56 protein-coding genes (2 of these 56 cut by a window edge) are annotated in these 56213 nt (G+C 70.9%); 21 read left to right on the top strand and 35 right to left on the bottom strand.

Annotation, left to right across the window (positions count from 1 at the left end):
• Nucleotides 1-542, top strand: partial view of a TetR/AcrR family transcriptional regulator gene (locus tag FHR82_RS15280; RefSeq protein WP_225944022.1) — the 3' portion only. The gene continues 61 nt to the left of window position 1, outside the view; the window shows 542 of its 603 coding nt (coding positions 62-603); the start codon falls outside the window, past its left edge; its stop codon occupies nucleotides 540-542.
• A gap of 44 nt (nucleotides 543-586) precedes the next feature.
• Here FHR82_RS15280 and FHR82_RS15275 read toward each other — a convergent pair whose 3' ends face one another.
• The 3 genes from FHR82_RS15275 to FHR82_RS15265 all read right to left on the bottom strand — a co-directional run bounded on the left by FHR82_RS15275 (nucleotide 587) and on the right by FHR82_RS15265 (nucleotide 3456).
• Nucleotides 587-1765, bottom strand: coding sequence for an RtcB family protein (locus tag FHR82_RS15275; protein ID WP_184811034.1), 1179 nt, complete (start codon nucleotides 1763-1765; stop codon nucleotides 587-589).
• Nucleotides 1766-1796: 31 nt separating this feature from the next.
• Nucleotides 1797-2693, bottom strand: coding sequence for an AurF N-oxygenase family protein (locus tag FHR82_RS15270; protein ID WP_184811033.1), 897 nt, complete (start codon nucleotides 2691-2693; stop codon nucleotides 1797-1799).
• Between the two features lie 70 nt (nucleotides 2694-2763).
• Entirely contained in the window at nucleotides 2764-3456 is a 693-nt protein-coding gene (locus FHR82_RS15265; RefSeq protein ID WP_311771092.1) for a TetR/AcrR family transcriptional regulator, read from the bottom strand.
• Between the two features lie 52 nt (nucleotides 3457-3508).
• Here FHR82_RS15265 and FHR82_RS15260 point away from each other — a divergent pair, with 52 nt between their 5' ends.
• Both FHR82_RS15260 and shbA read left to right on the top strand, forming a co-directional pair.
• On the top strand, nucleotides 3509-4687 hold the full coding sequence (locus tag FHR82_RS15260) for an endonuclease/exonuclease/phosphatase family protein (protein WP_184811032.1): 1179 nt from the start codon (nucleotides 3509-3511) through the stop codon (nucleotides 4685-4687).
• 147 nt (nucleotides 4688-4834) lie between these two features.
• Nucleotides 4835-5488, top strand: coding sequence for an RNA polymerase sigma factor ShbA (shbA, locus tag FHR82_RS15255; RefSeq protein ID WP_184811031.1), 654 nt, complete (start codon nucleotides 4835-4837; stop codon nucleotides 5486-5488).
• 56 nt (nucleotides 5489-5544) lie between these two features.
• On the opposite strand, the gene FHR82_RS15250 is transcribed toward shbA, so the two are convergent.
• Nucleotides 5545-6279 carry a hypothetical protein gene (locus FHR82_RS15250; protein ID WP_184811030.1) on the bottom strand — a complete coding sequence of 245 codons (735 nt, stop codon included), beginning with the start codon at nucleotides 6277-6279 and terminating at the stop codon, nucleotides 5545-5547.
• 95 nt (nucleotides 6280-6374) lie between these two features.
• Here FHR82_RS15250 and FHR82_RS15245 point away from each other — a divergent pair, with 95 nt between their 5' ends.
• A complete protein-coding gene (locus FHR82_RS15245; protein WP_184811029.1) occupies nucleotides 6375-6689 on the top strand; it encodes an ArsR/SmtB family transcription factor in 315 nt (104 codons plus the stop codon).
• On the opposite strand, the gene FHR82_RS15240 is transcribed toward FHR82_RS15245, so the two are convergent.
• Nucleotides 6686-6880 carry a hypothetical protein gene (locus FHR82_RS15240; protein ID WP_184811028.1) on the bottom strand — a complete coding sequence of 65 codons (195 nt, stop codon included), beginning with the start codon at nucleotides 6878-6880 and terminating at the stop codon, nucleotides 6686-6688. The genes FHR82_RS15245 and FHR82_RS15240 overlap by 4 nt on opposite strands.
• A 188-nt stretch (nucleotides 6881-7068) precedes the next feature.
• Between FHR82_RS15240 and FHR82_RS15235 the strand changes: the two genes are divergently transcribed.
• Entirely contained in the window at nucleotides 7069-8787 is a 1719-nt protein-coding gene (locus FHR82_RS15235; RefSeq protein ID WP_184811027.1) for a sensor histidine kinase, read from the top strand.
• Nucleotides 8784-9446 (top strand): response regulator, encoded by a 663-nt coding sequence (locus FHR82_RS15230; protein ID WP_184811026.1) that lies wholly within the window; start codon nucleotides 8784-8786, stop codon nucleotides 9444-9446. The genes FHR82_RS15235 and FHR82_RS15230 overlap by 4 nt, the downstream gene beginning before the upstream one ends.
• On the opposite strand, the gene FHR82_RS15225 is transcribed toward FHR82_RS15230, so the two are convergent.
• Nucleotides 9443-10111: a DUF4232 domain-containing protein gene (locus FHR82_RS15225; protein ID WP_184811025.1), complete on the bottom strand. Its 669-nt coding sequence runs from the start codon at nucleotides 10109-10111 to the stop codon at nucleotides 9443-9445. The two genes, FHR82_RS15230 and FHR82_RS15225, sit on opposite strands and share 4 nt — an antisense overlap.
• 594 nt (nucleotides 10112-10705) lie before the next feature.
• Nucleotides 10706-11134, bottom strand: a complete 429-nt coding sequence (locus tag FHR82_RS15220) for a hypothetical protein (RefSeq protein WP_184811024.1) — start codon at nucleotides 11132-11134, stop codon at nucleotides 10706-10708.
• Between the two features lie 266 nt (nucleotides 11135-11400).
• On the opposite strand from FHR82_RS15220, the gene FHR82_RS15215 reads away from it, so the two are divergent.
• Nucleotides 11401-12195 carry an arylamine N-acetyltransferase family protein gene (locus FHR82_RS15215; protein ID WP_184811023.1) on the top strand — a complete coding sequence of 265 codons (795 nt, stop codon included), beginning with the start codon at nucleotides 11401-11403 and terminating at the stop codon, nucleotides 12193-12195.
• Here FHR82_RS15215 and FHR82_RS15210 read toward each other — a convergent pair.
• The 3 genes from FHR82_RS15210 to pheA form a co-directional block, all read right to left on the bottom strand.
• Nucleotides 12185-12985 carry an ABC transporter permease gene (locus FHR82_RS15210; RefSeq protein ID WP_184811022.1) on the bottom strand — a complete coding sequence of 267 codons (801 nt, stop codon included), beginning with the start codon at nucleotides 12983-12985 and terminating at the stop codon, nucleotides 12185-12187. The two genes, FHR82_RS15215 and FHR82_RS15210, sit on opposite strands and share 11 nt — an antisense overlap.
• Complete coding sequence (locus FHR82_RS15205) at nucleotides 12982-13938, bottom strand: ATP-binding cassette domain-containing protein (RefSeq protein WP_184811021.1); 957 nt, start codon at nucleotides 13936-13938, stop codon at nucleotides 12982-12984. The genes FHR82_RS15210 and FHR82_RS15205 overlap by 4 nt, the downstream gene beginning before the upstream one ends.
• Before the next feature lie 107 nt (nucleotides 13939-14045).
• Nucleotides 14046-14966, bottom strand: coding sequence for a prephenate dehydratase (gene pheA, locus FHR82_RS15200; protein WP_184811020.1), 921 nt, complete (start codon nucleotides 14964-14966; stop codon nucleotides 14046-14048).
• Between the two features lie 120 nt (nucleotides 14967-15086).
• Here pheA and FHR82_RS15195 point away from each other — a divergent pair, with 120 nt between their 5' ends.
• Entirely contained in the window at nucleotides 15087-15707 is a 621-nt protein-coding gene (locus tag FHR82_RS15195; RefSeq protein WP_184811019.1) for a macro domain-containing protein, read from the top strand.
• A 347-nt stretch (nucleotides 15708-16054) separates the two neighbouring features.
• On the opposite strand, the gene FHR82_RS15190 is transcribed toward FHR82_RS15195, so the two are convergent.
• A complete protein-coding gene (locus FHR82_RS15190) occupies nucleotides 16055-16564 on the bottom strand; it encodes a GNAT family N-acetyltransferase (RefSeq protein ID WP_311771090.1) in 510 nt (169 codons plus the stop codon).
• A 35-nt stretch (nucleotides 16565-16599) separates the two neighbouring features.
• Between FHR82_RS15190 and coaA the strand changes: the two genes are divergently transcribed.
• On the top strand, nucleotides 16600-17523 hold the full coding sequence (gene coaA, locus FHR82_RS15185) for a type I pantothenate kinase (RefSeq protein WP_376706422.1): 924 nt from the start codon (nucleotides 16600-16602) through the stop codon (nucleotides 17521-17523).
• A gap of 531 nt (nucleotides 17524-18054) precedes the next feature.
• The gene (locus FHR82_RS15180; RefSeq protein WP_184811017.1) at nucleotides 18055-18687 is read left to right on the top strand and encodes a response regulator; all 633 of its coding nucleotides are present in this window, start codon (nucleotides 18055-18057) and stop codon (nucleotides 18685-18687) included.
• Here FHR82_RS15180 and FHR82_RS15175 read toward each other — a convergent pair whose 3' ends face one another.
• The 8 genes from FHR82_RS15175 to FHR82_RS15140 form a co-directional block, all read right to left on the bottom strand.
• Entirely contained in the window at nucleotides 18688-19050 is a 363-nt protein-coding gene (locus FHR82_RS15175; protein WP_184811016.1) for a hypothetical protein, read from the bottom strand.
• The gene (locus FHR82_RS15170) at nucleotides 19043-19684 is read right to left on the bottom strand and encodes a class I SAM-dependent methyltransferase (RefSeq protein WP_184811015.1); all 642 of its coding nucleotides are present in this window, start codon (nucleotides 19682-19684) and stop codon (nucleotides 19043-19045) included. Before FHR82_RS15170 ends, FHR82_RS15175 begins: the two co-directional genes overlap by 8 nt.
• Before the next feature lie 62 nt (nucleotides 19685-19746).
• The gene (locus tag FHR82_RS15165; RefSeq protein ID WP_184811014.1) at nucleotides 19747-22254 is read right to left on the bottom strand and encodes an ABC transporter permease; all 2508 of its coding nucleotides are present in this window, start codon (nucleotides 22252-22254) and stop codon (nucleotides 19747-19749) included.
• Nucleotides 22254-23006, bottom strand: coding sequence for an ABC transporter ATP-binding protein (locus FHR82_RS15160; RefSeq protein WP_184811013.1), 753 nt, complete (start codon nucleotides 23004-23006; stop codon nucleotides 22254-22256). Before FHR82_RS15160 ends, FHR82_RS15165 begins: the two co-directional genes overlap by 1 nt.
• Before the next feature lie 94 nt (nucleotides 23007-23100).
• A complete protein-coding gene (locus tag FHR82_RS15155; protein WP_184811012.1) occupies nucleotides 23101-24231 on the bottom strand; it encodes a GAF domain-containing sensor histidine kinase in 1131 nt (376 codons plus the stop codon).
• Between the two features lie 8 nt (nucleotides 24232-24239).
• On the bottom strand, nucleotides 24240-27377 hold the full coding sequence (gene cydC, locus FHR82_RS15150; RefSeq protein WP_184811011.1) for a thiol reductant ABC exporter subunit CydC: 3138 nt from the start codon (nucleotides 27375-27377) through the stop codon (nucleotides 24240-24242).
• Entirely contained in the window at nucleotides 27374-28351 is a 978-nt protein-coding gene (cydB, locus tag FHR82_RS15145; protein WP_184811010.1) for a cytochrome d ubiquinol oxidase subunit II, read from the bottom strand. Before cydB ends, cydC begins: the two co-directional genes overlap by 4 nt.
• Nucleotides 28352-28361: 10 nt before the next feature.
• Entirely contained in the window at nucleotides 28362-29828 is a 1467-nt protein-coding gene (locus FHR82_RS15140; RefSeq protein ID WP_184811009.1) for a cytochrome ubiquinol oxidase subunit I, read from the bottom strand.
• A 317-nt stretch (nucleotides 29829-30145) separates the two neighbouring features.
• Between FHR82_RS15140 and FHR82_RS15135 the strand changes: the two genes are divergently transcribed.
• Complete coding sequence (locus tag FHR82_RS15135) at nucleotides 30146-30745, top strand: TMEM165/GDT1 family protein (RefSeq protein WP_184811008.1); 600 nt, start codon at nucleotides 30146-30148, stop codon at nucleotides 30743-30745.
• Nucleotides 30746-30859: 114 nt separating this feature from the next.
• The gene (locus tag FHR82_RS15130) at nucleotides 30860-31099 is read left to right on the top strand and encodes a hypothetical protein (RefSeq protein WP_184811007.1); all 240 of its coding nucleotides are present in this window, start codon (nucleotides 30860-30862) and stop codon (nucleotides 31097-31099) included.
• Between the two features lie 77 nt (nucleotides 31100-31176).
• Here FHR82_RS15130 and FHR82_RS15125 read toward each other — a convergent pair whose 3' ends face one another.
• Genes FHR82_RS15125 through FHR82_RS15105 form a run of 5 tightly spaced genes read right to left on the bottom strand, consistent with a single transcriptional unit; the run spans nucleotide 31177 to nucleotide 35882 of the window.
• Entirely contained in the window at nucleotides 31177-31890 is a 714-nt protein-coding gene (locus tag FHR82_RS15125; protein WP_184811006.1) for a GAF and ANTAR domain-containing protein, read from the bottom strand.
• Complete coding sequence (locus tag FHR82_RS15120; RefSeq protein WP_184811005.1) at nucleotides 31890-32753, bottom strand: ANTAR domain-containing protein; 864 nt, start codon at nucleotides 32751-32753, stop codon at nucleotides 31890-31892. The genes FHR82_RS15125 and FHR82_RS15120 overlap by 1 nt, the downstream gene beginning before the upstream one ends.
• A gap of 20 nt (nucleotides 32754-32773) precedes the next feature.
• A complete protein-coding gene (locus FHR82_RS15115) occupies nucleotides 32774-34612 on the bottom strand; it encodes a CheR family methyltransferase (protein ID WP_184811004.1) in 1839 nt (612 codons plus the stop codon).
• Complete coding sequence (locus FHR82_RS15110) at nucleotides 34609-35211, bottom strand: chemotaxis protein CheB (RefSeq protein WP_184811003.1); 603 nt, start codon at nucleotides 35209-35211, stop codon at nucleotides 34609-34611. Before FHR82_RS15110 ends, FHR82_RS15115 begins: the two co-directional genes overlap by 4 nt.
• Before the next feature lie 41 nt (nucleotides 35212-35252).
• On the bottom strand, nucleotides 35253-35882 hold the full coding sequence (locus tag FHR82_RS15105) for a TetR/AcrR family transcriptional regulator (protein WP_184811002.1): 630 nt from the start codon (nucleotides 35880-35882) through the stop codon (nucleotides 35253-35255).
• Nucleotides 35883-35931: 49 nt separating this feature from the next.
• Here FHR82_RS15105 and FHR82_RS15100 point away from each other — a divergent pair, with 49 nt between their 5' ends.
• Nucleotides 35932-36792 (top strand): oxygenase MpaB family protein, encoded by an 861-nt coding sequence (locus FHR82_RS15100; protein WP_184811001.1) that lies wholly within the window; start codon nucleotides 35932-35934, stop codon nucleotides 36790-36792.
• On the opposite strand, the gene FHR82_RS15095 is transcribed toward FHR82_RS15100, so the two are convergent.
• Nucleotides 36760-37692 carry an AraC family transcriptional regulator gene (locus tag FHR82_RS15095; RefSeq protein WP_184811000.1) on the bottom strand — a complete coding sequence of 311 codons (933 nt, stop codon included), beginning with the start codon at nucleotides 37690-37692 and terminating at the stop codon, nucleotides 36760-36762. The genes FHR82_RS15100 and FHR82_RS15095 overlap by 33 nt on opposite strands.
• Nucleotides 37693-37766: 74 nt before the next feature.
• On the opposite strand from FHR82_RS15095, the gene FHR82_RS15090 reads away from it, so the two are divergent.
• The gene (locus tag FHR82_RS15090; protein WP_184810999.1) at nucleotides 37767-38672 is read left to right on the top strand and encodes an NAD-dependent epimerase/dehydratase family protein; all 906 of its coding nucleotides are present in this window, start codon (nucleotides 37767-37769) and stop codon (nucleotides 38670-38672) included.
• Between the two features lie 55 nt (nucleotides 38673-38727).
• On the opposite strand, the gene FHR82_RS15085 is transcribed toward FHR82_RS15090, so the two are convergent.
• Genes FHR82_RS15085 through FHR82_RS46050 form a run of 3 tightly spaced genes read right to left on the bottom strand, consistent with a single transcriptional unit; the run spans nucleotide 38728 to nucleotide 41487 of the window.
• Nucleotides 38728-39408: a helix-turn-helix domain-containing protein gene (locus FHR82_RS15085; protein WP_311771089.1), complete on the bottom strand. Its 681-nt coding sequence runs from the start codon at nucleotides 39406-39408 to the stop codon at nucleotides 38728-38730.
• 1 nt (nucleotide 39409) lies between these two features.
• Entirely contained in the window at nucleotides 39410-40615 is a 1206-nt protein-coding gene (gene fahA, locus FHR82_RS15080; RefSeq protein WP_311771088.1) for a fumarylacetoacetase, read from the bottom strand.
• Nucleotides 40612-41487, bottom strand: coding sequence for a hypothetical protein (locus FHR82_RS46050; RefSeq protein ID WP_311771138.1), 876 nt, complete (start codon nucleotides 41485-41487; stop codon nucleotides 40612-40614). Before FHR82_RS46050 ends, fahA begins: the two co-directional genes overlap by 4 nt.
• Nucleotides 41488-41557: 70 nt before the next feature.
• Between FHR82_RS46050 and FHR82_RS15070 the strand changes: the two genes are divergently transcribed.
• On the top strand, nucleotides 41558-42736 hold the full coding sequence (locus FHR82_RS15070) for a homogentisate 1,2-dioxygenase (protein WP_184810997.1): 1179 nt from the start codon (nucleotides 41558-41560) through the stop codon (nucleotides 42734-42736).
• A 139-nt stretch (nucleotides 42737-42875) separates the two neighbouring features.
• Nucleotides 42876-45044 (top strand): PQQ-dependent sugar dehydrogenase, encoded by a 2169-nt coding sequence (locus tag FHR82_RS15065; RefSeq protein ID WP_184810996.1) that lies wholly within the window; start codon nucleotides 42876-42878, stop codon nucleotides 45042-45044.
• 30 nt (nucleotides 45045-45074) lie between these two features.
• On the opposite strand, the gene FHR82_RS15060 is transcribed toward FHR82_RS15065, so the two are convergent.
• The gene (locus FHR82_RS15060; protein WP_311771087.1) at nucleotides 45075-45704 is read right to left on the bottom strand and encodes a LysE family translocator; all 630 of its coding nucleotides are present in this window, start codon (nucleotides 45702-45704) and stop codon (nucleotides 45075-45077) included.
• Nucleotides 45705-45776: 72 nt separating this feature from the next.
• On the opposite strand from FHR82_RS15060, the gene FHR82_RS15055 reads away from it, so the two are divergent.
• Complete coding sequence (locus FHR82_RS15055) at nucleotides 45777-46553, top strand: DUF2470 domain-containing protein (protein ID WP_225944021.1); 777 nt, start codon at nucleotides 45777-45779, stop codon at nucleotides 46551-46553.
• 112 nt (nucleotides 46554-46665) lie between these two features.
• On the opposite strand, the gene ligD is transcribed toward FHR82_RS15055, so the two are convergent.
• A complete protein-coding gene (ligD, locus tag FHR82_RS15050; RefSeq protein WP_184810995.1) occupies nucleotides 46666-49074 on the bottom strand; it encodes a DNA ligase D in 2409 nt (802 codons plus the stop codon).
• Between the two features lie 23 nt (nucleotides 49075-49097).
• The gene (locus FHR82_RS15045) at nucleotides 49098-49898 is read right to left on the bottom strand and encodes a CPBP family intramembrane glutamic endopeptidase (protein WP_376706414.1); all 801 of its coding nucleotides are present in this window, start codon (nucleotides 49896-49898) and stop codon (nucleotides 49098-49100) included.
• Nucleotides 49899-49933: 35 nt separating this feature from the next.
• Between FHR82_RS15045 and FHR82_RS15040 the strand changes: the two genes are divergently transcribed.
• On the top strand, nucleotides 49934-50392 hold the full coding sequence (locus tag FHR82_RS15040; RefSeq protein WP_184810994.1) for a PPOX class F420-dependent oxidoreductase: 459 nt from the start codon (nucleotides 49934-49936) through the stop codon (nucleotides 50390-50392).
• Here FHR82_RS15040 and FHR82_RS15035 read toward each other — a convergent pair.
• The gene (locus tag FHR82_RS15035) at nucleotides 50389-51258 is read right to left on the bottom strand and encodes a hypothetical protein (RefSeq protein WP_184810993.1); all 870 of its coding nucleotides are present in this window, start codon (nucleotides 51256-51258) and stop codon (nucleotides 50389-50391) included. The two genes, FHR82_RS15040 and FHR82_RS15035, sit on opposite strands and share 4 nt — an antisense overlap.
• Nucleotides 51259-51305: 47 nt before the next feature.
• Nucleotides 51306-51830 (bottom strand): DM13 domain-containing protein, encoded by a 525-nt coding sequence (locus FHR82_RS15030; protein ID WP_184810992.1) that lies wholly within the window; start codon nucleotides 51828-51830, stop codon nucleotides 51306-51308.
• A gap of 101 nt (nucleotides 51831-51931) precedes the next feature.
• On the opposite strand from FHR82_RS15030, the gene FHR82_RS15025 reads away from it, so the two are divergent.
• On the top strand, nucleotides 51932-53116 hold the full coding sequence (locus FHR82_RS15025; RefSeq protein WP_184811539.1) for an arginine deiminase: 1185 nt from the start codon (nucleotides 51932-51934) through the stop codon (nucleotides 53114-53116).
• 129 nt (nucleotides 53117-53245) lie between these two features.
• On the opposite strand, the gene FHR82_RS15020 is transcribed toward FHR82_RS15025, so the two are convergent.
• Complete coding sequence (locus FHR82_RS15020; protein WP_184810991.1) at nucleotides 53246-54166, bottom strand: helix-turn-helix transcriptional regulator; 921 nt, start codon at nucleotides 54164-54166, stop codon at nucleotides 53246-53248.
• Nucleotides 54167-54211: 45 nt separating this feature from the next.
• Between FHR82_RS15020 and FHR82_RS15015 the strand changes: the two genes are divergently transcribed.
• The gene (locus FHR82_RS15015; RefSeq protein ID WP_221463790.1) at nucleotides 54212-54601 is read left to right on the top strand and encodes a RidA family protein; all 390 of its coding nucleotides are present in this window, start codon (nucleotides 54212-54214) and stop codon (nucleotides 54599-54601) included.
• The gene (locus FHR82_RS15010) at nucleotides 54598-55035 is read left to right on the top strand and encodes an SRPBCC family protein (RefSeq protein WP_311771086.1); all 438 of its coding nucleotides are present in this window, start codon (nucleotides 54598-54600) and stop codon (nucleotides 55033-55035) included. Before FHR82_RS15015 ends, FHR82_RS15010 begins: the two co-directional genes overlap by 4 nt.
• A gap of 131 nt (nucleotides 55036-55166) precedes the next feature.
• Here FHR82_RS15010 and FHR82_RS15005 read toward each other — a convergent pair whose 3' ends face one another.
• Nucleotides 55167-56213, bottom strand: partial view of a GNAT family N-acetyltransferase gene (locus FHR82_RS15005; protein WP_184810989.1) — the 3' portion only. 114 nt of this gene lie beyond the right edge of the window; 1047 of the gene's 1161 nt are visible here — the last part of the coding sequence; its start codon lies off the right edge, out of view — the gene reads right to left on this strand; its stop codon occupies nucleotides 55167-55169.

Genomic DNA, 56213 nt, shown 5'->3' with positions numbered 1-56213 from the left:
CGGTGCGTGGGCTCGACGTGCCCATGGCCGCCATCGCCCGGCGGGCCGGGGTTGGGGTGGCGACGCTCTACCGGCGGTTCCCCACCCGGGAGTCACTGATCACCGAGGTGTTCGCCGACCAGCTTGCCGGGTGTCTGTCGCTTGTGGACGACGCGCTGGCGGACCCGGATCCGTGGCGTGGTTTCTGCTCGGCCATCGAGAAAGTCTGCGCCATGCAGGTGATCGACCGGGGGTTCAGTGCCGCTTTCCTGACCGCGTTTCCCGACGCGATCGACTTCGACAAGGCACGAACCCGCGCCGAAGAGGGCTTCGCCGCAGTGGTTCGCCGCGCGCAGGAGTCCGGCGGCCTGCGCGCTGACTTCGATCCCGCGGACCTCGCGTTGATCCTCCAGGCCAACGCCGGCATCACCGCCGACTCCCCCGCAGTCGCGCTTGCCGCGTCTCGGCGGCTCGTCGCTTATCTGCTGCAGGCGTTCCACACCAACCAGGCTGGGTCGCTGCCACCGCCCGCACCACTCGCCCTGCAGCACGCGATCGGTTGATGGCTCGGACGTGGGGCCGCGCCGCCCGCGACCCCACGTAACCGTCAACCCTTGACGCAGACCACCTGCTTCAGCTTCGCCACGATCTCGACGAGGTCCTCCTGGTTGCGGATCACCTCGTCGATGTCCTTGTAGGCGGCCGGAATCTCGTCCACCACGCCGTTGTCCTTGCGGCACTCGACGCCCGCGGTCTGGCTTGCCAGGTCCTCGGCCGTGAACTGCTTGCGTGCCTTGTTCCTGGACATCCGCCTGCCGGCACCGTGGGACGCCGACTCGAACGAGTCCGGGTTTCCCAGGCCCCGCACGATGTACGAACCCGTGCCCATCGAACCCGGGATGATGCCCATGTCACCGCGGCCTGCCCGGATGGCCCCCTTCCGCGTCACCAGCACCTCCTCGCCGAAGTGGGTCTCCTCGGCGACGTAGTTGTGGTGCGCCGAAATGGGCTGTTCGAACGTGACCTGCGGGAACTGCTTGCGCAGCACGTCGCAGATCAGCCGCAGCATCACGGACCGGTTCCGGCGCGCGTAGTCCTGCGCCCAGAAGAGGTCATGCCGGTACGCCTTCATCTCCGCCGTGTTCGCGAGGAACACCGACAGGTCCGGGTCCGGCAGCGACTCGTTGTGCGCGAGGCCCCGCGCCACCTCGATGTGGTGCTGCGCCAACAGGTTCCCGATGCCGCGGCTACCCGAGTGCAACATCACCCACACGTGACCAGCCGTGTCCAGGCAGATCTCGATGAAGTGGTTGCCGCCGCCGAGCGTGCCCATCTGGTGCAGCGCCTTGGCGGAGTTCGCCTTCACCGCGGGCGTCAGGTCCTCGAAGCCGCGCCAGAAAGTGTCCCAGTCGCGTGCGTCGCGGTCGGTGAACGCGGTCGCGCGGTGCTGGCCGAAGCCGACCGGCACCGCCCGCTCCAGCTCGGCACGCAGGCGCCGCAGGTCGGCCGGGAGGTCAGCCGCGTCGAGGGAGGTCCGGACGGCGGTCATGCCGCAGCCGATGTCCACCCCGACCGCGGCCGGGGACACGGCGTCGCGCATCGCGATCACCGAGCCGACCGTGGCGCCCTTCCCGTAGTGCACGTCCGGCATGACCGCGACGTGCTTGAAGGTCCACGGCAGCGCGGCGATGTTCTGGAGCTGCCGCATCGCCTGTTCCTCGACCGTCTCCGGCCGGGTCCACATGCGAATGTCGACGTGCTTCCCTGGAATCGTCGTAGCTGCCATGAAATCCAGAGTAGAGAACGGAACCAGCGATTTAAATCAAGTGGGCACGCTTCCAGATCGCCTTCGACGGGCCGCCGATCATGCCGACCTCGTCGAGGAACGCCACGATCTTCTCCGCCATCCACCGGCGGGACTCGTGGTGGTGCGGGTTCGCCAACGCCACCCGACGCGCCTCGCGCGGGTCGAGACCGACCGCCGCGTACGCGCCAGGGTGCACCAGGATGTCCATCACCGTCGCCCCGACCACCGCCGTCACCAGGCGGTGCAGCTCCAGCGCCGGGCGCGAGAGCTTGGACATGCCACGCACCAGTTCCTCCCGCGCGTACCGGACGTGGCGGGCCTCCTCCACCACGTGGATCCGGTTGATCATGCGGATCATCGGCTGGATGCGCTCGTCGTCGAGCATCGAGCGCTGCAGCCGGTCGGTCGTCTCCTCGACCACCAGCACCGATGCGAACATGGCGGGCCCGCCGATGATCGCGCCGAACAGCTTCGCGGGCACCCGCACCACGCGCGGCGGGCCGTAGGCAGGCAGGCCGAGCCGGGCGATGCCCTTGCCGAACATGATCGCGTGGCGGGTCTCGTCGCCGATCTCCGTGAGCGCGTAGTGCGTGTGCGGGCTGCGCGGGTCCAGGTCCGCCGCGTAGCGGGCGAGCAGCTGCATCAGCACGATCTCGGTCCACAGCCCGACGCTGGTGATGCTGCCGATCTCGTGCTTCGACAGCTCCAGCCGCTGCTCCGGCGTCAGGCGGTCCCACAGGTGCGTGCCGTAGAGCGACACCCGCTCCTCCGGCATGAACCCGAGACCGTCGACCAGCGGCGCGTTCCAGTCGACGTCCACGTCGGGGTCGTAGGAGTTACGCATGGACGAGTCGAGCAGCCGCTCAGCGGTGACGTCCCGGTCCTTGGGTTGCAGCACTCGCGCCATCGCGATCCTCCCGAAAGTACATGTTACGACAAGTAACACGCACAAAGGTGGACCGCCGCACACTCCCCTGTCAAGCTTCCGGACGCGTCAGATCTCCGATGAGTTGCACGATCTCCCTGGTCACCGGCCGCAGCAGCCGCAGCCGGGACAGGCCGATCACGCGGTCGAGCAGCGGCACCGTGCGGTCCACGAGCATCCGCGTGCGCCGGCAGTCCGGCGAGCGGTCGTGCACCCAGAACAGCACGACACCCATCTCGTACAACCAGAGCAACTCCGGCAATTCGGGCCGCAGGTCGGGGTCGACCTTTGCCGTCGACCCCTCCAGCACGCGCCGGAACAACGCGATCTGCGCGTCGCGCGCGGGGCTCGACTCGGTCGAGAACGGGCTCAGCGGGCTGTCCGGGTCGGCCGCGTTCACGAAGAACTGCCTGCCGAACTCGTGGTACGGCGCGGCCACCGAAAGCCACGCCAGCAGGACCGCGCGCAAACGTTTGGCGAAGTCCTTCTCGCTGGTCAGCACGTCCGCGCACGCCTCGTCGTGCAGCTGCGTTATCCGGTCGTAGAAGCCCTGGACCAGCTGCTCCTTCGACGAGAAGTAGTAGTACGCGTTGCCGACCGAGACCCCCGCCTCCTTGGCGATGGCCCGCATGGTCGTCTTGTCGTAGCCGTTCTCCTGGAACAACCGCAGCGCCGTCTCCACGATCAGCGTGCGAGTCGCCTCGCTCTTGGGTGTCCTGACCACCGCCGCAGGAGAATCCGCCACCCGTTCACCGTATCCCCGCGACACCGTTCACGTGGCCGTGTCAGGGTGGCCCATGCGTCTACTGCTCTTACCCGCGCTGGCGCTCGTCGCCGGTGTTCTCACCGCTCCGACCGCCCAGGCCACCGGCCACGAGTCGGTCCGCTTCGCCACCTTCAACGCCTCGCTCAACCGCGGCGCCGCCGGCCAGCTGGTCGCCGACCTCTCGACGCCGGACAACGCGCAGGCCCGCGAGGTCGCCGAGGTCATCCAGCGCAACCGCCCGGACGTGCTGCTGATCAACGAGTTCGACTACGCGCCCGCCGCCGTCGACCTCTTCCGCGACAACTACCTCGAGCGCGGCCAGAACGGCGCCCGGCCCGTCGACTACCCGTACGCGTTCATCGCGCCGTCCAACACGGGTGTGCTGACCGGCTTCGACCTGGACCGCGACGGCACCACGACCACCGGTAACGACGCGCACGGCTTCGGCCTGTTCGAGGGCCAGTACGGGATGCTCGTCCTCTCGAAGTACCCGATCGATACCAAGAACGTCCGGACCTTCCAGCACTTCCTGTGGAAGGACATGCCGAACGCGATGCTGCCGGACGACCCGGCGACCCCGGCGGCGAAGGACTGGTACTCCGCAGAAGTCCTCGACGTGCTGCGCCTGTCCTCGAAGTCGCACTGGGACGTGCCGGTGAGGATCGGCCGGGAGACCGTGCACTTCCTCGTGTCGCACCCGACGCCGCCCACGTTCGACGGCGCCGAGGACCGCAACGGCACCCGCAACCACGACGAGATCCGGTTCTGGGCGGACTACGTGACGCCGGGCAAGGGTCGCTACATCTACGACGACAAGCACCGCCGAGGTGGGCTGAACCCGAGCCAGAAGTTCGTCGTCGCGGGCGACAACAACTCCGACCCGCTCGACGGCGACAGCGTGCCGGGCTCGATCCAGCAGCTGCTGCACGCACCGCGCGTGATCGACCCGCGCCCGGGCAGCGCGGGCGGTGTGCTCGCCGCGGAGACCCAGGGCGGCGCGAACCTGACCCACCGGTCGAACCCGTACTTCGACACCGCCGACTTCAACGACAACGCGCCCGGCAACCTGCGTGCCGACTACGTGCTCCCGTCGCGTGGCCTGTGGCCGGTGCGGGCCGCGGTCTACTGGCCGACCGACGAGCTGTCCCGGCTGAACGACGCGTCGGACCACCACCTCGTGCGCGTGGACGTGCTGATCAGCAAGCGGTAACCGCCAGCACACGTCCCGTGCAGGCGTTCTGCCCTTTGGGGCAACGGTTTGGTTCCGCGGGGATCTGATTTCGCCGCCGACGTATTTGTGCCGCCTGTTCGTGCTCTCTTGAGTGAACACAACAGCCGGGGGCACAGGAGGCGCGCGATGTTGTGCACGGCAGAGCCAGAAGTCGATCTCGCCCAGCTCGAAGCCGAGCTGGCGGGTGTGACCACGCCGACGGCCATCGCTCCGGCGTGGTCACGCCCGGTGAACAGGGTGAACCTGGACGACGTGGCCGCCGCCGCGTCCGCCGGTGACCACGCGGCGACCGACGAGCTGCTCGCCTACCTGCGGCCGATCATGGTGCGGTACTGCCGCACGAAGCTGGGCCGGGTGCGCCCGATCAGCTCCGCCGACGACGTCGCGCAGGAGGTCTGCATCGCGGTCTTCCGCGCGCTGCCCACCTACCGGCACCTCGGCCGTCCTTTCCTCTCGTTCGTGTTCGGCGTCGCGGCGCACAAGGTGGCCGACGTCCACCGCGCCGCCGCCAGGGACCGTTCGCTGCCGACCGCGGAGACCCCGGACACGATCCTCGTCGACGAGAGCCCCGAGCAGATCGCGCTGCGCCGCGAGCTGGTCGAGCAGGCCGGTGACCTGCTGCGGACGCTCCTGCCGCGCCAGCGCGAGATCGTCGTGATGCGGGTCGTGATGGGCATGTCCGCGCAGGAGACCGCGGACGCCGTCGGCACGACCCCGGACGCGGTCCGCGTCGCACAGCACCGGGCGCTCAACCGGCTGCGCAAGACGGTCGCCCGCTGACGGACTTCGGCGGCGCGGGGAGTCGCAGGGGGCTTCCCGCGCCGCCGATACACACGTCACGGCCGCGTCGTCCGCCCCTCGGTCAGCGTCTTCTGACCGGTCACGTAGTGGCTCCAGACGCCGAAGTCCAGCTTGGTGCCGGGACGGGCGTAGGACTGGATGAAGTCCTGCCCGTTCCAGGTGGCGCCGAAGGTCACCTCGAACTCGGTGGTCGAGCCGCGCAGCTCCGGCGGGATGTCGCTCACCGGGATGATCTCGTGGAATCCCCAGGTGTACCGCTTCTGGTAGTCGCCGATGACCGGCTCGAGGGTGTTGTCGAGGACCGTGCCAGCGGCGGGGAGCGTGATCAGCACGCCACGCATGCCGTTCGCGAAACTGGTGTTGTAGACGAGCACCTCGGACGTGCCCGCCGGGTGGAACGTGGCGCGGCCCGAGCCCACCTGTGAGCCGGGTGGGCAGGCCTGCTCGGCCAGCTGTGCCCTGCCGCAGGTCGGGAACGCGTACGGGTTGAACCGGATCGAGTTGTCGAACAGGAACACGAACTCGCGTGGCGCGGACGGCTTCTCGCCGGTCGCCGTGCGGCGCGCGGTGTCGAACGTGAGTGAGACACCGCCGCCGAGCCGGTTGACGGTCACGTCGCCGGACTCGATGTTCTCCGGGCCCGCCACGGTGGGTTCGTAGGGCCGTTGCGGACCCAGCGGGGCGGGGTGGGCGAGGTCGTCAGCCGCCGCGGGGGTCGCCGAGAGACCGACCGCTGCCGCCACGACCGCCAGGACGAATGGGACTTTCATGCCGAACCTCCGGTGTTTTCGATGTGTGTCGAATACACCGGAGCGCCGGTAGAGTCTTCGTTAGGTGTCGAAGAGAACTGAGAGGTCTGCCAGGAATGCCGATCGGGCGGTGGGCGCCGCTTTCGCACCCGGACGTCGCATCCGTCGAGGTCGACGACCTGCTCCGGGCCCTCGCCGACCCCACGCGGCGGCAGATCGTCCGGCTGCTCCTCGCTGAGGGCGACCGGCCCTGCGGCACGTTCGGCCTGCCGGTCGCCGCCTCGACGCTCAGCCACCACTTCCGGACGTTGCGCAAGGCGGGCATCCTCCGCCAGTACGACGACGGCAGGCAGCGGATGAACACGCTGCGCCTCGACGAGCTGGACGAGCGCTTCCCCGGGCTCGTCCGCACCGTCCTCGACGCGAGTTAGCCCACCGGGTGCGGTACACGGTGCGCCACCGGCGCCTCGCTCGTGCGCGCCTTCTTCTTGGCGATCTTCTTGTTGTGGCGCCGCTCGAACCACCACGAGTCGAGCTCCACGATGACCGGGCCGAGCGCCATCACCAGCAGCAGGCCGATCGCCAGCACTGCCCCCACCCACACCAGAACCGCCTGCAGCATGTCTTCCTCCTCCGGTGAACTTCCTGGTCACAAGCTTCTCTCCGGAGACCCCGCCCGCGGATCGGTCGAACAGCCGCGCCCGCCCGGCCGACCGGTCACCGCACGGCTGGCCCGTACTGGCCGATCGGCCGACCCCGGCCCGCCGGTCGGCCGAGGCGGGGAACGCACCGCTGTCCTACGTTGACCGCATGACACCGCAACCGGTGCCACATCGCTGGCTGGCCACCTTGCTGGGCATCGCCCTGCTCCTCGACTTCACGATGATCGTCACCGGGGTGTCGGCGAGCGGGAAGTCGGTGCTGGCCATCCCGGGCGCCGCGATCTTCGCCGCGTGCGCGTGGCTGGGAGTGCACCGTCCGGCGACCGCGTCGATCGTCGGCGCGTTCACACTGACCGCGTCGTCGGTGCTGATGCGGGCGGTCGGCGTGATCACGCCGTCGATCGCGCTGTCCCACATCATGCTCACCGAGCTGATCGCCGGGACCGTGCTGGTCGTGCTGGTGGTGTGGCGGACGACGCCGCTGGTCGCGTTCGCCTGCACGACCGCGCTCGTGGTGTCGTGCCTCGCGTCGATCGTCCTGCGGCAGCGGTACTGCGAGTACTACTGCGACCCGTACGAGAACTCGTTCACCGTGCTCATCACCCCGTCCGACGTGCTGCAGTCACTGCTGCTGGGGTTCATGCTGCTGGTCGCGGCCGTCAGCACCGGCCTGTACCTGCGCCGCACGGCCAAGCAGCGGGTCGAGACCGAGATGGGTGCGCTGGTCCGCAAGCAGTGGCCGCTCGGCGCCGCGCTCAGCGCGCTCGCGCTGATCGAGCTGTCCGAGAGCGGCATCGACGGCATGGTCGCCATCGCCGGCGCGGTCGGGGCGAGCGTGTGCGCGTTCTTCGGCCCGAAGTACCCGCTGCGGAACACGTGGCTCGCGGCGGGCGTGCAACTGTTCGCCGCGCTGGTCTCCGCGATGTACGGCGGCAACAACGGCCCACCGCTGTCGTTCACCGGTCTCGCCGCGAGCATGGCGCTGATCGCCTACGTCGTGCGTTTCGTGGCACCGAAGCAGGCCGCGTGGGCGACGGCCGGGCTGTCGCTCGCGTTCGTGCTGGCGGCGTCGGTGCGGTACCGCAGCGCGATCACCGACGCGAACATGGTGCTGATCCTGCTGTTCCTGCTGCTCGTGTCGGTCGCGGCAGGCGTGTACTTCCGCGCGCGGGACCGGGAGCGGAACCAGACGGTGAAGGCCGCGGTGACGTCCGCGCAGCAGGGCGAGCGGATGGCGCTGGCCCGCGAGCTGCACGACGTGGTCGCGCACCACGTCACCGGCATCGTCGTGCAGGCGCAGGCCGCGATCATGGTCGCCGAGAAGAACCCCGAGGTCGCGGTGCCCGCGCTGGAGAAGATCGAACGCAGCGGCACCGAGGCGCTGAAGGCGATGCGCACGCTGGTGGGCAGCCTCCGCGACGGCACGGCCGCGTGGACCGCGGGCAACACCGACATGGCCGAGCAGGCCACGACCGACCTGGCGGGCGACCTCGCCGGGCTCGCCGAGAACTTCGCGGGCCCGCCGGTCGAGCTGGAGCTGGACCTGCCGGGCGAGCTGCCGCACGAGGTCGGCCGGTCGGTGCTGCGGCTGGTGCAGGAGTCGCTGACGAACGTCGGCAAGCACGCACCGGACGCGACGTCCGTGCGGGTGCTGGTGGCCGCGACGACGAGCGACACCCTGCACATCCGGGTGACCGACGACGGTTCGCAGCGCCCGGTGCACCCGGCCGGCGGGTCGGGCGGTTACGGTCTGGTCGGCATGCGTGAGCGGGTCGAGCTACTCGGGGGCCGGTTCGACGCGGGGCCGAGCGGATACGTCGGCTGGAGCGTCGAGGCGTGGCTGCCGCTGCGGAAAGAGGGAACGTGATCCGGGTACTGATCGCAGACGATCAGGAAATGGTGCGCGCGGGTTTCCGGATGATCCTGGAGACGCAGGACGACATCGAGGTGGTGGCGGACGTCGCCGACGGGGTGTCGGCGGTGCGGCGGGCACGGGAGCTGAGGCCGGACGTCTGCTTGCTGGACATTCGCATGCCGGGCATGGACGGCCTCGAGGTGACCAAGTCGCTCGCCGGTCCTGGCGTGCCGGACCCGCTGAAGGTCGTCGTGGTCACCACTTTCGACCTCGACGAGTACGTCCACACCGCGTTGTCCAACGGCGCCAACGGTTTCCTGCTGAAGGACGCGGGCCCGGCGCTGTTGCTGGAAGCGGTCCGCGCGGCAGACCGCGGTGACGCACTGGTGTCGCCGCAGATCACCGTGCGCCTGCTGAAGCACTTCTCGACGGCGAACGCGACCGCGCCGGCCGAGCAGACGACGGAGCCGCTGACCGAGCGGGAGCTGGACGTCGTGCAGGCCGCGGCGCGCGGGCTCACCAACACCGAGATCGGCACCGAGCTGTACCTGTCGCTCTCCACGGTGAAGACGCACCTCGCCGCGGTGCAGGCCAAGATCGGGGCCCGCAACCGCGTCGAGGTGGCCGCGTGGGCGTGGCGCACCGGGCTGATGACCGGCGGCGGGAACTAGGCGCCGCCCGTACCGCTCTGCACCGTGGCGACGGTCAGCTGGTTGCCGGGCGGAGTGCCCGCGCAGCCGGTGCCCGCGTTGGGCAGGAACATCGAGTCGTAGTCGTGCGGCGGGTACACCCGCAGCCCGCGCACCTCGGTCGGCTTGCAGACGGCCGGGTCGAAGTTGGCGACCTGCACGAACCCGACGTCCGCGAAGGCGCTGCCGCCCGGCTTCAGCGTGACGGCCGGCCCTTTCTTGCCGGTGCGGTAGGCAGCGGGCCCGACCTGGTGCCCGTCATCACCGGCGACGTACGAGACGCCGGGGAAGCCCTGCATCGTGCAGGTGCGGCTGCCCTTGTTGGTGAAGACGAGGTTCCGGTAGGCGGTGCCCGCCGCGGCGTCACCGCCGCCGAGGCTCAGCTTGAGGTCGGCGACCTTGCACTCGGTGCTGCTGGTTCCGCTGTCGCTGCCCACACTCGGCGGCGGCTGTTCCGCCTGCGCCGTGCTGGGCGCGGTCGAACTGGGTGGCGGCGTGGTCGTCGCCTGCTGGGACGTGCTCTGCGGGATGGCCGGCACGTCCGGATCTCCCGGACTGGCCGTTCCCCCACTGTTGCAGGCGGCGAGCAGCAGCAACGCTCCGCCGATCATGACGCCCGCACCGATCCTGTTTCGCAGCATGGTCATCGCCTCCACCTGGCCCCGACACCACTGGACGCATCTACTGACTTCCACTTACAAGGACGTTCGGCCGCGTTCAGGGTTGCTTCCCACCAGAACTACCCCTCTTTGGGGAAGAAAAAACGACATTTGTGCACGGACAGTGAGAAATCGTCACTCGCGTTCGGTCGACCAGGGCAAACCCGGCCGAAGCGAGAACCGGGAGCGCACGTCCGGTGGCGGCGACGGGTTTCCCACCGGGCGTCGCGGTCGTCCCGGCGGAACGCATCGCCGACCGGAACGCAGTCGCTGCCCGCGTCCGCGGCCAACGTCGGCATCGCGCTGGGGTCGCTCGCGGGCGGCACCGCCATCGCCGGCTTCACGACCGCGGCCGGTCACCGAACCCCGCCCCGGCGCACTGACAGCGCGCGCCTTTCACAGCAACCAAAGCACATCCCGGCCCCCCGCGAACGCGGTCTCGCCCGCACGGGCAAGCGAAAGCGGGGCAAAGCTCAAGCACCCCAGAGACCTGCCCGTCCGGCGAGGACAAACCACACCACCGAAACAACGCATCAGGCCCCATGCCCCGAAAGCGCCTTTCGAGGCATCAGGCCGTTGGTGTCAGCGGATTTTCACGTCTCGTGGGCGTGGAGCGGCGTGGGCCGTCAACGCGCGGATGATCTTGTCGCGCTTGCGGCGGGTGTCGGTGTAGGAGCGGGGGCGTTGGATCAGCACCGCGTCGGTCAGGGCGTAGCGGGTCCACACCTTGGCCACGCTGCGGCCGTGGCGGTCGGGGAGATCGGAGATCGCCACGTGGACGACGTTGCGAGCGCGGATGTGTTTCGTGCGCAGGCCGTTGTCGGTGAACTCGACTTCCCACAGCACACCGCGGGCCGCGGTCGCGGCGGTCAGCAGGGCCCGGGAGCGGCTGCAAGCCAGCTCCACGGAGAAGTCCCTGTCCAGCTCGCGGGTGCGCCGCTTCCCCATCCCGAACCTCGTGACGAAAACCAGAACGACGACAGCGCCCGACGCGATCAGAAACGTGTTCATGATGCCTGCACCTCCTGCCCCTCATACCGTCCGACCAGGAACGACGGCATGGTGCTGCGGCAGGTCGACCCGGCAGCGCCGACGGGTCATCAGGTCATCCGAAGCACCTCTCACCGTTTCCGGTTCGTTACGAATCCTTCTGCGTGCCTAGCAATTCCCATTAGCGCCGAGCACCGGGCATCCGTCAAGTATTTCGGCGAAACTGGTCTATCGGAGGAAAATTTTCTGCTTGACCTCGACCTAGGTGGAGCGGTCACCGTGTACTCATGGATCTCGACACCGCAGACCGGTACCTCGACAGGATCGGCGCACGGCGGCCCGGCGTGCCGGACGCCGCCGCGCTCCGCGAGCTGCACCGCAGGCACGTCGAGGCGGTGCCCTTCGAGAACCTGTCGATCGTGCTCGGGGAGCCGGTCGCGCTCGACGAGGACTCGCTCGTCGACAAGATCGTCCACCGGCGGCGCGGCGGGTTCTGTTACGAGCTCAACGGGGCGTTCGCCGCGTTGCTCGCCGCCATCGGGTACGACGTGCGCCTCCTCGCCGCCTCCGTGTTCGGGGAGGACGGCACGCTCACGCCCGCCTTCGACCACCTCGCGCTCCTCGTCGAGCTGGACGAGCGGTACCTCGTCGACGTCGGGTTCGGCGCGCACACCACCTACCCGCTGCGGCGGGACTGGCCCGAGGCGCAGGAGGACCCCGCCGGCTCGTTCCTCGTCGTCGACGCACCGGGCGGGGACGTCGACGTGCTCCAGGACGGCGTGCCGCAGTACCGGGCCGAGCCGAGGGCACGCAGGATCACCGACTTCGCGCGCTTCGCCTGGTGGCACGCGAGCTCGCCCGAGTCGCACTTCCGCTCCGGGCCACGGTGTTCACGCGCCACCGGGTCAGGGCGCGTCACGATCCGCGGCGACCGTCTCATCGAGACAGTCCACGGCGAACGGACCGAGACGACACTCGCCACCGACGAGGAAATCCTTGCCGCGTACGAGAAACACTTCAGGTTCCGAGCGGAGCTTGCGGAGCGAGTGTCGGCGCTGCGGCCGCGCGTGCCTACTTGCTAGCCACCCTCCGGTACTTCGCCACCGACAGCGGCACGAACACCGCCAGGATCACGATCGACGACAACAGCGCGTAGAGCACCGCGTTGTCCGCGGGCCAGCCCGGCGGCGGCGCCATGCCCGGTGGTGCCTCGTTGCCGAACAGGTCACGCACCGACTGGATCACCGCCGTGAACGGGTTCCACTCCGCCACCACGCGCAGCGGCCCCGGCATCGTGCCCGCGCCGACGAACGCCGACGAGATGAACGACAGCGGGAACAACCACATCAGGCCCGCGCTCTGCGCCACCTCGACGCTCGGCGCCGACAGCCCGATCAGCGCGCCGATCCACGACATCGCGAAGCCGAACAGCAACAGCAGCAGGTACGCCAGCACCGCGTCGAGGAAGCTGCCGCGGATCCGCCAGCCCACCAGCAGACCGCACAGCGACATGATCAGCAGCGCCAGCGCCGACACGACGAGGTCGGACGTCGTGCGGCCCAGCAGCACCGCGAGCCGGGACATGGGTAACGACCGGAACCGGTCGATGATGCCCTTCTGCAGGTCGTTGCACAGGCCGATCACGGTGAACGCCGAGTTGAACGAGATCGTCTGCACGAAGATGCCCGCGATCAGGAACTCGCGGTACTGCCCGCCGCCGAGCGCACCGCCGAACACGTACGCGAACAGCAGCACGAACATGATCGGCTGGATCACCGCGGCGAACAGCCAGTCGGCGTTGCGGCGGACGTTGAGCAGGTTGCGCCACGCGACGATGCCGCTGTCACGCAGGCCCTGGGTCAGCACGGTCATGCGGTCTCCTCCGTCGCGTGGCCGGTGAGCGACAGGAACACGTCGTCGAGCGTGGGCCGGTGCAGTCCGACGTCGAGGACGGTCACGTTCTCCACGTCCAGTCTGCGCAACGCCTCCACCAGCGACTTCGGCCCGGCGTCGACCAGCACCTGCACCCGCTTGCCGTGCCGGTCGACGGTCGGTTCCGCCGAGCCGACCTCGGCGAGCACCCTGGTCGTCGCCTCCACCTCGGACTCCTCCGCGACCACGATCTCCAGCCGCTCGCCGCCGACCTCGGCCTTCAGCTGGTCGGCGGTGCCGCTCGCGATGACCTTGCCGTGGTCGATCACGAGGATCGTGTCGGCCAGCTGGTCGGCTTCTTCCAGGTACTGCGTGGTCAGCAGCACCGTTGCGCCGTCGGCCACCAGCTCGCCGATGACCTCCCACGTGTCGAGCCGCCCGCGCGGGTCGAGGCCGGTGGTCGGCTCGTCGAGCAGCACGACCTGCGGCTCGGCCACCAGCGCGCCCGCGAGGTCGAGGCGCCGCCGCATGCCGCCGGAGTACGTCTTCGACGGGCGCGCCGCCGCGTCCGTCAGCCGGAACCGGTTGATCAGCTCGGTGGCGCGGGTGCGGGCGTCCGGCTTGTTCATGCCGTAGAGCCGCCCGACCATGTACAGGTTCTCGAAGCCGGTCAGGTTCTCGTCGACGGCCGCGTACTGGCCGGAGAGACCGATCGACCTGCGCACCTTGTCCGGCTCGGCCAGCACGTCGTGCCCGGCCACCCACGCGCGGCCGGAGTCGGGACGTAAGAGGGTGGTCAGGATGCGGACCGCGGTGGTCTTCCCCGCGCCGTTCGGTCCGAGCAGGCCCAGAACGGTCCCGGTCGGTATCTCGAGATCGATACCGTCGAGCGCGCGGGTGGACCCGAAGGTCTTCACCAGCGCTTCCGCCCGGACGGCGGTGTCGGTAGGCATGCGGTCCCCCGGTTCGTCGGTGTGCCGCCGCGCACTGTAGACCGGAGCACCGACAATTTCGCTCCGTTTATGCCGCGAGGAGAAGGTGAGGGGCTCAGCGCGGACGCCTAACCGGTGCGGCCCTGCTGGACCTTCGTGACCCAGCTCGCGGCTGCGGCGTAGTCCGCGTCGGCGTTGTCGGTGCCCGCGAGGGTCGGTGTGCCGTCGGCCTTCGGGTAGGAGCCCAGGAAGCGGACCTCGTGGCAGCGGCGGTGCAGCGCGGCGAGCGCGTCGGCGATCCGCTGCTCCGCCACGTGCCCGTCGAAGTCCAGGTAGAAGCGGTACTCGCCGAGGCGGCCCTTCATCGGGCGGGACTCGATGCGGCTCAGGTTGATGCCACGCAGCGCCAGCTCGGTGAGCATCTCGGCGAGCACGCCGGTGCGCTGGTAGGCGGCGACGGCCACGATCGACGTGCGGTCCGAGCCGGTCGGCGCCGGGAGCGCGCCGGGGCGCTGGAGCAGGAGGAAGCGGGTGACCGCGTCGTCGACGTCCGCGATGCCGGTCTCCAGCACCTCGAGGTCGTAGTGGTCGGCGGCGACGGGCGCGGTGATCGCGGCGCCGCACTGGCCGTCGAGCACGCCGACCGCGGCGGCGGCCGTTGAGGTCGCCGCGAGCTGGGTGGCGTGGCTGAGGTGTTTCGCGAGCCAGCCCTGGACCTGCGCGAGCGCGTGCGGGTGGCTCGCCACGGACGTGATGTCGCCCAGCTCCGTGCCGGGCTTCGCGAGCAGCGAGAACCTGACCGGCAGCACGATCTCGGCGATCGCGACCAGCGGCTCGTCGACGGCGAGGGCGTCCATGGTGGCCGACACCGCGCCCTCGACCGAGTTCTCCACCGGCACGCACGCGAGGTCGGCGTGGCCGTGCCGGACCGCGGCGAGCGCCTCGGGCACGGTCGCCTCCGGCACGAGCGTGTGGTCCGGGCGGTTCGCCGCGAGCGCGGCCTGCTCGGAGAAGGTCCCCTGCGGTCCGAAGTACGCGATGCTCGCCACGACGCCACCCTAACCCCGCAGCTCTGCGTTGCCGCTGCGCCCGATCGGGTGCACCGAGACTTAACCTGGACGGTGCTGCCAGTTACCAGATAGCGGTTACGCGCGGTGCCTTCCAGTGCCATGCTGAAACCCGTGACCGCCGCCGAAGAGGCTTCGCAAGCGGGTACCGGGACGAAGGAACCGCTTCGACTTGTCCTGTGCGCTGTCGAAGACGCCCTGGCAGGGGCGTGGGAGTCGGCCGCGGACGGGCGGCGCGAGGTGTACACGCACCGTGGCTCCACGCTGGACGTGCCTGCCGACGCGGTGGTGAGCCCGGCTAACTCGTACGGGTGGATGCGCGGCGGCATCGACGCGGTGTACGCGAGCACGTTCCCGGCGATCGAACAGCACGTGCGCAGCGCTGTGCTGGCCTACCACGGCGGTGAGCTCCCGGTCGGCCAGGCGGTGATCGTGCCGACCGACCTGGCGGCACCCGCGTGGCTGATCAGCGCGCCGACGATGCGGGAGCCGGGTGAGCGCCTGCCGCAGGACACGGTGCACCCGTACCTCGCGGCACGCGCGGTGTTCCGGATGTGGCGCGAGGGCAGGCTCGAAGACGGCAGACCGGTGCGCTCGGTGGTGTCGACCATCGCCATGCCGGGCCTGGGCACCGGGATCGGCGGCGTGCCGCCCGAGGTGTGCGCCAGGCAGGTCATGGCCGCGTGGGACGAGGTGTTCGCCCCACGCACGCCCGGTCAGTGACGGACCGCGTCCACACCGGGCAGGAGTGCCAGTGCTGTGTCCACCAACAGTTGCCGGGTCCTGCGGCGGGGTCCGGCCAAGCCGACGGTGATCGTCGTACCGGGGTGGGCTGGTATGCCGTGAAAGGCGCCATTCCGGAGACCTGCCCCTCCGGCGAGGAGCCGCCGGAGGCAAAGCCCGTCCGGCGACGACACCCGCTGCCGAGGCGGCCAGTGCTCGGCGGAACACGCGCGTAGGCGGGTCAGGGCTGCCAGCGCCAGCACGAGCAGGGACCGGCGCTTCAACGTCCGGCTCGAATTCCAGGATTGGTCAACTGCTGAGAAAAGGAACCTCTCGCGGCTCCCTTTTTATGGCAATTCCACAGTCAATGCCATGGTCAGTTCCAGCTCGTCCCGGATGGGAATGTCGTCCTCGCCGAGTTCGGGGATTTCCGGTTTGCTTCTTCTGGCCTCGGTGACGGCCCCCGGGCGCAGCGCGGACAGGTGGAAGCCCGCGCGCTGGTAGAAGCGCAGCGCCCTGGTGTTGTCGTTGGTGGTGGTCACGGCGATCCGGCGGACCCCGTTCGTCCGGCAGTGCTCGACCAGTTCCGCCAGCAGGGCCGCCCCGACACCGCCACCCGCGAACGCGTTGATCGTCACCAGCTCGGCCACCTCGCCGCGAACGAGGTACGTGAGCAGTCCCACGACCTCGCCGTCCGACTCCGCGACCCATCCGGGCAGCTCCGAGGCGTCGACCACGCCGCCGAGGGACAGGGCCACGACCTGCGTCGCTCCCCATTCGCGCACGAGGACCGGGGTGACCACGGGCTTGTCGGCCGGGGTGAGCGGCCGGAGCGTGTAGTGCGTCACAGTGCTCACGGTGCCACGAACACCTAACGTTTGTTGACGTGGCGGTGAAGACCCGCGACCTCAGCCCGTACGTGGAGCTGCGTCGCGACCAGTGGCGAGGGCTGCGACGCGCCACGCCCCTGACTCTCACCCTCGACGAGCTGGTCAGCCTCCGCGGGCTCGGCGACCCCGTGGACCTCGACGAGGTCGTCGACGTCTACCTGCCGCTGTCGCGCCTGATCAGCCTGCGGGTCGCCGCCCACCAGCGGCTGTACGCGGACACCACGTCGTTCCTCGGCGAGACCGCGCAGCAGGTGCCGTTCGTGATCGGGATCGCGGGCAGCGTCGCCGTCGGCAAGTCGACCACCGCGCGGCTACTGCGGACACTGCTGGCGCGCTGGCCGGATCACCCACACGTGGACCTCGTGACCACCGACGGTTTCTTGTGGCCGAAGGCGGACCTGATCCGGCGCGGCATGATGAGCCGCAAGGGGTTCCCCGAGAGCTACGACCGGCGCAGCCTGCTGCGGTTCGTGTCGGACGTGAAGTCCGGCGCGCCCGAGGTGCACGCGCCGGTGTACTCGCACCTCGCGTACGACATCGTGCCCGATGAGGCGCAGGTCGTGCGCAAGCCGGACATCCTCATCATCGAGGGCCTGAACGTGCTGCTGCCCGGGCAGGGACTGACCGTGGCGGACCTGTTCGACTTCTCGATCTACGTCGACGCGCACACCGAGGACATCGCGCGCTGGTACGTGGAGCGGTTCCTCACGTTGCGCGACACGGCGTTCGCCGACCCGGACTCGCACTTCCACCACTACGCCGGGCTGACCGACGACGAGGCGCGTGCCGAGGCGGCGAAGCTGTGGCAGAAGATCAACGAGCCGAACCTGGTGCGGAACATCCTGCCGACGCGGCCGAGGGCCTCGCTGGTGTTGCGGAAGGACGCCGACCACCGGATCTCCCGAGTGCGACTACGCAAACTCTGACCAGCGCCCGCGCGGAGCGAGCCAATCCAGCGCGCAGGCCCGCCGGCGTCTGGACTGAGCGAGCAGCGCAGGGAGCTCGGCCACGAGCGAGTGAGCAGCGCAGGGAGGAAGACGCCGGATTGAGGGCCTGCGCACAGCGCGGAGCTGGCGGCCGGCGTCGACCACGACCCGATCCCCGCGGACCTCGCGGAGGACGGCATCGACGAGCTGCTGACGTGCTTCCTCGCGTACACGCCGCAGGAGTACCCGGACGAGCTCGGTGAGCACCTCGGCGAGTGCGACGGGCGGACCGTGCAGATCGCGACCGAGGGCGCGGGCCGGCAGGTTCAGCTCGGTCCGGCCGAGGTCACGGTGGTGCGTGGCGAGTCCGACCCGGAGGCAGGCGTGTTCGGGAGCCGGGCGCGGTGCTGCGGTGGATGTGGGGGCGCGCGGGTGACGGCGCGGTCCAGCTGGACGGCAACCGGTGGGTGATCGGGAAGCTGCGGGCGATGCTGGAGGTCGTCGCGCAGTAGCACGCAATAGTCTGACGGCATGGCCGTGAGGGTGGCGCTCGTCGACGACCACGAGGTGGTGCGGCGCGGGCTGCGTGACCTGCTCGGCGGCGAGCCCGGCATCGAGGTGGTGGCCGAGGCCGGGAGCGTCGAGGAGGCGCTGGCACGCGTCGGTGCGACGTTGCCGGACGTCGTGGTGGTCGACATGCGCCTGCCGGACGGCGACGGGGTGCAGCTGTGCCGTGCGCTGCGGCAGCTGGCCCCGCCGCCGCGGTGCCTGGTGCTGACCGCGTTCGACGACGAGCGCGCGCTGGTCGAGGCGATCATGGCGGGCGCGTCCGGGTACCTGCTGAAGCAGGTGCGCGGGCAGGAGCTGGTCGACGCGGTGCGGGAGGTCGCGGCCGGGCGGTCGCTGCTGGACCCGGTGACGACGGCACGCGTGCTGGACCGCATGCGCAAGGACGCGGAGACCGACGACCTGGCCGCGCTCACCGAGCGGGAGCGGGCGGTGCTGGAGCTGATGGGCGAGGGCCTGTCGAACCGGCAGATCGCGGAACGGCTGTTCCTGGCGGAGAAGACCGTCAAGAACTACGTGACGTCGGTGCTCGCGAAGCTCGGCATGGAGCGGCGGACGCAGGCGGTGGCGTGGATCGCGCGCCGCCCGCACCGCTGATCACCACTCGCGCCACTTGTCGGTGATCTCGTACTGGCCGAGACCTCGGCGCGCGGCCAGGGCCGCCACATCGATCCCGGCCTCGGTGAGGGTGCCGTCGATGTAGGCGCAGAGCAGCTCACGTTCGTCGGTCTCGTACCCGATCTCGTCGTGCTCCTCGTTCACGGCGTTCAGTGCGAGTACGACGTTCTCGACTGCCGAGAACACGTCGTCGTCGGACGGCGCCTCGAAGTCGGCCACCTCGACCTCGAACTCGGCGAGCACCTCGTCGGTGCGCAGGATCAGGGACTCGGGGTACAGGTCGGCGAGGTCCGGGTCCTCCGCCACGTCCGCACGCCACACCTCAGTGGGTCTGTCAGCCATGTGCGAAGGCTAGGACGTAGACCTGCGGGGTGTTCTCCGGGTACGGGCCGTCGAGGTCGGGTTCGCGGAGCAGCTGTGCCTGCACGGTGAAGCCGTTGTCGCGCAACAGGTCTGCCATGCGGGCGGGTTCGCGGTGGTGGAAGGTCAGCGCCACCTCGTGGCCGCCTGCCCTGGTGCGGTGCTCGGTGCCGGTGCCGGACTGGAACGCCAGCTGCAGGTGGCCGCCGGGGCGCAGGACGCGGCGGAACTCCGCCAGCGCCGCGGGGAGGTGGTCGTCGGGGACATGGATGGTCGAGTACCAGGCCACCACGCCGCCGAGCACGTGGTCGTCGATCGGCAGCGCGGTCATCGTGGCCTCGGTGAAGCGCAGGTGCGGGTACGTGCGGCGGGCGGCGGTCAGCATGCCCGGCGACAGGTCGACGCCCGAGATCTCGACGCCGAGGTCGTGGAGGTGGGCGGTGATGCGGCCCGTGCCGCAGCCGACGTCCGCGACCGGGCCGCGCACCACCTCGGCGAACACGGCCAGCACCGCACGGTCGACCGGTTTGGCCGCCAGCTCGTCCTGGATCCAGGTCGCGTAGTCGTCGGCCGTGGTGTCGTAGGAACGCCTTGTGTCATCCAGGAAATCCGCCACGGGCCACGGTAACGCGACTGCGGGCGGCCCCGGGTGGGACCGCCCGCAGTGCTTCGGCCGCGTCAGGCGGGTGCGACAGCCGCCTCAACGGGCCGGGACCGCAGGCCCGCCCAGGTGGACACCAGGGTCGAGCCGAAGGCGAGCAGTGCCGCCGCGCCGACCACGCTCAGGTACACCTCGATCGGGCCCTTCGGCAGGATCGAGCCGTCCGTGACCAGCGTGAACGGCATCAGCGTCATGCCGGCGACCAGCGTGCCGAGCGCCACGCCGATGACCGTGGCCATGCCTGCCTCGACCATCATCATGCGCAGCACCTGCCCGCGCGTGGAGCCGGTCAGGCGCTGCAGGCCGAACTCGCGGCGCCGCGCGCCGGTCGACATGACCAGGCTGTTCACCACCGAGATCGCGGTGTAGGCGATGATCATCCCGGCCATCAGGTAGTTGATCCACGCGCCGAGTTCCTGGTCCTTCGCGAACCCCGACACGAGCGCGTCGCGGTCCACCACCGACAGGCCGGGGTGTTCGGCCACCACCGACCCCAGCGCGGCGGTCACCGCGGCCGGGTCGTCCGTGCGGATCACGATCTGCGACGGCAGGCCCTCGGTCGTGTGCTCGGCGACCAGCGACGCGGGCATCAGCAGCATCTCGAAGCCCTCCTTCGCCGGGTACAGCGCGACGATCTCCACCGGCACCTCGGCGCGGTCGCCCATCGCGACGGTGATCGTGTCGCCGACGGCCTTGCCCAGCGTCGCCGCGTGTTCGGCAGGCAGCGCCACCGTGTTGCCGGTCAGGTCCGCGAGCGAACCCGACGACGGGGTGACCGCGGTCGTCTCGGCGGCGGCCGGGCCGGTGACACCCTGCACCGGCCAGCCGTCCTCGGACAGCGACGAGTCGTAGGGCTTCGCCACGAACACCGTGCTCGTCGCGAACTCGGACGCGGCGCGCACGCCGGGCACCGACCGGACCTCGTCGACCACACCGGACGGGATGCCGCCGGTCGCGGAGGTCAGCACCAGGTCGGCCCGCAGGTTGTCCGTGAACGCCGCGTTGGCGACCTCCACCGACGTGGTCTGCAGGTAGATGTTCGCCGTGGCCATGCCGGTGGCCAGCATGATCGGCGTGACCACGGCCGCCACCCGCACCGCGCGGGTCTTCGTCGACAGCGTCGCCAGGTAACCGGCGGTCCCGGCGAACGCCCGCACCGGCCACCGCAGCACCGCCAGGAGGACCTTCGTGACGCCCGGCGACACCAGCGCCAGCGCGATCGCCCACAGCATCACCGAGGGGCCTGCCGTGCTCGCCGCGATCGGGCCGGTCATCACCGCGACCGTCACGATGAACAGCGCGATCCCGCCGCCGAACGCGAGCACCGCCAGCACGACCCGCACCCACGACAGCCACTTCCGCTGGATCGCGGCGTCCGCGAGTGCCTCGGTCGGCCGGGTCTTCGCGGCCTTGCGACCGGCGATCAGCGCACCGAAGAACGACCCGAGCAGCACCGCGCCGGACGCCACGACCATTGGGAGCCAGCCGGACGAGTGGACCATCGCCGTGGGCACGATCCCGTTGTCCGCCAGCCGGTCGAACAGCCACTCGCCGAACAGGCCGCCGAGCAGCAGCCCGGCACCGGCCGCGAACACCGCCATGAACAGCGCCTCGCCGATCACCATGCGCCGCAGCTGGCCCGGTGTGGTGCCGACCGCCCGCAGCAGGGCCAGCTCGCGCTGCCGCTGCTGGATCGACAGGCCCAGCGTCGTGGACACCACGAACAGCATGACCATCGTCGCGAGGCCACCGAACACCGCGGACAGCACGATCAGGTTCTCGCTCGCCTTCTCGGCGTCGGCGAACTCGGCGAGCCCGCGCTCCTCCCCGGCGAGCAGGGTCGCGTTCCGGCCGGGCAGCAGCTTGCCGATCGCGTCGGACACCGCGGCCTGGTCGGCGCCCGGTGACGTGTGCACGCCGATCAGGTCGACCGTGCCCGCATGCCCGGCAAGGGCGGCGACCTGGTCGTCGGCGAAGTACACGGCGTCCTCCGGCACGAGGCCGGACACCGTGAACGTCTCCGCGCTCCCCCGCACGACCAGCTCGACCCGCTCACCGACGGTCGTGCCTGCCCCCTGGCCGAGCACGACCTCCCCCGTCGCGGGTGCCTCCCCCGACACCAGCGACACCGGTGTCAGCGACGCCGACCCCCATCCGTACGCGTCCACCCGTTGCTGGCCCGCCAGCACCGGTACCGACACCTCTCCCACCGCGGCCGCCACCCCCGGCACCCGCGACACCTCGCCGACCAGCTCGTCCGACAGCCGCACGCGTTCCGGCAGGAACGCGGCCTCGCTGTCCTCCTCCGGGTCGGCCGGGTTCTCCTTCGGCAGCGCCCACGTCTGGCTGCCGGTCACCACGTACTGCGCGGCCGCGAGCCGCTGGGGCGGGATGTCGCCCCGGATGCCCGTCTCCATCAGCCCGGCGCAGGCGAGCACCAGCACGGCGCCGAACGTCATCGCGAGGAACGTCGCGACGAACGCGCCCTTGCGGAACCGCAGTGTCCGCAACGCGATCCGCAACATCACCGCACCCCCGCGGACTCGGCCCACGCGCCGAGGTGCGTCATGCGCTCGGCGACGGCCTCGGCGGTCGGGCGGTTCAGCTCACCGACGAGCTTGCCGTCGGCGAGGAACACGACCCGGTCGGCGTAGGACGCGGCGACCGGGTCGTGGGTCACCATGACAACGGTCTGACCGACCTGGTCGACCGACGCGCGCAGCAGGTTCAGCACCTCGCGGGCGGTGCGGGTGTCGAGGGCGCCGGTGGGCTCGTCGGCGAACATGACGGCCGGGCGGGTGATCAGCGCGCGGGCGATCGCGACGCGCTGCTGCTGGCCGCCGGACAGCTCGCCGGGCAGGTGCTTGCGGCGCTCGGCGAGCCCGACCTGCGCCAGCACGCGGTCGACGACCTCGGCCTTGACGCGCTTGCCCGCCAGGCGCAGCGGCAGCGTCACGTTGTCCTGCACGGAGAACGCGGGCAGCAGGTTGAAGGCCTGGAAGACGAACCCGACGCGGTCGCGCCGCAGCTTGGTCAGGTCGACCTCGGAGAGCTTCGACAGTTCTTCGTCCTCGAGCATGACGGACCCGCTGGTGGGGCGGTCCAGTCCGGCGGCACAGTGCAGGAACGTGCTCTTGCCGGAGCCGGACGGGCCCATCACCGCCGTGAAGGTGGCCCTGGGGAAGCCGATGGTGACGCCGTCGAGCGCGGTCACGGCGTTGCGCCTGCCGCCGTAGGTCTTCCGCACGTCGGTAAGCCGCACCACGTCGGGGCTCATGGTGTTCTCCTTCTCTTGTCGCACAGGAGAAGACTCGCGGATCAGCGCCGGAGGAACACTGGTGCGGACCGGCGGATGGGAGGTGGGGGTAGCCCTACCCCAGCGGAACGGTCCAGGTCACGGTCGTGCCCTTGGGCGAGGACCGGATGACCGAACGGCCGCCGGCCTGGCGGGCGCGCTCGTCGAGGTGCTTGAGGCCGCGGTGGGTTACGCCCTCGGGAATGCCGCAGCCGTCGTCGGCGACCACCAGGCGCAGCTCGGCGTCGCGTCCGATGTGGACGTTGACGTGGTGCGCGCCGGAGTGGCGGACCACGTTGGACAGCGCCTCCCGCAGCGCGGCGCGGGCGTGGTCGGCGAGCGCGGCTGGCACGTCGGTCAGGTCGCCGTCGATCTCCAGCACGGGCGGGAAGCCGAGCAGCTCACCGGCGATCGCGACCTCGGTCCGCGCGGAGTCGGCGAGGTCGGTGGCGTGGTCGTCCGGTTCCGGGTTGCGCAGCGCGCGCACCACCGAGCGGACGTCCTCGATGGAGGCGTCGAGCTGGTCGATGGCGTCGGCGAGCCGCTGCGCGTCGTGCCGGGCGAGCTTGCGGCTCGGGCGGCGGGCGAGCAGGTCGAGCTGCATGCCCGCGGCGTAGAGGCGCTGGACGAGCACGTCGTGGAGGTCGCGGGCGATGCGTTCGCGTTCCTGGTAGAGCGTGAGGCGGGCGCGGGCGTTGGCGCCCTCGGCGAGCACGAGGACGAGCCCGGCCTGCGCGGCGAACGCGGTGAGGACCTCGACCGCGGCCTGGGTGAAGGGGCGGGCACCGCGGTGGCGGTAGACGGTGAGCGCACCGAGCCTGCGCTGGGTGGTGCCGAACGGCGCGGCGGCGAACGGGCCGAAGGTGCGCAGCTCGCGGGGCACGTACGGGGCGGTGCGCGGGTCGGCGGCCACGTCCTCGACGACGACGGCGACCCCGCTGCGCGCGGTGCGGGCGGCGGAGCTGCGCGGGGACAGGACCAGGCCGACGGGGTCGGTGAAGGTGGGCCCGGGGCTGCCGTGCGCGGCCTCGACGGTGAGTGCGCCGTCCTCGCCGCGGGTCATGACCAGGCCGAGGTCGGCTTCGGCCAGCTCGGCGGCGTGCTGGACGACGAGGCGCAGCACCGCCTCCGGGTCCTCGCCGGAGAGCGCCGCCGTCGCGATCTCGGTGGAGGCACCGAGCGCTTTCGCGGCGAGTGCGGGTTCCATGGTGAGGCTCAGGTTAGCCCGCCTCGCGCCGGCCGCCGACGTGACGAAGGACCCTGGGTGGCCAGGTCGAGGACGGCGTCCGCGGCGGCGGCCTCCTCGGCGCGGTGGGTGACGTGCACGATCGTGCGGCCCTCGAGGTTCGCGAGCACACGGGCCGCGGTCGGCGCGTCGAGGTGGGCGGTGGGTTCGTCGAGGAGCAGCAGGTCGGCGTCGGCGAGCAGCGCACGGGCGAGGGCGATGCGCTGGGCCTCGCCACCGGAGGCGGTGGTGGGGTCGTCGTCGAGGCGGTCGGTCCAGGCGGGGAGCTCGGCCTGCCGCAGCGCGGCGCGGAGCTGCTCGTCGGTGGCGTGGGGGTCGGCGATGCGGAGGTTCTCCCGGAGGGTGGTCGCGACGAGGTGCGGTTCCTGGGGCACCCAGGCCGTTGCCGGGAGGTGGGCCGTGCCGCGTTCGGCCGGGAGGAGACCGGCCATGAGCGCGATGAGGGTCGACTTGCCCGCGCCGGACGGGCCGACGACGGCGAGGTGGGTGCCGGGCGGGACGTCGAGGTCGAGGTCGCGGAGGGTGGGTGCGGCGGCGCCGGGCCACCGGATGTCCACGCCCCGCAACGTGAGCCCCGGTTCCCGCGGGGAGATCGAGGGATCCCCGACCGTGCCAATGGGACTCTCGCTCGGGGTCGCAGGGCGGGATCGGGCGGTTTCGGGGCTGTTCTGTCGGTCCTCGCCGCTACGCTGGATTTCGGGGGGCCGAGGGCCGCGCTCAGCGAGCGCCGCACGCAGTGGCGCCGCCTGACGCGCCGCCACCGGCAGCGGGGTCAACGTCTCCGCCAGGGCCAGTGGGACCAAGGCCAGCACCGGGACCAGCAGCGGGTCCACGCCCTTCGCCAGGAACAGGGCCACCGCACTCGCCAGGCCCAGGCTCAGCGTGATCAGTGCTGTCGCCGCGCCCGCGCTCAGTGCCTGCCGCCGGGCCTGGCGGGCCAGTGCCGCGTCCTCTCGTGCCACCTCCGCTCGGTGGCGTGTGTGGGTGCCGAACGCGATCAGGTCCGGGGCCGCGTCCAGCAGTGCCAGCACGCGGTCCGCCACCCGGCGGCGGCCTTCCGACAACGCCCTCGTCGCGTGCCGGTCCACCGCGAGCGCGACGGCCGGTGCACCCAGGCCGGCCGCAGCGACCGCGATGGCGAGCGCCAGCCCCGCGGCCGGCAGGACCGCCGACTGCACGACCACCGCTGCCACGCACACCACTGCCGCCACCAGCGGCGGAAGGAGGACTCTCGGGGTCAGGTCGCGGACGGTGTCCACGTCCGTCGTCAGGCGGCGGTAGTCCGCGGTGCGCCACAGGCTGACCCGGCGCGCGGTCGCGGCGCGGAACGCCGCGTCGTGGGTGACCAGGCGTTCCGCGTAGCGCAGGCCCGCCCGTGCCAGGCCGAACGCGCGCACGCCCACCACCGCCACACCCAGCAGCAGAATCGGTGGCTGAGTGGCTGCCTTCGCGATGAGCCACGCCGACGTCGCCGTCAGCGCCACCCCCGCCAGCAACGCTGCCGCGCCCAGTGCCGCACCCGCCAGCAGGCGTGGCGTGATCAGCGTGCGCAGAGGAACTTGTCGATATGTCGACAAGTTCGTGGAGTTCGGCGTCCGCACCGGAGTGGGTTCCGCCGCGCCTTCCGTGGCGCGGTGGCTCGCTATCACCACCGCCGCGCCCGACTCCGCTATCGCCTCGTGGACCCTCGCCGCGTTCGCCGGGTCCTGATGGGCCGTTGGCTCGTCCAGCAGCAGCACGTCCGCGTTCTTGCGCAGCGCGCGGGCCACCGCCACCCGCTGTCGTTCCCCTGTGGACAGTTCCGCGATCTCGCGGTCCAGCACGTGTGCCAGGTTGAGCCGTGCCGCCAGTTCGCCCACCTCCGCGCGCACGGTCCCGCCGGTGAACCTCGGGGTCTGCGGTACCCACGCGACCCTGCGCCGCCACGCGTCGATGTCCACGTGCGACAGATCGTGGGCGCCGACGCGGATCGATCCCGAGGCCGGGGCCACGAACCCCAGGATCGCCGCGAAGGTCGTCGACTTCCCCGACGCGCTCGGGGTCGACAGGTGCACGACCTCGCCCCGCCGCGCGGTGAACGTCACCCCGTCCGGGGCGAAACCTTCGCGCCTGCGCACCCGCAGATCCGTCACCGTCAGCTCCCCGACCGGGTCGGCCGTGCCGAACACCGGCGGGTCAGGCAGCTCCGCGATCTCGCGCACCGCCTGCATGCCCGCCTCGCTGGCGTGGTGCGCGGCGCCGGCCTGCCGCAGCGGCAGATAGCACTCCGGGGCCAGGACCAGCACGAACAGCCCCACCGCGAGCGACAGGTCACCGCTGATCAGCCGCAGCCCGATGAGCACCGCCACCAGTGCGACCGACAGCGTCGCCACCAGTTCCAGCGCCAGCGCCGACGCGAAGGCCACCCGCAGCGTGCCCATCGTGGCATGCCGCTGTGCTTCCGAGATCCGGCGGATCGTCGTGGCCTGTGCGTCGACGCGGCGGAACGCCGTCAGCACCGGCCGGGCCCGCACCAGTTCGCGGAGGTGGTGCGCCACTCGCTGTTCCGTCGCGGACGCCTCCGCCACGCGGTCCTTCGTCCGCAGCCCCACCAGCGCGGCGAACAGCGGCACCAGCGGCAGCGTCAACCCCACCACCAGCGCGGACGGCCAGTCCGCTGCCAGCAACACCGCCCCGATCCCCAGTGGCAGCACCGCCGCGTTGACCAGCGCGGGCAGGTACACGGTGAAGTAGTCGTCCAGCGCGTCCAGACCCTGCGTCGCGAGCACGGTCAGCGCCGGACCGCGCGGCACCGTCCACTCCGGACCCAACGCCAGCGCACGGTCCAGCAGCCTCGCCCGTAGTTCCTCCTTCGCGCCCGCCGCGGCGCGGGCCGCCACCACCTGCGTCACCCACACCAGCAGGGCCCGCGCCACCACCGCGCCGACCAGTACCGCCAGTCCGCCGGACCCCGTGATCACCGACGCGAGCGCCCACGCCTGCACCACCAGTGCGGCACCGCTGAACCCCGCCAGCACGGCGCACCCGGCGAGTGCCCGGCGCGCCGCGCGTGACAGCCGCGGCAGCGCGCCGAGCGGGCCGGCCGCTCCCGACGGTCCCGGAGTCATGACGTCAGCACCCGCTTGCGGAACACCCAGTACGTCCAGCCCTGGTAGACCAGCACCGCGGGGGCGCCGAACCCGGCGACCCACGTCATGACCGTCAGGGTGTACGGACTGGACGCCGTGTCCGCGATGGACAGCGAGTACGCCGGATCCACTGTGGACGGCAGGACGTTCGGGTACAGGGCGCCGAACAACGCCAGCACCGCCGCGCTCAGCACCACCCCCAGCAACGCGAACGCCCGCCCCTCACGCCTGGCCTCCAGGCACACCCACGCGCACACGGCCGCCACCAGCACCGCGAACACGACGAGCCAGGTCCACTCCGCACCCGACCGCAGCTGCGCCACCACCGCGAGCAACATCACCGGCGCCAACCCCACGGGCAGGAACGACAGCGCGAACCGCCGGGCCCGGTGCCGCAGCGGCCCTTCGGTCTTCAGCGCCACGAACACCGCGCCGTGCACCAGCGCGAAACCGGTCACCGCCAGCGCGCCGAGTGCCGTGTCCCACCGCAGCGCGGCGAACGGCGAGCCGACGCGGTTCCCGTTGGCGTCCAACGGAAGTCCCAGCACGTTCCACGACAGCACGAGCCCGACGCACAGCGTGGCGACCAGCGAGCCACCGGTGATCACGGTGTCCCACACCGACCGCCACCGGTCGGTGTCGACCTTGCCGCGCCACTCGAGCGCGACGCCGCGGCCGATCAACGCCAGCAGCAGCAACAACATCGGCAGGTAGCCGGCGCTGAACAACCCCGCGTACCAGCCGGGGAACGCGGCGAACGTGGCACCGGCGGCGACGATCAGCCACACCTCGTTGCCGTCCCACACCGGGCCGATCGTGGTGAGCATCGCGCGCCGGTCCCGCTCGCTCCGGCCGAGCAGGCGCAGCAGCATCCCGACGCCGAAGTCGAACCCCTCGAGGAACAGGTAGCCGAACCACAGCGCCGCGATCGCGACGAACCAGAAGGTCTCCACCGCACGCTCCTCAGTACGCGAACGTCAGGTTGTCGTCGTCGGACTTCTTCTCCGGCGAATCCGGGCCGGACTCGGAGATCCCGGCCCGCACGTAGCGGCGCATCAGCACGACCTCCACCACCGCCAGCACGCCGTACACGAGCGTCAGCGCGATCAGCGACGTCAGCACCTCGCCGACGGTCAGCCCGGACACGGCCCGCGCGGTGAACATCCACACCCCGTCCACACCGGACGGGTTGGGCGCGACCACGAACGGCTGGCGCCCCATCTCGGTGAAGATCCACCCGAAGCTGTTGGCGACGAAGGGAAGCGCGATGCTCGCCAACGCCAGCCGGGGGAACCAGCGGTTCGTCGGCACGCGCCCGCGCCGCGTCAGCCACAGCACCGCCAGCCCCGCGAACGTCCCGATGGCACCGAGGCCGATCATGAACCGGAAGCTCCAGTACGTCACCGGCAGGTTCGGCACGTAGTCGATCGGCTGACCGGACAGTTCACCCAGTCGCGAGTCGACCGGGTAGTGCGTCCCGTACTTCTCCTGGTACTGCTCGACGAGGTCCTCGACACCGGTCACCTTCGCGTCGAAGTCGCCGTGTGCCAGGAAGGACAACAGCGCCGGGACGGTGATCGACTTGACGTTCTCGCAGTCCGGTTCGGACACGTCGCCGACCGCGAAGATCGAGAACCCGGCCGGCTGCTCGGTGTGGCACAAGGCTTCCGCCGACGCCATCTTCATCGGCTGCTGTTCGAACATCAGCTTCGACTGCAGGTCACCGCTGATCGCGAGCCCCGCGAACGCGACGACCCCGACCCACGCACCCAGCCGGACCGAGGCACGCCAGGTGCCCTCGTCCGCACGAGACCGCCACAGTCGCCACGCGCCGATGCCCACCAGGAACGTCGCCGCCACCGCGAACGCGCCGAAGATCGCGTGCGGGAACGCGGCCAGCACGGTCGAGTTCGACAGCACCGCCCAGATCGACGTCAGCTGCGGCCGCCCGTCGACCAGGTCCGCGCCGACCGGGTGCTGCATCCACGAGTTCGCCGCGAGGATGAAGTACGCCGACGCGACCGTGGCCAGCGAGAACGCCCACACGCACGCGAGGTGCACGCGTTTGGGCAGCCGGTCCCAGCCGAACATCCACAGCCCGAGGAAGGTCGACTCGACGAAGAACGCGACCAGTCCCTCCATGGCGAGCGGCGCGCCGAACACGTCGCCGACGAAGCGGGAGTACTCGCTCCACGCCATGCCGAACTGGAACTCCTGGACGATCCCGGTGACCACGCCCATGGCGAAGTTGATCATCAGGAGCTTGCCCCAGAACTTCGTCATCGCCAGGTACCGCGGGTTCCCGGTGCGCACCCACGCCGTCTGCATGCCCGCGACCAGCAGCGACAGGCCGATCGTCAACGGAACCATCAGGAAGTGGTAGACGGTCGTGATGCCGAACTGCCACCGCGCGAGGTCGAGTACTTCCACGCCATCAAGACTTCCCGTGCGGGCGGACGTCCGGCAGGTCCCGCGGTCCTGATCGGACAGGACGTTCGTCCCGTGACCACCGCCATAACGGTGCGTCACCGCGGCCGGGTTACACTGGTGGTGCCAGAGGGGAGTAGTTCCCGCTGCGGGTGTTCGCACTCGCACGGCGAGAGCATCGACATACTGACTCGCTTGTCGGGTCCGGTGCCTCACCCGCTTTCCCAGCGGGCGAACGAGACCTCCGGCCGGGTTGCAGCATGCCCGGCCGGAGTCATGCTGCCTCCGTCCGGGCCCGACACGGAAGGATTTCCGTCCACATGGGCCACTGGCTTCTGGCGTTCGTCTCGGCGTACGGCGCCGTCTTCCTGCTCGAACTGCCGGACAAGACGACGGCGCTGACCCTCGTGCTGTCCAATCGCTTCCGCGGCAAGGCCGTACTGCTCGGCGCGGGCATCGCGTTCGCGCTGCAGGCCGTCATCGCGGTCGCGCTCGGCAGTGCCATCACCCTGCTGCCCGAACGGGTCGTGGCGGCGGCGATCGCCGTCCTGTTCGGAGTCGGCGCGTTCCTGCTGTGGCGCGAAAGCCGCGAATCGGACACCGACGAGGCCGACGGCGCCGGCCCGGCGAAGCGCGACGCGATCCCGTTCCTGCGTGCCGCGATGATCTCGTTCGGCACCCTGTTCCTCACCGAGTGGGGCGACGCCTCCCAGGTGACCGCGATCGGTGTGGCCGCGCGGTACGCGAGCCCCGTCGCCGTCGGCATCGGGACGTTCCTCGCGCTGATGAGCGTGACCGTGCTGGCGCTGGTCGTCGGCCGCAAGCTGCGGGCGAAGGTGCCCGCGCACCTGATCCAGCGCGGCGCGGCCGCCGTGTTCGCCGTGTTCGCACTCCTCGCGTTGTGGCAGGCGATCTTCTGACCTGTGTCGACCGTTTGGCGGATACACACCGTGGCGAACGCGGGGTTATGGTTCTGGGGTCTTCAGTCGTGCCCAGGACCCGGCACATACTCCGCACGAGTTCGCCGAGGGACCATGAGCTGGGACGATCATGAGCCGGTCGATATTTTCGTCGTCCAGGCAAGCGTGATCAGTGAACGGCTGTCTCGCGTCGCGCTCGACATGAATGTCGCGCTGAGTGACACCAACGGCCCGGCACGGACCCGTCTCGAACGGGCCATCACGGGCCTTGACCAGACCATCAGGGAAGTACGACTGCTGGCGGCCAGCCAGCTGCGTCTGGGGGAGGGAGGGACCGGCCGGCGGCAGGGGTAAACACCCACTCACCACGCCACCCCGAGGACGAACCGAGCACGTCCGCGCCGCCGGCCGGGACCCCGTCAGCCAGCCAGTCAGTTCGGTCGATAGGTCGCGGGAATTGTCAGCACGCCCTTGACCACGTCCTCCGCCACCAGCCGCATCTTCACGCCGTTCTTGCGCGCGTAGTTGCGGAGCACGGTGAACGCCTCGTCGACCGTGACGTTCTCCCGTTCTGCCAGCATCCCCTTGGCCTGCTCGATGGCCACCCGGGTGTCCAGCGCGCTCTGCAGCTGTCCGGCCCGCACCGCCATCTCGCGGCCGCGGTGCGCGGTCACCCCGAGCGTGACGACGTTGACCAGTCCGTGCCGGAGCTCCTCGCTCCCCTCGGGCAGTGGCCCCGGCACGTTCACGTACAGGGTCATCGCGCCGACCACCTCGTCGCGCAACCGGCACGGCAGCCCGAACCCGGCGGCGACCCCCGCCTCCAGCGCGAGCGGCGCGAACTGGGGCCACCGCAGGGTGGCGTTGGTCAGGTCGGTGCACTCCACGCACTCCCCGGTGCGGAGGGCGTCGACCCCGGGGCCCTGTTCGTAGGCCAGTTCGAACCGGGCCAGCAGCTCCGCCGTCTCCTCGGAGGCCGCCTCGACCACCTGCGCGCCGTCGATGTCCAGCCCGAGCAGCGCCGCGGCGCCCACGTCGAGCAGGTCAGCGCACTTGGCCGTGAGCAGGTTCCGCTGAGCGGGCAGGTCGAACCCGTCGACCAGGATTTCCGCGAGCGCCACGAGCCCTCGACCCGACTCGTACATCAGTTCACCTTCAACCCTCCATGAACGATCTCGTCCGCGATCGCGGCGAGGGGCGTGTCGGTGGCGAAGGCCCTGGCACGCAGTACGACGAGTCCGTCGGACACACCGCAACCGAGCTGTTCTGCGACCATACCGCTGGCCTGGTGCAGGACAGCGTGGTCGTCGGCGCCCACCAGCAGCGGCAGGTCCAGTGGATCGCCGCTGTCCGGGGCGAGCAGCGCGCTGTACACCAGGGCGTCGGCGACCGTGGCCAGCGACCCCGGCGCCGCTTCGGCAGGCGGGTCGAACACGGTCAGCACGCCGAGACAGCCCGTGTTCGTGCGCAGTGGCTCGGCCGCGACAGAACGCACGCCGTACAGCGCCACCGCGGACGCCAACCGCGGCCACCGCACCGGGAACGCCGACGCGTCGGCCACGATCGGGTCACCGTACGAGGCGACGTCGTGCACCGGTCCCTCCCCGATGATGGACTCCAGGTCCTGGACCGCCGTGGCGATCACGTCCGACGCGACCGTCACCGCCTCGGTCCGGTCGCCGAGCACGAGGCTGATGCCGACGTGGACGGCGCCGACCTCCGCGGCCACCGCCGCCATGAACGGTGGTGCCGGTGTGACGTCACCTGCCCGCACCAGCCGTTCGGCGTGGTCGGCGTGCAACCGGGCCGCCGTCAGGTGCCTGCGCTCGATGTCGCGGTGCATGGCGGCCATGTCGCGGTGCAGCCCGCCCAGTGCCGGACTTGCTTGTTTCGCGAGGTGTTCGTGCCTGCCCGCGACGCCGGCGGCACGTGCCGCACGGGCTCGTTCCCGGGTCGCTCGCTGCCGGGCCCTGGCGATGCCGGACGCGTTCGAGTGCTGTTCAAGCACGCGGCAAAGCGTACCTCGGTTCACCCTTGATCGACGGCCTCCATCAGCAGCACCACGCCGGCGCTCACACCCTCGAGCGGGGTGAACGTGAGCGAGCACGTGAAGCCGCGGCCCCTGCGGTTCACCGCCTGGACGTCGATCGGGCCGGCGCGGCGCCGTTCGACGGAACACCGGCGCACCAGCTTGGCCACGTCGGCCGTGGGCAACCCGAAGTCGAGCGCGAAGAAGTCCTCGTGCCGGACCTCTGCCGCACGCAACCCCCACAGCTCCTCCGCGCCGCGGTTCCAGCTCCGCACCCGCAGCTCCGCGTCCAGCACCACCACGCCCGCCGCGACGCTCGCGAGCACACCTTCGAGGAACGTGCGGGCCTCGTCCAGCTGCATGCTGCGGATCCGCATCTCCTCGTTCATGGTCTCCAGCTCCTCGTTGCCGGACTGGAGCTCCTCGTTGGTCGTCTCGAGTTCCTCGTTGGTGGACTGGAGCTCCTCGTTCGTGGTCTCCAGCTCCTCGATGCTGGACTGGAGCTCCTCGTTGGTCGTCTCGAGTTCCTCGTTGGTGGACTGGAGCTCCTCGTTCGTCGTCTCCAGCTCCTCGCGGCTGCGTTTGACCTCCTGCTGCAGCTGGGTGAACAGGGTGTTGTCGATGAACGAGAGTGCCGCGCCGAGCACCTCACCGTCGCTCGCGATCAACGGCTGGACCACGATGTCGAGGTACTGCACGTCGTCCGCGGTGAGCCTGCGTTCGACGGCGTTGACCCGTATCGGGCGCCGGGTGTCCTGCGCCTGCTCGACGAGCGACCGCAGCTCGAGCGGCCGGTAGGACACCTCCAGGTCGCGGAACGGCCTGCCCACGTCGGCGGGCCCCAGCCCGAGCCGCTCCCTGGCCTGGCCGTTGATCCGCATGACCGTCCCCGCCATGTCCACCGCGACCAGCGCGTTCGGCGCGGTCTCCAGTGCGAGGTCACCCAGCTGCCGCTGCCGGTCGGCGTCCTGCGGCGTCACGACCGTGCGCATCGGCCGCTCCTGGGACGACGGCCACGCGTGGCCGCCACCCCTGCGCTGGAAGATGCGGTGCCGCATGGTCACCACGTCGAACCGGTTGCCGTCGGCCAGCAGCATCTCCGCCTTGCCGAGGAACAGGACACCGCGGTCGTTCAGCGCGAACGTGAACCGGTCGACGATCGTCTGCTGGGCCTCGACGTTGAAGTACATCAGCGTGTTGCGGCACACCAGCAGGTGCAGCCGCGAGATCGGCGCGTCCCTGGTGATGTCGTGGCGGCCGAAGATGACCCGGCGGCGCAGGTCGGAGCGGAACACCAGCTTGCGGTCCTGCGGCTCGAAGTACTTCTCCCGCAGGGGTTCCGGCAGCGCCTCGACGGCCTTCGCCTCGTACGCGCCCGCCCGCGCCTTGCGCAGCGCGTCGTCGTCGACGTCGGTGCTGTAGATCTTCACCCGCCGGACGAACTCGTCGATGCCGATGGCCTCCGCGAGCACGATCGCCAGCGAGTACGCCTCCTCGCCACTGGAGCAGCCCGCGCTCCACACCCGGATCTCCTCGTCGGCGGTCAGCCCGCCGAGGAGCTCCGGCACCACGTCGTCCCGCAGGTAGGCCCAGCTCTCGTCATCCCGGAAGAAGCTGGTGACGTTGATCAGGATCGTGTTGAACAGCGCACCGAACTCGGCCGCGCTCGCCTCGAGGAGGTCGCGGTAGTCGACGTAGTCGGAGATGCCGACGTCGGCCATGCGCTTGCGGATGCGCCGGGTCAGCGAGGTGCGCTTGTAGCCGGTGAAGTCGAAGCCACGCGAGTCGCGGATGAAGCTCAGCAACTCTTCGAGGTCGCTGTCGATCGGCTCGGTCACGGTCGGGTCGCCACCAGGAGGTCGTGGAGTGCGGTCGGGATGTCGGCCAGCGCGAGCACGTGGTCCACGTGCTCGCTCCGGACCGCGGCGTGCGGCATGCCGGCGAACGCGGCGGTCTCCGGGTCCTCGACGATCACCGTCCCGCCGCGGGTCTTCGCGGCCACCACGCCCGCCGCACCGTCGCGGCCACTGCCGGTCAGCACGCAGACGACCGCCCGGGCACCGTACGCGTCGGCCACGCTCTCGAAGAGCAGGTCGGCCGCCGGGCGGACGAACTGGGTGCGGGGCCGGTCGGACAGCGACAGCACGCCGTCCGCGCCGATCAGCAGGTGGCGGTCCGGCGGGGCGATGTAGGCGGTGCCGGGTTCGGCGTGCTCACCCGCGTCGGCGAGCTTGACCCGCAGCGCGGACCGGCGGTCGAGGATGTCCGCGAGAGTCGTGTCGTGCCGGGGGTCGAGGTGCTGCACGATCAGCACCGGCACCGGGAAGTCCGCAGGCAGGGCGCCGAGCAACGCGCTGAGGGCCTGGACGCCGCCCGCCGAGGTCGCGACAGCCACCACGTCGAACCGGCCCAACGGTTCACGGGCGGGCGCACTCATCTCCAAGCTCTGTCACCGGGCACCAGGAGAGCGTAACGGTGTCAGCGCCGCTGCCGCCGGAGCGCGGCGGCGAGCTCCTCGGTCGTGTGCACCATGGCGACGAGAAAGTCGACGAGGTGCTCGCGGGTGACGTCCAGCTCGCCACGCAGCCACGACGCGAACAGCTCGAGCGTGCCGTGGACGAGGGTGAGCGCGGCGAGTTCGCGGTCCTGTTCCGGCGGGGCCTGCGCGCCGAGCATCGCCGCGCCCTGGTCGGCGACCAGGCGTGCCATCGCGCGGATGCTCACCTGGCGCGCCTTCCGCAGTTCCTCGGTGGCCTGGGACTGGACCAGCACGTGCCCGCGGCGCGGGTCCTCGGTGAAGAACCCGACGAGGGCCTCGATCACCGCGCGGACGCGGACCTCCGGGTCGGGCTCGGTGTCCGCGATCGCCGTCCCCACGACCGCGAACGCCTGCGCCGTCACCTGTTCGCGAACGGTGAGCAGCAGGGACTCCGGGTCGCGGAAGCTCTCGTAGAAGTAGCGGTCGTTGAGCTTCGCGCGGACGCAGACCCCGCGCACGGTGACGCGCTCCCACCCGCCCTCGGCGAGGAGGTCGAGGGCGGCCTCGCACAGAGCGGCCCGGCGTTTGGCCGTGCGCTCGGCAGGGCTGGCGCCACCGTAGGTCTTCATGCGACCCTATGTTATCTGGTGACGACCTCCACCAGAAGGGAGCGGGGCCATGCGGCAGCCGATCGGGCCGGGTACGCGCTTGTGGGACGAGACCGGCCTCGTCACGTTCTCCCTCACCACCGGTGCGGCGTTCGCGCTGCAGGTGATGCACCCGACGGTCGGCGCGGTCGTCGGTGAGCACTCGGTGTTCCGGACCGACGCGATCGGGCGGGCGCAGCGGTCCATCGCGTCGGTGATGACATGGATCTACGGCGGCGAGGAGGCACTGGCCGAAGGCGACCGGCTGCGCGCGCTCCACGCCCCCCTCAAGTCCACCGTGGACGGAGTGACGCACACGGCGCTGGCGTCCGGGCCGTGGGCGTGGATCATCCTGACCGCGCCATACGCGTACACCGTCGGCGCGAAGTACTTCTCGCGGAAGCCGCTGACACGGGCCGACGAGGAGGCGTACTACGCGGAGGTCGTGCAGCTGGCGCGGAACCTGCACGTGGCGGAGAAGGAGATCCCGCCGACCTACGACGCGTACCTGAAGTACTTCGCGGACATGGTCGACGAGACGCTGGTCGCGCACCCGACGGTCTACGAGTACCTCGAGACGACGCGCCGCGTCCCGCCGCCGCCCGCCGTGCCGTCGGCGCTGCGGCCGCTGTGGCGGCTGGCGATGGTTGTGCCGGGGCGGGTGCAGCACTTCGTGACGGTCGGCACGCTGCCGCCGTCGGCCCGCGACAAGCTCGGCCTGACGTGGCGCGCCCGCGACGAGCGCCTGCTGCGGGCGCTGGGGTACGCGGTCGGCCGGGTGGTGCCGCTGCTGCCGGAGAAGCTGCGGTACTTCCCCATCGCGTACGAGGCGCGCCGGGTGGAGCGGGCGCGCCGCGCGCTACGACACGTGCTCGAGCACCGCCCCCTGTGAGGCCCGGTACTGGCCGGGCGCGGTGTCGAAGGCCCGCTTGAACGCCTTGCCGAACGCGTACTCCGAGGCGTAGCCGCAGCGGGCGGCGATCGTGCGCAGCGGTTCGTCCGTCTCGCGGAGCAGCCGGGCGGCGGTGGTCATGCGCCACCACGTCAGGTAGCCCAGCGGCGGCTGGCCGATGATCGTGGTGAACCGCTTCGCGAACGCGGCGCGGGACAGCCCGGCGGCGGCGGCGAGGTCCTCGACGGTCCACGGCTTGTCGGGGTGGCGGTGGATCTGGCGCAGTGCCGTGGTGATCGCCGGGTCGCGCAGTGCGGTGGCCCAGCCGGAGTGGCCGTCGGGCTGCTCGTCGAGCCACGCGCGGAGCACGTACGTCAGCAGCATGTCGATCAGCGCGGGCACCACCGCGCCGGTGCCCGGTCTCGGGTCGGCCAGCTCGTCGCCGAGCAGCTCCACCGCGGACCGCAGCGACTGGTGCTGCCCGACGCGCGCCGGCACGTGGATCATCGCCGGGAGGTCGGCGAGCAGCGGGTGCGGGCGGGCCGGGTCGAACATGTAGTAGGCGCACAGCAGTTCCGTGACCGGGCCCGCGCCGTCGATGCGCATCTCGTCGAGCGGGCCGGTGTCGTCCGGCGCGGGGTCGAAGTCGACGAGCGGGCTGCCGGGCTGGTCGGCGAGGGCGTAACCGTCCCCGTGCGGGGTGAACAGGACGTCGCCGATGTTGAGCGGCCGTGGTTCGCCGTGTTCGGAGAGGAGCCAGCAGCTGCCGGAGAGGACGACGTGGCAGCCGGCGGCCAGCCCCTGGTGGAAACGCACCCCCCAGGGTGCCCGGCTGGAGGAGCGCGCGGCGGAGGGCCGCCCGGTGCGCAGGGCCGTCAACACATCGCTGAGCACGTCCATGTGAAGACTGTAGGACATCTTTTCGAGCTTCTGAACCATCCACAGTCTTCGCGACGGGTCATATCGTCGAGGACATGACCTTCCACGTTGTAGTAGGCGCGGGCCCGACCGGCACCGCGACCGCCCTCCTGCTGGCGTCCACTGGCGACGACGTCCGGGTGGTGACCCGGCGCGGCGCGGGCCCGTCCCACCCCCGGATCGAACTGGTGGCGGCGGACGCGACCAGATCGCTGACGGAGCTGTCCCGTGGCGCGGCGACGATCGTCAACTGCGCGATGCCGCCGTACGACCGGTGGCCGGAGGAGACGCCCGCGCTGTCGTCGGCTCTGGTGGCGGCGGCGTCGGCGACCGGCGCGGGGTACGTGAACCTGTCCAACGGCTACGGCTACGGCCCGTTCGACGGGCCGGTGACACCGGACCTGCCGCTGCGGCCGACGACCGTCAAGGGGCAGGTCCGGACGCGGATGTACCTCGACGGGCTGGCGGCGCACTCGGCCGGGCACCTGCGGTTCGCGGAGGTGCGGCCGGGTGACTACCTGGGCGTCGGCGCGATCGCGATGTTCAACCTGATGATCGGGCCGAACGTGCTGGCGGGCGAGGAGGTCGTGTTCCCGGCGGACCTGGATGTCGCCCACAGCTGGACGTACACGGGCGACGTGGCGGCGACGCTGGTGGCGGTGGCGCGGTCGGCGGCGGGATGGGGACGGGCGTGGCACACGCCGCAGACGTCGGACATCTCGGTGCGGGAGATGACCTCCCGCTTCGCTTCGGTGGCCGGTGTCACCACGCCGGCGATCCGGGAGATGACGCCGTTGGAACTGCACACCGCGGCGCAGGCGGACCCGATGATGGCGGAGATGCCGGAGACGCAGTACCTGTACCGGCGCCCGATGGTCATGGACTGGGCCGACACCGCGGCGACCTTCGACCTGAAGCCGACCCCGCTGGACGACGTACTGCGGGAACTGGCGAAGCCCTGACCCGCAATGCCCTGGAAGACGCTTTCGAGACGTGCAGCGTCCTCGAAAGCGTCTTTCAGGACACCGCGGTGGCCACCATGTGTGCTGCCCGCAGGACTTTCGGGCCCACCACTTCGCCGTCGAGGGCCTCGAAGCTGATCACGCCAACGCTCGCCCGGAGTCCCGGCACTCCCCGGACCGGCGCCGCGATGCCCGACGCGCCCGACTGCAGCTCACCCGTCGTCGCCAGCCAGCCCGGGTCCTCCGAGCGCAACCCGATCGCCTTGCCAGCCGCCCCCCGGCTCAGCGGATGGCGGGTCCCCACGCGGTAGGCCACGTGGTAGGTCGTCCACGACGGTTCGATCACCGCTATCGCCTGGGCTTCTTCACCGTCCGCGACCGTCAGGTGGGCCGTCGCGCCGACCGCCTCCGCCAGCTCGCGCAGAGCGGGCAGCGCGGCGAGGCGCAGCTGCGGGGTGACGCTGGCCGCCAGCCGAAGCAGGCCCAGGCCCAGTCGCACCTTCGAACCGTCCCGGCGGACCAGGCCGCGCTCCTGCAGTGGCACCAGCAGCCGGTACACCGCCGCACGGGACGCGCCGATGGCCGTCGCCAGGTCGCTGATCGTCGGGGCCTCCGACTCCGAGTCGGCCACCGCCTGCAACAGAGCCAGCCCGCGTTCCAGCGTCAGCGAGCTTTCCCGGCCGGTCCCCGCCGGCGGGCGGGCCGCTGGCTGGATGGGACGGATCGGGCGGGCCACCTCAGACCGCCGGGACCACTCTGCCCGTGACCGGTGCGATGCCGACCACCGAGCCGTCCTCGCCAGGGGCGGTCGCGGTGATCACCACCTCGTCGCCGTCCTCCAGGAAGGTCCTGGTCACGCCGTCCGCGAGGGTGATCTCCTCCTTGCCGCCCCACGACAGCTCCAGGAAGCAGCCGAGCCTCGACTTGTCGGGGCCGGACACCGTGCCGGACGCGAACAGGTCGCCGGGGCGGACCGTGGCACCGTTGACCGTCATGTGGGCCAGCTGCTGCGCGCACGTGTACGACATGTCCGAGAACCTCGGCCGCGACACCACGGTCCCGTTCCACTCGACGACCAGCCGCAGGTCCAGACCCCACGGTGTGTCCTCCACGAGGTACGGGAGACGGGGGTGGCCGACATCGGCGGCAGGCACGCGGGCCATCGCCAGCGCGTCGAGCGGGGTGATCCACGCCGAGACCGACGTCGCGAACGATTTGCCGAGGAACGGGCCGAGTGGCTGGTACTCCCAGCCCTGGATGTCGCGCGCGGACCAGTCGTTCACCAGCACCACGCCGAAGATGTGCTCTGCCGCCGACGACGTCGGCACGCGGCGGGCGACCGGGCCGCCGCACACGAAACCGACCTCCGCCTCGATGTCGAGCCTGCCGCTCGGGCCGAACTGCGGGCCCGACGAGCCGCGCCGCTGGCCGTCCGGGCGCTCGATGTCGGTACCCGAGACGACGACCGTGCCGGAGCGGCCGTGGTAGCCGACCGGCAGGTGGGTCCAGTTCGGCAGCAGCGGGTCGGTGTCCGGCCGCATGATCCGGCCGACGTTCTCCGCGTGGTAGCGCGAGGAGTAGAAGTCCACGTAGTCGCCGACGGTGAACGGCAGCGCCATCCGCACGTCCGTCAGCGGCACCAGCGTCGCGCCCGTGGGCGGGGCGGTCTGGGCGACCAGGTCCACGAGCCGGGCACGCAGCGCGCTCCACTCCACCCGCGTCGCCGCGAGGAGCGGGTCGAGCGAGGAGCCGGACACCAGGTCGGCGACGTCGCCGAGGTCGTGCGCGACCGACCGCAGCGGCAGCGCGTGATCACCCAGGCGCACCGCCACCCGCGGCCCGTCCCCCGCGTCGACCACGCCGTACGGCAGGGTCTGCGGACCGAACGGCTGGTCCCGCGCGAAGGCGGGATCCCGCACCCACGACGCCGGCGACACCGTCACAGCAGCCCCAGTCCCTCGAGGTCGGCGACCGGGTCGGTGAGCGAGCACGACCCGTAGGAGGCGAACACGCCGCGCACCGACAGCGCCTCGTGCTCGGTCATGTTCTGCGCCTCCTCGGCGAGCGCCGTGCCGTCGGTCGACTCGAGCGCCGCCCGCACGTGTTCGGCATCCGCGCCCGCCAGCAGGCGGCCGGTGGCGATCAGCAGGTTGAGGAAGCCGTGGTGGGTGAACCCGGTGTCCGCCGCGGTGTGCCGGACCGCGTTGTGCAGGCCAGCGGTCGCCTTGAACGACGCGCCACCCGAGTTGATCACGCCGAGGAACTCGGCGACCTGGTCGACGGCCGGGAAGTTCTCTGCGGACAGGCCGCCGCAGCGGAGCTTGGGCCAGCTGCCGTGCTCGATGACGCGCTGGATGCCGTCGAGCCAGCCCGCGCCGCCGCGCCGCGGCTCGATCACCCGGATCACGTCCTCGGGCACGAACTCGGAGACGCGCTCGAGCCACACCTCGTCGACGTCCGTGGGTGCCGGCATCTCGACCATGCGCAGCGCGAGCAGTTCGGCCCGCGACTCGACGATCGACAGTGCCTTCGGCACACCGCCGAGACCGGTGTCGATGACGAGCGACAGCTCCACCGGCTTGGCCGGCTTCACCTTGATCAACTCGGTGATCAGCTCGGGCAGGCGTGATGCGGGGCAGAGAAAAAGCCCCACCAGGTCGGCGTGCGGGCCCGATCTGCCCGCGAGGTGCAGCCGCACCGCGTCGGGCACGGTCGCGTTCCCTGGCGGGAACAACGCGGCGTCGTCGATGAGGCGAGCGAGCAGGGAGGGCACGTCCCGCTGATCCGATGCGGGCTGGGGTGCGGCGCTTGACACGGCTGACACGCTAGTAGCGTATCGGCAACTGAACAAAGATGTCCGACTATCGGACGTTTTGGAGAGGGCCATGCCTTACTACCGCCGCGTCGGGGAGATACCCCGAAAGAGGCACACGCAGTTCCGCTCACCGGACGGCACGCTGTACGCCGAGGAGCTGATGGGAGTCGAGGGCTTCTCCTCCGACTCGGCCCTCCTCTACCACCGGTACCTGCCGACGGCGATCGTGAACGCCGAGGTCGTCGAGGACCACCGGGGCACGCTCACGCCCAACCACCCGCTGCTACCGAGGGCCTTCCGCACGCAGGACATGAAGTCCGAGCAGCAGCACGAGGTCGACGCCGTGACCGGGCGGCGGACGCTGTTCGGCAACAACGACCTGACGATCGGGTTCGCCATCGCCACGGCACCGAGCCCGCTGTACCGGAACGCGGCCGGTGACGAGCTGCTGTACGTCCAGACCGGGTCCGCCACGCTCGAGACCACCTACGGCGCCCTCGAGGTCGCCGACGGCGACTACGTGGTGCTGCCGACCTCCACGACCTACCGCGTGCTCCCCCACGGCGAGACGCGCCTGTTCGTCATCGAGGCGACCGGCCACATCGGCCCGCCGAAGCGGTACCTGTCCACGAAGGGCCAGTTCCTGGAGCACGCGCCGTACTGCGAGCGCGACCAGCGCGGCCCGGACGGGCCGCTGCTCGCCGACGGCACCGACGTGCCCGTGCTGGTCCGGCACCGCGCCGGGCTCACCCGGTTCACGTACGCCAACCACCCGTTCGATGTCGTCGGCTGGGACGGCTGCCTCTACCCGTGGGCGTTCAACATCCGCGACTTCGAGCCGATCACCGGCCGCGTGCACCAGCCGCCGCCGGTGCACCAGACATTCGAGGGCCCGAACTTCGTGGTCTGCTCGTTCTGCCCGCGCAAGGTCGACTACCACCCCGAGTCGATCCCGGTGCCCTACAACCACGCGAACGTCGACTCCGACGAATTGATGTTCTACGTCGGCGGAAATTACGAAGCGCGAAAAGGCTCCGGCATCGGCATTGGGTCGCTGTCCCTGCACCCATCCGGATTCACACATGGCCCCCAACCGGGTGCCGCGGAAGCGTCCATTGGTGTGGACTATTTCGACGAAACCGCGGTGATGGTTGACACGTTCCGCCCGCTCGAGCTGGGCGAGGGCGCTGTGAACTGCGAAGACCCCGGTTACGCATGGACCTGGTCGGGGCGGGGACCGGGTAGCTGAATCGGGTGAAACAGGACGGCCGCACGGGCCGACTCTCCAGGCAGCTAACTGCCCGGATTGGGGGAAGCCCGTGCGTACCCGCCTTACTTCAGCGCGCCCGAAAACAGCTCTCTTAGCCGTCGCCGGCCTCGTCGCCGGTGTGCTGACCACGTTCACGTCGACCACCACCGCCGGCGCCGCGGTGCCTGCCGGGTTCACCGACACCGCGGTGATCAGCGGGCTGTCCGCGCCGACCAACGCGGTGTTCGCACCCGACGGCCGGGTGTTCGTCAGCGAGAAGAGCGGCCTGGTCAAGACGTTCGACTCGATCACCGACACCACGGCGACGGTCACCGCAGACCTGCGCACCCAGACGCAGGACTTCTGGGACCGCGGCCTGCTCGGCCTCACACTGGACCCGGCCTACCCCACCAGGCCGTACCTGTACGTCCTGTACACCTACGACGCCGTGCCGGGCGGCACCGCGCCCCGCTGGGGTGACCAGTGCCCGACCCCGCCAGGGGCGACCGAGGACGGCTGCGTCGTCACCGGCCGCCTCTCCAGGCTGACGCTCGACACGTTCGGAGTCGCGACCGGCGCCGAGCAGGTGCTGGTGACCGACTGGTGCCAGCAGTACCCGTCGCACTCGGTCGGCACGGTCGCGTTCGGGCCGGACGGCAACCTGTACGTGGGCGGCGGCGACGGCGCGAGCTTCAACTTCGCCGACTGGGGCCAGCGCGGCAACCCGTGCGCCGACCCACCGAGCCCGGCAGGCGTGAACCTGGCGCCGCCGGACGCCCGCGGCGGCGCGTTGCGGTCGCAGTCGCCGCGCCGCCCGGCCGGTGAGCCGGTGACGCTCGACGGCACGATCACCCGCGTCCACCCGGACACCGGCGCCACGCAGATCGTCGCGTACGGCCAGCGCAACCAGTTCCGCTTCGCGTTCCGGCCCGGCACCAGCGAGATCTGGTCGGGTGACGTCGGCTGGAACACGTGGGAGGAGATCAACCGGATCACGAACGTCTCCGACGCGACCGTCGAGAACTTCGGCTGGCCGTGTTACGAGGGCTCGGCCCGGCAGTCCGGCTACGACGGCGCGAACCTGACGATGTGCGAGTCGCTGTACACCGCCGGGGGCCAGACCGCGCCGTACTACGCGTACAACCACGCCGCGTCGGTCGCGACCGGCGACGGCTGCCCCACCGGTGGCTCGTCGATCGCGGGCATCGCGTTCGAGACGAGCAGCAACTACCCGGCCGCCTACGACGGCGCACTGTTCTTCGCCGACAGCTCGCGTGGCTGCATCTGGGCCATGCAGCGCGGCTCGAACGGCCTGCCGAACCCGGCGACGATCGTGCCGTTCGTGACCGGCGTCAACGCTCCGGTGCAGGTGCTGACCGGCCCGGGCGGCGACCTGTACTACGTCGCGCTCGGCGCGGGCCAGCTGCGCCGCGTGAGCTACCCGGCGGGCACGAACCTGCCGCCGACCGCGGTGGCGACCGCGAACCCGACGTCCGGCAACGCACCGCTGACCGTCCAGTTCACCGGTTCCGGCTCCACGGACCCGGAGGGCGGCGCGCTCACGTACGCGTGGGACCTCGACGGCGACGGCGCCTACGACGACTCGACCGCGGCCAACCCGAGCTACACCTACCTCACGCAGGCGTCGGTCACGGCACGGCTGCGGGTCACCGATCCCGGCGGCCTGTCCGGTACCGCGTCGGTGGTGATCACGGTCGGCAACCCGCCGTCGGACTCGCCGGTGGTGACCATCGACAACCCGACCGCGGCGACGCAGTGGAGTGTCGGCCAGACCATCCCGTTCGCGGGCCGGGCGGCGGACGCACAGGACGGCACACTGCCCGCGTCCGCGCTGTCGTGGCAGCTCACACTGCAGCACTGCACGTCGTCGACGAACTGCCACGCGCACAACGTCCAGTCGTGGAACGGGATCTCCTCCGGCAGCTTCGTCGCGCCGGACCACGAGTACCCGTCGTTCCTGGACCTGACGTTGCGGGCGACCGACTCGGACGGCAACACGACGTCCCAGACGGTGCGGCTGAACCCGCGCACGGTGAACCTGACGTTCACGTCCAGCCCGAGCGGCGCACGGCTGGTGGTCGGCACGGCCGAGCAGGTCACGCCGTTCACGCGGACCGTGATCGTGGGGTCGAACAACTCCGTCAGCGCGCCGAGCCCGCAACGCCTCACGCTGGGCCTCGGGTTCCGGTTCCGCAGTTGGTCCGACGGCGGGGCGCAGACCCACAACATCACCGCGCCCGCGACCGCGACGACCTACCGCGCGAACTTCCAGTTGTGCCTGTGCTGAGCGGAACTCGCGGAACGAACATCGTCACGGCTACTGGCTGACGGCGATCCGCACGCCGATGCCGACGAGGAGGGTGCCCATCACCGCGTCGATCGTCCGCCGGACCTTCGACGCGGTGAGGAACCTCCGCAGCGCGGTGACCACGTTCGCGAGGACCGTGAACCAGACGAGCGAGGTCAGCGCGGCGACCGCGGTGAGGATGGCGGTGTCGGTGACCGTCGCGTCGTGGGGCAGGAACTGCGGCCACAGCGCGAGGAAGAAGACCGCGACCTTCGGGTTGAACAGGTTGGTGAGCAGGCCCTGGCGGTAGGCGGTGAACGCGCTCCGCCGGGTCTGCGCCACTTCCGGCTGCTTGGCCTGTTCGTACCCGCCGCGGCGGGCGGCCAGCAGCGACTGGATGCCGAGCAGCACGAGGTAGGCCGCGCCGGCGAGCTTGACGACGGTGAACGCGACCGCGGACGCGGCGAGCAGCCCGGCGATCCCGATCGAGGTGACGACCGCCCAGGCCAGCACCCCGGACGCGATGCCTGCCGCACAACCGAGGCCCGCGCGCCTGCCGCCCGCGAGCACGCTGCGGAGCATGACGACGAAGTCGGGACCGGGTGACATGGCGGCGAGGAGGATGACACCGGCGAGGCCGAGGGCCTGGGTCACGTTCACCGCGCCAGGCTACCGACGCTGTCGATTGTTCTTCCAGAGCAAGTTAGGTTAGCCTAAGTCGGGAGGTGCTCCTTGACCGATCGACCGCCGACACCGAATCCGGGCGAGCGCGCCAGGACCATCGCCGCGCGTGGCCCGGCCACGCTGCTGCCGCCCATGCCGTCCCTGCCGCCGACCGGCGCGGTCGCGGACCGGGTGACACCGCTGCTGCACCACGTGCACGACGACGGTGTGGTGTCGGTGCTGCTGCCCGACGACCACCAGCTGCCCGCGGCACTCGCGGACGGCGTGCTGACGTCGATGGTCGAGGTGGTCGACATGGCACCGGTGCCGCTGCGCGAGTCCGTGCGCGGCCTGCTGTGGATCACCGGCCAGCTCTCCGTGCTGCCACTGCCCGCCGCGCGCGGGGTGGCGCTGACGATCGCGGCCCAGCGCCCGGACCCTCGGCTGCTCGACCTCGGCCACGGCGCGTCGCTGCTGCGGCTCACGCCGGTGTCGATGGTGATCGCGGACGCCGACGGCACGCACCCGGTCACGCAGGCGACGTTCGCGGCGGCCGACCCGGACCCGTTCTGCCACGAGGAGGCCGGCTGGCTGCGGCACCTCGAGCTGTCGCACACGGAGGTCGTGCACACGCTGCGCCGCCACCTGCCCACGCACCTGCAGGGCGGCCACCTCAGGCCGCTGGGCCTGGACCGGTACGGCCTGCGGCTGCGAGTCGAGGACATCGAGGGCGACCACGACATCCGCCTGGCGTTCTCCCGGCCGATCTCCACGCTCGAGGAGCTGTCGGACGAGCTGCGCAGGATGGTCGGCTGCCCGTTCCTGGCGCTACAGCACGGGGTCTAGTGCTGTCCGCCAACGTCTGGCGGGTCCTCCGGCGGTTCGGCCGAGCCGACCGTGATTGGCGTGCCGGGGTGGGCTGGTTCGCCATGAAAGGCGCGTTCGGGGCAGCCGGCGATCACGGCAGTTCGGGGAGTTTCGGGCGTTTCTTCACCAGCAACGGTTTCAGCAGGTCGCCGTGCTCCTCGACGCGGCTCAGCACGTTCTTCGCCGTGAAGGTCAGGTCGTTCGGGTGGCGGCAGTTCGCCACCTCGTCCCAGGTGATCGGGGTCGACGCCGTCGGGGTTTCGCGGCCGCGCAGGGAGTACGGGGCGATCGTCGTCTTGTAGCGGTTGTTCTGGCTCCAGTCGATGAACACCTTGCGTGGCCGCAGGTCCTTCGCCATCCGCGCCACCACCAGCTTCGGGTGCTCGCGTGCCAGGTGCTCCGCCACCGCCTTCGCGTACTCCGACGTGCGCTCCACCGCGGTCGTCGTGATCGGTGCGTACAGCTGCATCCCCTTGTTGCCACTGGTTTTCGCGACCGCTTTCAGGCCGTGCGAGGCCAGCACGTCGCGCAGCAACATGGCCACCTCGCAGCACTCGACCATCGTCGCGGGCGGGCCGGGGTCCAGGTCGAACACCACCAGGTCGGGGGTGAGCCGCTCCCCCGCGTCGTCCACCTTCCACTGCGGGATGTGCAGCTCCAGCGCCGCCATGTTCGCCGACCACACCAGGCTCGGCAGGTCGTTCAGCAGCACGAAGTCCAGCGTCTCGTTGCCGCGGGTGCTGCCCGGCGTCTCGATCCGGACCTTCCGCAGCCACTCCGGCGCGTGCCGTGCCGCGTTCTTCTCGAAGAACGGCTGGCCCAGCACGCCGTCCGGCCACCGGCGGAGCGTCACCGGGCGGTCTATCAGGTGTGGCAACAAGAACGGCGCGATCCGGCTGTAGTAGTCGATCACCTGCGCCTTGCTGAAGCCGGGATACAGCGCCTTGTCCAAATTGGACAGTCGGAGCCGTGTGCCGTCGACCTCCACCAGCACGTTCTGCGGCTGCGGCTCCTCCGGCTCGTCGTCCGCCCACGGCGGTTCGTCCTCGAGCTCCGCGCCGGGCGTCGCCTCCGGCTCCAGGTCCGCCGCGTCCTTGTCCGAGCGCAGCCCGCGCCACGACGGCGCGCGCAGCCTGCCGTCCGGCGTCCAGTTGCGGAACTCCACCTCGCCGACCAGCTCGGGCGCCACCCACGTCGCGCCCTTCGCGCGTTCGCGCGGCACCTGGTTGATGAACGGGTTCTCCTCGCACACCAACGGCTTCAGGCGATCGTGCAGTGCCGCGAGCGCTTCGTCGGTGAAGCCGGTGCCGACCTGGCCCACGTACCGCAGGCCCGCGTCGGTCGGCACGCCCAGCATCAGCGAGCCGATCGTGCCCGCGCGCCTGCCCTCGCCGGGACGCCAGCCGCCGATCAGCACCTCCAGCGTCAGGACCTCGGTGATCTTCACCCAGTCGGCGGTCCGCCGGCCCGGGTAGTACCGGGACGACAGGCGTTTCGCGATCACGCCCTCCAGCTGCTGGTCGCGCGCGGTCTCCACCACCGCGGCGCCGTCGCCGCTGTACGACGGGGACACGAGCCAGTTCGGCCCGCGCAGCTCGAGGCCCTCCAGCAGCGCACGCCGTTCCGCGAACGGGAGGTCCACACAGGACTTCCCGTCCAGGTACAGCACGTCGAAGATCAGGTACGTGACCGGCACGGTGTTCGCCAGGCTCCGCGCCTGCCGGTCGTGCTGGACGTGCATCCGCTGCTGCAACGCGGGAAAGCTGGGCCTGCCGTCCTGCAGCGCGACGATCTCGCCGTCCAGCCACACCTGCGTCGACCCCAGCTCCTCACCGAGAACTCGCAGCTCGGGGTAGGTGACCGTGATGTCGTTGCCCTTGCGGGAATGCAGCCGCAGCCTGCCACCCTCGATCCTGGCGAGCGCGCGGACGCCGTCCCACTTGAACTCGTACGACCAGTCCGACTCGTCCTCCGGCAGCGTGCCCGGCGACGCCAGCATCGGCTCCACCAGCTCCGGCAACAGCTGGAACCCCGACCGCAGCGGCGGCTCCGAACGCCGGACCATCCAGTCCTTGCTGTCCTTGCCGCTGCGGAAGAAGGTGTACCGCCCCTTGGCCCGCTCCCCGGCGAAGACCACCGCCACCTCGCGGTCGGACCACTTCAGCGTCTCGTAGTGGCCGCGGTCCCAGATGAACATCCGGCCACCGCCGTACTCACCCTTCGGAATCTCCCCGGAGAACGTCGCGTACTCCATCGGGTGGTCTTCGGTGTGCACCGCCAACCGGATGTCACCGGGCACGTCCGGCAGCCCGCGCGGCACCGCCCACGACACGAGCACCCCGTCGCGCTCCAGCCGCACGTCCCAGTGCAGCCGGGTCGCGTGGTGCTCCTGGATGACGAACGTGTCGTTGTTGCCCGTCGGCAGCGGCTCGTCGGCCGGCACCGGTTCTGGGGTCTTCGCGGGATCGCGTTTCCTGCGGTACTCGTCGAGGCCGGCCATGACCTATTCGTACCTGTTCGGCCTCACGGCAGCCAGGAGACGCGGCCACGTAGTGCCGCGTAACCGACGAACGCGACGAAGTCGATCAGGAAGTGCGCCAGCACCAGCGGCCACAGCCGGTTGGTCCGCTGCCACACCCGGCCGAACACCAGGCCCATGACCACGTTGCCGACGAACCCGCCGAAGCCCTGGTAGAGGTGGTAGGACCCGCGCAGCACCGACGACACCAGCAGCGACGCGTTCTCCCCCAGCCCCAGCTGCCGCAGCCGCGTGATCAGGTAGCCGACGACCAGCACTTCCTCGGCCCACGCGTTGCCGAACGCCGACAGCGGCAGCGTCAGGAACTGCCACCAGTGGTCCAGCGCCGTCGGCACCACGGTCAGGTTCGCGCCGACGGCCCGCGCGATCAGGTAGAACCCGAGCCCTGGCACCCCGATCAGCGCGGCGAGCCCCGCACCGCCCGCGAGGTCGCGCCCGAACCGGCCGCGCGCCAGACCGACCTGCCGCAGCTGGATGCCGCCGCGCCACAGCAGGTACAGGCCGAGCGCGCCCCACGTGAACAGCTGCGTCGCCGACAGCAGCTGGCGGATGAAGTCGAGCACCTGGTTGGTGGCCTGCGAGACGTTCAGCGCCACCGCCTGGTCGGCGAGCCGCTCCTCCCGCAGCAGCGAGTCGACCAGCGAGAGCAGGCTGCGCAGCGCGGAGAGTCCCAGCGTGATCGCGAAGACGATCACCAGCTCGACGACGATCCCTCGGCGCTCACGCCGGTCGGTGACCGGTTCGGGGAAGGCCGGGCGCGGCGGGTTCAGCCAGGTGCGGATCACGGCCGCACGCTACCGGGCGTCGTAGGCTGGTGTCCGTGCCAAAGATCGCAACGGCCGACGAGGTCGACCGCGCCGCCCTGAACGACTTCGTCCGCCCGCGCCACCACGCCGTGCTGGTGACCACGCGCGCCGACGGCAGCCCGCAGATGTCGCCCGTGACGTGCGGCCTGGACGGTGAGGGCCGGATCGTGATCTCGAGCTATCCGCAGCGGGCGAAGTCACGCAACGCCAAGCGGAACCCCACGGTGTCGGTGCTGGTCCTGTCCGACGAGTTCGACGACGCGTACGTGCAGGTCGACGGCACCGCCGAGGTCCTGGACCTGCCGGACGCGCTGGAGCCGCTGGTCGAGTACTTCCGCGTGATCTCCGGCGAGCACCCGGACTGGGACGAGTACCGCGAGGCGATGACCAGGCAGGGCAAGTGCCTGATCCGCGTGACGGTCGAGCGCTGGGGCCCGGTCGCGACCGGAGGCTTCCCGCCCGAGCAGGCTTAGGCGAACAGCTCCTCGATGGTCGAGACCGTCACGGCCCGGCGCACCCAGGTCTCGAGCTGCTCGAGATCGAGGCACTGCATGATCCGCTCCCGCGCGGCGTCGGGCACGGAAATACCGCGCACCTCCAGAACCCCCAGCACCGCCCTGGCCTCGCCTTCGGCACGGCCTTCTTCGCGGCCCTGACCGTAGTAGCGGCGAGCGAACTCGCTTTTGTACTCGTAGGTTCCAGTGCTCATGAGTTCCTCCAGACGGGCCCGTGCCGCTGCAGGCAGCGTCATGAGCACGAGGTCAGTGTACAAGTTTGCTTGGTCATCAGAGAGTGCTCGCAGGCCGGCCAGGAACGCGGACAGGACCTTGTCGCCATCGATTCCGGCGCCGTGGGCCATGGCCGAAAGCACTGCCAGCTCCGGTTTGCCGACCGCCTCCTCGGGGTCGGTGAGCACGGGCACCCGATCGGGGGCGATCACCACCGGACGCAGAGCCCAGTCCGGATGGCCCAGGTCGATCGACGCCGCGCACCAGGTGGCCACCGCGCTGTCCGGGCACACCACAAGCAGCACGACCGGCACCTGGAGGCGAGCACGGAGCGTCGTCAGGTACACCGGCCAGGACCAGCGCTTGGCCGGGTCCCGCCGCAGTTGCACCTCGATCACGACCGCGCCAACCGGTGCGTCGCCGCTGGTCAGCACGGTGACCGCGTCCGCCCGATACTCAGTGGGCGTCAGATCGGTCAGGTCGCTCGACCCCACACTCGCGTGCGCGTACGACGGCATCGCCACACCGAGCTGACCGCGCAGCAACTCAGCGGCCAGCGCCGGGCGCTGCCGGAACAGCTCGATCAGGGCTTCGTGAACATGGGAGGGCACGGGGTCATATTACCGAACGTATCGATCAATGACTCAGGGTGTTCGAACTAGAGTGCGAGTGCGGCCGACCCGAACGCGACGTTGAAGCGGTCGCACCAGATGACCGCGCTGCGCAGGCCGGTCAGGTCGGCGTCCGCCGGGATCGCGTAGTTGTGGTTGCCGTCGGTCGCCTTGATCTCGCCCAGCGGCACGTACCGGCCGTCGTCGGCCTTGTGCCAGTCGCCGCCCGCGGTCGCCTCGGACAGCCAGACGTGCACGTCCGGGCCGTCGGAGGTGGAGAAGCCCTCCAGGCGCAGGACCCGGGAGCCGTCGGGCAGCTCCAGGAGGCGGGCGGTGCCGCTGGTGTCGTGCTCCTGGCTGACGAACGGACCCTCGGCGAGGACCACCGGCTGAGGCGGCGCGGTGGTCGTCGGCCCAGCGCTCGTGGCCGGGGTGCTACCCGGGGCCGCCACCGGTACCGGTTCGTCCAGGCGGCTGCTCGTGAACGCGCGCCACGGTTCGAACAGCGCGAGGCCCACCCCGAGGCCGATCAGCGCAACGGGCACACCCACCCAGATCAGCAGTCGTCGCATGTGACTCATCGTGGCGGAGGTGGCCGCGACAACCTACTTACCGAGTTATTACGCTCGCCTTCGTGACCGCACCTGATCTCGAAGTTCACGAGCAGCCCCGGGTGGAAAGCGAGGTCGGGCCGTTGCGCGCGGTGCTGCTGCACCGGCCGGGCGACGAGCTGAAGCGCCTCACGCCGCGCAACAACGACCAGCTGCTGTTCGACAGCATCCCGTGGGTCGACCGCGCGCAGGAGGAGCACGACGCGTTCTCGGAGACGCTCAGGTCCCGCGACGTCGACGTGCTGCTGCTCGTGGACGCCCTGGTCGCCGCGCTGGGCGACGAACGTGCCCACGCGGCGGCCGCCGACACGGCGGTCGACCGGCGGCGGGTCGGCCACGAGCTGGCCGACGCGCTGTCCTCGCACCTGTCGACGCTGACGCCGACCGGCCTCGCGGACGTGCTGATGGCGGGCATGACGTTCGAGGAGCTGCCCGCCGCGGAGGGCGCTTCGCTGGTGCGCAAGATGCACCACCCGCACGACTTCGTCGTCGACCCGCTGCCGAACCTGCTGTTCACCAGGGACTCGTCGGTGTGGATCGGCAACAGGGTGGCGATCGCGTCGCTCGCGATGCCGGCCAGGAACCGGGAGACGGCGCTGCTGGACCTGATCTACGCGTACCACCCCAGGTTCCGGTCGGCGGGCCGCGCGTACGGCGCGCACTCGGCACCGGTCGAGGGCGGCGACGTGCTGCTGCTCGCGCCCGGTGTCATGGCGATCGGCGTCGGTGAGCGCACGTCGCCCGCTGGTGCGGAGTCGCTGGCCCGGTCGGCGTTCGCGGACGGTCTGGCGCACACGGTGCTGGCGGTGCCGATCGCGCAGGACCGGGCGACGATGCACCTGGACACGGTGTGCACGATGGTCGACCGGGACGCCGTGGTGATGTACCCGGCGGTGCGGGACACGCTGGTCGCGTACCCGCTGCAGCCCGACGACGCGAAGGGTGTGCGGGTGGCGGGGCCGGTCCCGTTCCTGGAGGCCGCCGCGACGGCGATGGGCATCGACCGGCTGCGCGTGATCGACACGGGCCTCGACCCGGTGACGGCCGAACGCGAACAGTGGGACGACGGCAACAACACGCTGGCCGTGGGGCCGGGGGTCGTGGTCGCGTACGAGCGGAACGTGGAGACGAACGAGCGGCTGGAGGAAGCGGGGATCGAGGTACTGCGGATCCGCGGCTCCGAGCTGGGCAGCGGCCGCGGCGGCCCGCGCTGCATGTCGTGCCCGATCGTGCGAGCACAGCTGTAAAGGCTCGCGCGCGTTACCCAACCCCCACCCTGTCCCGGGGGCGTCCCGCCATGCCAGTCTACCAGGTGGAGGTCACGATTCAAGGGGTGTGGGGCGAACTGTGGATAACTGGGAGCCCTGTGGACAACTTCAGTAGCGGTCCGCGAGCCAGCGGCCCAGCGCGCGCAGCCGGTCGTTGAGTTCCGGCGGTTCGAGCACGTCCAGATCCAGGTTCAGGTACGCGAGCCAGCGTGCCGCCCAGTCCAGGTCGTCCGTGCCCAGGCGGAGTTCGCACTCGTCGTCGTTGTCGATCACCGTCGCCACGGTCGGGTCGACCAGTTCGCACACCAGGTCCGCCGACGTGTACACCCGCACGCGGACGCGGTGGCGCCACGGGCCGTGCGCGAGCGAGTCGGCCACGAACGCGGACGCGTCGGCCGGTGGTTCCGGGACCTCGAACCGGGTGCCGAGCGGCTGCACCCGCGTGACGCGGTCGAGCGCGTAGACGACCCAGCCGTCCGAGCCGCGCGGGCAGGCGACCAGGTACCAGCGGCGGCGCAGCGTGACCAGCCGGTGCGGCTGCACGTCGACCGGCCGGTCCCGGTGGCGGATCCGGACGGCTTCGTCCGCGCGGCACGCCAGCGCGGCCGGGACCAGCACGTCGCGGCCCGCGCGGCGTTGTGCTGATCCCGGCAGCGCCTCGACGTCGGCCAGCGCGGCCAGCCGGGTGCGCCAGCGGGACGGCACGACCTGCGTGAGCTTGGCCAGTGCCGTGACCGCGGCGGTTTCGAGACCCTCGACGGTGACGGCGGTGCGCAGGCCGAGGGCGACGGCGGCCACCTCGTCCGCGTCGAGCAGGAGCGGGGGCATCGCACCGCCGGACGCCAGCCGGTAGCCGCCGGTCCGGCCCGCCTCGCCGTCGATGCGGTAGCCGATCTCGCGGAGCTGGGCGACGTCGCGGCGCGCGGTGCGTCCGGTGACGCCGAGCCGTGCCGCGAGCTGGGTGGCGGAGATTCCCGGGTGTGCCTGGAGCAGCGAGAGCGTTTCCAGGCGGCGGTTGGCCGTGCTCACAAACCCTGACACTATCCGTCCGGGTATCGCACCATGATGGGTCGCATGAAGTTGCTCCGTCCCGAGGGACTCGTCCAGTCGCCCGCGTTCAGCCACGTCGCGGTGGTGCCGCCGGAGGCGACCACGGTCTACGTCGGCGGTCAGAACGCCGTCGACGCCGACGGCACGCTCGTCGGCGGTGGTGACGCCGCCGCGCAGACCGGTCAGGTGATGAGGAATCTGCACGCGGCGCTGGCCGCGGCGGGCGCGAGCGTTCACGATCTGGTCATGATGACGATCCTGGTGGTCGACGGTGTCGACATCGGCGCTGCCTACCAGGTCGCGGCCGCTGAGCTGGACGGCGCGGCGCCGGCGGTCATGGTCGCGCGGGTGGCCGGGCTCGCCGTGCCGGGTGCCCTGGTCGAGCTGAGCGCGGTCGCGGCGGTGCCGGCGTGACCGCGGGGCGGCGGTCGCCGGTCGGGTTGACGCGCGACGTGGGCTGGCAGATCGGGGTGTCGAAGACGATCGACCACCCGGTCGAGGACGTGTGGGGTTTCATCACGTCGCCGGAGGGGATCGCGATCTGGCTCGGCGAGGGCGTTTCGGTGCTGCCGGAGCCGGGCGAGGGTTACGAGACGGTGGACGGCGTGCGGGGCGAGACGCGCAGCTTCCGTGAGCTGGACCGGCTCCGGCTCACGTGGCAACCGGCCGGCTGGCGGCACGAGACGACGCTGCAGCTGACGGTGACGTCGGCGGGCGCGGGCCGGGCGCGGCTGGGTGTCCACCAGGAGCGGCTGGCCGACGCCGAGGAGCGGGAGCAGCAACGCACCCACTGGCGCGGCGTGATCAACGCACTGGCAGCGGCACTGAACGACCAACACCCCACCTGAGCAGGGAAAACACCGCTCCCAGCTCGCGCGCGCGTTTACCCATCCCCCACCCGTTCCCGGGGGCGTCCCGCCTTGCCAGCTTACCGGCTGGTGGTGGGATTTTCGTGCGTGTGTGCCCAGCTGTGGACAACTCACCCCGCTGTGGACAACTCCGTCCACTTCGGATCGACCAGTGCGTAGACGGTCTCGTCCTCGAAGCCGGATTCGCCGGTGGGGAAGGATTCCGGCTGGGTCGCCACGTGGGTGAAGCCCGCCTTCTCGGCCCCGTACCTGGACGCCGTGTTGCTCGCCGCGGTCGACAGGCTCAGGCGCCGCAGGCCCAGGCCGCCGTCCTTCTTGTCGGCGAACGCGCAGTCGACCAGCATGCCCAGTGCCTCGGTCAGCACGCCCTTGCCTCGGGCGTCCGGGTGCACGCCGTAGCCGATCTCCGCGGCCGTGTGGTCGAGGCCGCGCAGGTTGAAGAGCTGGATGTGGCCGATGAACTCGTCGGTCTCGCGGTCGGCGATAGTCCAGTCGTAGCGTTCGCCGCGTGCGTCGAACTCGCGGGGGCGCACCAGCACCCGGTCCGCGGGCTCCATGTTGTTCGCCCACGAGTTGCGGCCCGCGAAGTGGCGGCTGCGCTCGTCGGTCATCATCTCCACGAACCGGCGGCCGTCCTCGTCGACGTGCGGGCGCAGCCGGATGCGGTCGGACTCCAGGGTCGGCGGGACGTGCCACTCGTACTTCGGTTCACGGGTGTCGCCCTTGCGCAGCGAGCCGCACCACGCGTCGTACCGCTGGCCGCGCTGGGCCAGGAACTTCGCGACCTTGCCGTCGTAGGAGAAGCCGTTCGCCCACGCCACGCGCCACGACGCCCAGTTGCCGACCTGCGCGTACCACACGACCAGCTCGATGTCCGGTTGCGTGAAACCCCAGTCCAGGATCAGCTTCACCGCCCGGCTGCACACGCCCTGCCCGCGCACGGCCGGGTGCAGGCCGAACGCGAGCTCCGCCACCCCATCCGCCAGCGGCCGCAACGAGATCGAGCCCGAGAACCGGCGCACCCCGTCCGGGTGCGGCGCCTCGATGGCGAAACCCAGGTCCTTCCTGGTCAGCCAGCCCGAAGGGACCACCTCGGTGACGAACCCGGTGGCGTCCTCGCGGCTGTACGGCACCGGCACGGTCGTCCACCGGATCGA

This window comes from Actinophytocola algeriensis, assembly GCF_014203735.1.
Lineage (GTDB): Bacteria > Actinomycetota > Actinomycetes > Mycobacteriales > Pseudonocardiaceae > Actinophytocola > Actinophytocola algeriensis.
Note: the sequence above shows the minus strand (reverse complement) of the source record. Positions and strands in the feature narration are given on the sequence as shown.

Coding starts and splice junctions, on each gene's coding strand:
- FHR82_RS15275 (WP_184811034.1), bottom strand. CDS start 1,765: ATGGCAGCTACGACGATTCCAGGGAAGCACGTCGACATTCGCATGTGG.
- FHR82_RS15270 (WP_184811033.1), bottom strand. CDS start 2,693: ATGGCGCGAGTGCTGCAACCCAAGGACCGGGACGTCACCGCTGAGCGG.
- FHR82_RS15260 (WP_184811032.1), top strand. CDS start 3,509: ATGCGTCTACTGCTCTTACCCGCGCTGGCGCTCGTCGCCGGTGTTCTC.
- shbA (WP_184811031.1), top strand. CDS start 4,835: ATGTTGTGCACGGCAGAGCCAGAAGTCGATCTCGCCCAGCTCGAAGCC.
- FHR82_RS15250 (WP_184811030.1), bottom strand. CDS start 6,279: ATGAAAGTCCCATTCGTCCTGGCGGTCGTGGCGGCAGCGGTCGGTCTC.
- FHR82_RS15245 (WP_184811029.1), top strand. CDS start 6,375: ATGCCGATCGGGCGGTGGGCGCCGCTTTCGCACCCGGACGTCGCATCC.
- FHR82_RS15240 (WP_184811028.1), bottom strand. CDS start 6,880: ATGCTGCAGGCGGTTCTGGTGTGGGTGGGGGCAGTGCTGGCGATCGGC.
- FHR82_RS15235 (WP_184811027.1), top strand. CDS start 7,069: ATGACACCGCAACCGGTGCCACATCGCTGGCTGGCCACCTTGCTGGGC.
- FHR82_RS15225 (WP_184811025.1), bottom strand. CDS start 10,111: ATGACCATGCTGCGAAACAGGATCGGTGCGGGCGTCATGATCGGCGGA.
- FHR82_RS15220 (WP_184811024.1), bottom strand. CDS start 11,134: ATGAACACGTTTCTGATCGCGTCGGGCGCTGTCGTCGTTCTGGTTTTC.
- FHR82_RS15215 (WP_184811023.1), top strand. CDS start 11,401: ATGGATCTCGACACCGCAGACCGGTACCTCGACAGGATCGGCGCACGG.
- FHR82_RS15210 (WP_184811022.1), bottom strand. CDS start 12,985: ATGACCGTGCTGACCCAGGGCCTGCGTGACAGCGGCATCGTCGCGTGG.
- FHR82_RS15205 (WP_184811021.1), bottom strand. CDS start 13,938: ATGCCTACCGACACCGCCGTCCGGGCGGAAGCGCTGGTGAAGACCTTC.
- FHR82_RS15195 (WP_184811019.1), top strand. CDS start 15,087: ATGCTGAAACCCGTGACCGCCGCCGAAGAGGCTTCGCAAGCGGGTACC.
- FHR82_RS15180 (WP_184811017.1), top strand. CDS start 18,055: ATGGCCGTGAGGGTGGCGCTCGTCGACGACCACGAGGTGGTGCGGCGC.
- FHR82_RS15175 (WP_184811016.1), bottom strand. CDS start 19,050: ATGGCTGACAGACCCACTGAGGTGTGGCGTGCGGACGTGGCGGAGGAC.
- FHR82_RS15165 (WP_184811014.1), bottom strand. CDS start 22,254: ATGTTGCGGATCGCGTTGCGGACACTGCGGTTCCGCAAGGGCGCGTTC.
- FHR82_RS15160 (WP_184811013.1), bottom strand. CDS start 23,006: ATGAGCCCCGACGTGGTGCGGCTTACCGACGTGCGGAAGACCTACGGC.
- FHR82_RS15155 (WP_184811012.1), bottom strand. CDS start 24,231: ATGGAACCCGCACTCGCCGCGAAAGCGCTCGGTGCCTCCACCGAGATC.
- cydC (WP_184811011.1), bottom strand. CDS start 27,377: ATGACTCCGGGACCGTCGGGAGCGGCCGGCCCGCTCGGCGCGCTGCCG.
- FHR82_RS15135 (WP_184811008.1), top strand. CDS start 30,146: ATGGGCCACTGGCTTCTGGCGTTCGTCTCGGCGTACGGCGCCGTCTTC.
- FHR82_RS15130 (WP_184811007.1), top strand. CDS start 30,860: ATGAGCTGGGACGATCATGAGCCGGTCGATATTTTCGTCGTCCAGGCA.
- FHR82_RS15125 (WP_184811006.1), bottom strand. CDS start 31,890: ATGTACGAGTCGGGTCGAGGGCTCGTGGCGCTCGCGGAAATCCTGGTC.
- FHR82_RS15110 (WP_184811003.1), bottom strand. CDS start 35,211: ATGAGTGCGCCCGCCCGTGAACCGTTGGGCCGGTTCGACGTGGTGGCT.
- FHR82_RS15105 (WP_184811002.1), bottom strand. CDS start 35,882: ATGAAGACCTACGGTGGCGCCAGCCCTGCCGAGCGCACGGCCAAACGC.
- FHR82_RS15100 (WP_184811001.1), top strand. CDS start 35,932: ATGCGGCAGCCGATCGGGCCGGGTACGCGCTTGTGGGACGAGACCGGC.
- FHR82_RS15095 (WP_184811000.1), bottom strand. CDS start 37,692: ATGGACGTGCTCAGCGATGTGTTGACGGCCCTGCGCACCGGGCGGCCC.
- FHR82_RS15090 (WP_184810999.1), top strand. CDS start 37,767: ATGACCTTCCACGTTGTAGTAGGCGCGGGCCCGACCGGCACCGCGACC.
- FHR82_RS15070 (WP_184810997.1), top strand. CDS start 41,558: ATGCCTTACTACCGCCGCGTCGGGGAGATACCCCGAAAGAGGCACACG.
- ligD (WP_184810995.1), bottom strand. CDS start 49,074: ATGGCCGGCCTCGACGAGTACCGCAGGAAACGCGATCCCGCGAAGACC.
- FHR82_RS15030 (WP_184810992.1), bottom strand. CDS start 51,830: ATGCGACGACTGCTGATCTGGGTGGGTGTGCCCGTTGCGCTGATCGGC.
- FHR82_RS15015 (WP_221463790.1), top strand. CDS start 54,212: ATGAAGTTGCTCCGTCCCGAGGGACTCGTCCAGTCGCCCGCGTTCAGC.